We start from the raw sequence: 54,330 nt of genomic DNA, 5'->3' as shown, positions 1-54,330 counted from the left end.
CTGTCGCACGTGCAGTCGCGGATGGGGATGCTCGACGTCTTCTCCGCGCTGTTCGTGGTGGCCGCGTTCGCCGCGCTGCTCGCCGACCGCGACGACGTCCGCTCCCGGATGGCGCGGGTCGTCGCCGAGGGGCGGGTCGCCGAGACCGTCTGGGGCCCGCGGTGGGGGGTGCGCTGGTGGCGGCTCGCCGCGGGCGTCTCGCTCGGCCTGGCGTCGGCGGTGAAGTGGAACGGCGCCTACTACGTCGCCGCGTTCGGGCTGCTCTGTGTGCTGTGGGACGTGTCGGTGCGCCGCCGTGCGGGGGTCGCCCGTCCGTGGGTGGGCACGATGGTCCGCGACGTCGCCCCTGCGCTGTGGGCGCTCGTGCTGATCCCGGTGCTGACCTACGTCGGGTCCTGGTGGGCGTGGTTCGGCAGCGAGACCGGGATCGACCGGCACCAGGTCGGCCGGGAGATCGGGACCGGCGGCGCGTTCGCCTGGGTGCCCGACGCGCTCCGCTCGCTCTGGTACTACCACGGCCAGGCCCTGGCCTTCCACGAGAACCTGACGACCCGGTCCGCGGGGGCGCACCCCTGGGAGTCGAAGCCCTGGACGTGGCCGATGGGGCTGCGCCCGATGCTCTACCGCTACGCCGACGACGCCACCGGCTGCGGGGAGACCGAGTGCGTCTCGGCGGTCATGCTGATCGGCACCCCGGCGCTGTGGTGGCCGGCGATCCCGGTGCTGCTGTGGGGGCTGTGGCGGGCGGTGACCCGGGTCGACTGGCGCTGGACGGCGGTGCTCGTCGGCTACGGCGCCGGGTTCCTCCCGTGGTTCCTCAACCTCGACCGGCAGATGTACTTCTTCTACATGATGCCGGTGGTGCCGTTCCTGGTCCTGGGCGTCGTGCTGGCGATGGGGCAGATGCTGGGCCACTCCCGGATGAGCGCACGCCGGCGGCGGAACGGGTTGCTCGTCGTCGCGACGTGGGTGGCGCTGATCGGGGTCAACTTCGTGTGGCTGTGGCCGATCCTGGTCGGTGACCCGATCACCGCGGCGCACTGGCAGGCCGAGCTGTGGCTCCCGTCCTGGCGCTGACGGCTGCTCCGTGCGGGTGACCTCCGGAACCCGCGCCGACCGCGCGACGACCAACCCGGCGTGAGCCCCGTACTCCGCCGCCTCGCGGTCGCCCTCCCCGCCGTGCTGCTCGCCCTCCTCGTCGGGGCCTCGCCGGCCTGGGCGCACACCGAGCTCGAGTCCAGCAGTCCCGCCGCGAACGCGCAGGTCGGCACCGCGCCGACATCGGTGTCGCTGACCTTCTCCGAGGAGATCGCGGCCGCCGACGCCACCGTCTCGGTGACCGGCCCCGGCGGCACCGACTACGCGGCGGGCCCCGCCACCGGCGACGGCGCCACCCTCACCGTGCCGCTGCGCCCGCTCGGTGCGGCCGGCGGCTACACGATCACCTACCGGGTGGTCTCCGACGACGGCCACCCCGTCTCGGGCACGGTGCCGTTCACCCTCACCTCCCCCGGGCCGGGCGCGGCCGCCGCGACCCCGGGGCGCACCTCCGCGGCTGCGACCGCCGCCGAGCCCGAGGCCGCGCCGCAGACCGTCCCCACCGCGGCCGACGACGGCGGCCCGCCGGTCTGGCCGTGGGGCGTGGCGGCCGTCGTGGTGATCGGGGCCGGGGCGGCGTTCGCGCTGCGCCGGTCGCGGGGCTGACCATCGCCGGTTCCGTCCACGGCGACGGCGTCCCGGCCGACGGCATCCCGCCAGACGGTGTGCCGGGCGACGGTGTGCCGGGCGACGGTGGCGCCGGGACGCCGGGCGGCCGGGTGCGCGAGCCCGCTCCGGCCGTCGCCGGGTGGGGTGCCGTGCTGCTCGGGGCTGCGGTCGTCGTCGCCGTGGTCACCCGCGGGATCGGGCCGGACGGGGTCGCCGCGGACCTCGCGCAGACCCTGGCACGGGCCGCGGCCGACCTCCTCGCAGTCGTCGCGGCGGGGGCGGCACTGGCCGTGCTGCTCGCCCCCGGCCGGACGCCGGGTGCCGACCGGGTGCTGACCGCCGCCGCCCCGCTGTGGTCGGCCGTGCTGGTGGCGGAGACGTTCGTCCGCGGCGCGCTGGTGTCCGGTCGGAGGCTCACCGAGGTCCGCGGACCGGACGTGCTGGAGTTCCTGACCGGGCCCCGCGCCGGGACCGGTCAGCTCGTCGCGGTGGCCGCGGCGCTGGCGTTGGCCGGGGTCGCCGGGTCGCGGCCCGCGCGGCCGGGCACCGGGCCGGGGCCCGCCGCGCTCGCGCTGGTGCTGGTCGTCGTCGCAGCGGCGGCCCCGGTGGCGACCGGGCACACCGCGGCGTCCACGGTCGCCTGGTTCGCGGTGCCCGCGGTCGTCGTGCACGTCGCGGCGGCGCTGCTGTGGCTCGGCGGGCTGGGCGCGGTGCTGGTCACCGCTCGCGACACGGACGTGCTCGCGGTCGCGCTGCCGCGGTTCTCCCGGCTCGCGCTCGGCGCCGTGGTGGCGTTGGGGGTGTCCGGGGCGCTGGCCGCCACCGCACGGCTCTCCGCACCCGTCGAGCTGGTCACGACCGCCTACGGCGCGGTCGTGGCCACCAAGGTCGTGTTGCTCGCGGTCGCCGCCGCGCTCGGTGGCATCACCCGGTCCCGGCTGCGGGCAGGGCGGCTCCCGGTGCTGGTGTGGGCCGCAGTGGAGGTGCTGGTGCTGGCCGGGGCGACCGGGGTGGCCGCCACGCTCACCCACACCGCCTGAGCGGTCAGCGGGTCGTCGCGGCGGCGAGCTGCGGCTCCAGCTGGTCGATCGCGTACAGCAACGCGTCCGGGCCGCCGTAGGACAACGCGCCGCCCAGCGGGTCGGAGAACGTCGTGTAGAGCGTGCGGCCCTCACGGACGACGTCGAGTCGGGCGAACGGCACCGACGCCGTCATCTGCTGCTCGGTCGCGCCGTTGACGAACAGCACGTCGCGGTCGAGCAGGTCCAGCCGCTCCTCGCTGACGTCCCCGGAGTGCTCCTGCGTCGCGAAGCCGAGCGCGTCGAACAGCGCGCGCCGCGGGTCGCCGGCCGGGATCAGGTAGTGCCCGCCGTTCTCCGGCCCGAAGTCCTCGACGAGCACCTTCCCGGCGAACGACGGGTGGGCCGCGCGGACCGCGGCGATCCGGTCACGAATTCCGGCCGCACGCCGCTCGGCGAGGTCCTCCCGGCCGATGGCCTTGCCCGTGGTGAGCAGCTGCACGTCCCACGGGGTCTTCTCCGGCGGGTACGCGGAGGACTGCACGACGGTCGGCGCGATCGCGGACAGCTTCCGGTACATGTCCTCGTCGATGTCCTCGTAGATCGCGATGATGACGTCCGGCCGGCTCGCGGCGACGGCCTCCAGGTCGATGCCGTCCTCACCGGACCGCGGGACCTCGGCCCCCTTCGTCACGGCCCGCACCCACGGGAAGCTCCAGTAGGCGTCGAACCACGAGCGGGTCATGACGGGGACGACCCCGAGCCCCAGCACGAAGTCCTGGTCGTTCCAGCCGACCGTGGCGACGCGCTCGGCCTGCGCCGGAACCGTCGTGGTGCCGTAGCGGTGCTCGATCGTCGCCCCGGTGGGTGCCGCGGCGGGTGCGGCGGGTCCACCGCACCCCGCCAGGACGACGGCGACCAGCACCGTCGCGATCAGTCCGCCCAGTCGTGCCCGTGCCCGCACCATTGCGCCACCTCCACGGCGGCGTCCCTCGCCGGCGCCGTCGTACCCCATCAGGTGAGGTTAGGCTCATCAATAGTCCGGGCGGGTGATGTCCCTGCGCATGCGCAGCGACCACAGCCCGTCGGCCACGTCGGAGGTGTGCATCGGGACGCGGTCGTGCTCGACGAAGCCACGGGCCCGGTAGAACGGGATGCCCAGGTCGTTGCCCTCGGCGACGCTCACCCACATCTCGGTCGCGCCGTGGCCGCGCAGCTGCCCGGTGACGTGGTCGAGCAGCCGGGTGCCGATCCCCTCGCCCCGGCGGTCCGGGTCGAGGTAGAGGACGTAGAGCTCGCCGACCCACTCGCCCGTGACCGCTCCGCCTGCCGCGCCGACCACGGAGCCGGTCTCCTCGGCGACCACGTAGCCCAGCCAGTGCGGCGGGGCCGGGACCGTCTCGGCGCGGACCCGCGCCTCGTCGTAGAAGCGGGCGACGACGTCGTCGACGAACGACTCCGGCAGCAGGTCCCGGTAGGTGGCCCGGTAGGCCCGGGTGCACACGTCGGCGATGCCGGGAGCGTCGGCCGGCACGGCGGCACGGACGGTGGGTGCGGACGGGGCGACCATGCGGCGACCGTAGCCCGCGACGCCGTACGGCCGGACCCCGTCGGGCCCGGCCTTCTGGCGGTGGGTCGTCGTCCGCGGCTACGAGGCCTGCGGTCGGTCGGGGTCGGGATCGGCGCTTCCGGTCGACCCGATCAGGGTCCAGTCGTGCTTGCGCGCGAACTCCCGGAACTCCTCGGAATCGATTTCCATCGCGTCACCCTTGGCCTGGAGCTCGACCATGTCTTCGATGAAGTGCTCGAAACCTCCGGGAACCGAGATCTGCAGAACACGCGGCACGGTCTCCCCCACCGGCTTGATCGCATGGGGAACCCCGGCCGGCAGGAACATGAAGCTGCCCGGGCCGACCTCGTGCCGCTCGTCGTCGAAGGTCACCCGGAGGGTGCCGTCCAACAGGAAGAAGAGTTCGTCGGCGGTCTCATGGATGTGGAGCGGGAGTTCGTGACCCACCGACACCTCGAGGACCGAGTACTGGCCGTCGGTGTGAGCCGCGCCCGCCTTGAGCAGGTAGAGCGGTGCGATGTCGACGCGGGTCTCCAGGGCCTCGCCCGGCCCGAGCTTGATGAACCGAGCCTTCTTCGAGGATCGATCGGCGTTGACCCGTCCGGCATTCATCCAGGGAACTCTCTTTCTCGTGACGGGCGGCTTCAGAGGCCGTACGGGCCGAAGCGGCTCCAGGCCACCAGCACGGCGAGGACCAGCAGGACGGCGTTGAAGCCGATCGCGGAGAACCAGGGCCCCCTCCCGGCCGAGGCCGAGGGCGATGGCCCGGCCGATGCCGCGACTGGATCCGGTGACGAGGGCGGTCTTGCCGCTGAGCGTGCTGGTCATGCTGGTGTCCTCGCGGTCCTCGGGAGGTGGGGTGCCGGTTGCTGTCAGGTCACTCCGGTCCGGCGTCGCGATCGACGGACGGCGCATCCGAGCTCGGAGCGCTGTTGCGCATGAGGCGGATGTGGATCACGGAGTGGGTCAGCGGCGTGCGTTCCAGACCAGGGGCGCCTGGCGGATCCAGGCGTCGTCCTCGACGGTCTGGACGAGGAACCGGGCGAGGTCGGCGCGGTTGATCGTCGTGCCGGGCTTCTCGGTGCCGGCCTCGGCCGCTCGCACGGGACCGGAGGCGGGCTTGTCGGTCAGGGCGACGGCGCGAGCCAGGGTCCAGTCGACGTCGGACGAGGCGCGCACGACCTGGTCGACGCCGGTGTGGTCGTCGAAGCCCACCTTGACGTTCGACAGCGTGATGAACGCCTTGACCAGCGGGTTGAGCCGGGCCCAGTCGTCGCCCGCGCCCTGGGTGGAGGTCAGCACGATGCGGCGGATGCCCTGCTCGCCCATGACGGTGAGGGTGTCGCGGGCGGCGTCGGTCATGAACGTCGGCGGGCTGACCGGCTTGGCCCACGGGTTGTCGGACGCGCGGGCGTTGTTCAGCACGCTGATCACCGCCTCGGTGCCTTTCGCGGCCCGGCGGATGTCGTCGATGTTCGCGGGGGTGCCCTGGACCAGCTCGACGCCGGCCGGCGCCCGCACCGCGTCGGGGTTGCGGACCAGCGCGCGGACGAGGTGGCCGCGCCGGGCCGCGTGCTCCAGCACGTGGGCGCCGGTGCGGCCGCTGCCGCCGAGGACCAGCAGGGTGCTCATGGTGATCGCAGTGCCTTTCGAGGAGTGCAGGGGTGGAGTTCAGGGGTGGATCAGGCGCGCTCGGGGACGGCGCAGCCGTCCGGCCCGCAGACCGGGGCATCGCCGCCGGCGGTGGCGAGGGTCAGGGGGTGGCTGTCGTCCCAGGCCGTGCGCAGCAGCTCGAGGAGGCTGTCGCTGTCCTGGGCGCCGGGCACGCCGTAACGGCCGTCGACGACGATGAACGGCGCACCGGTCGCCCCCAGGCGCTGGGCGCGGGCCGCGTCGTCGCGGACCTGCCGGCGGTAGCGGCGGTCGGTCAGGGCCTGGCGGGTCTGCTCGCGGTCCAGGCCGAGCTCGTCGGACAGACCCAGCAGGTCCTCCAGGGAGAAGACCGGCTCGGCCCTGCCGAAGTAGGTCCCGAAGATCAGGTCCCAGGCCTCGCGGTTGCGGCCCTGGGCGCTGGCGTGGGCGAGGAACTCGTGCGCCAGATCGGTGTTGCCGACCTCGTTGTCCAACACCCGGTAGGGGGTCAGGCCCTCGCTCTCGGCGAGCTTCTCGATCCGCCGGGTCGAGGCCTCGGCCCGGTCGCCGCCGATACCGTGCTGGCGGAGCAGGGCCTCACGGACGGAGAAGGTGCGCCCCTCCGGGAAGCTGCCGCCGAGCGGGAACGAGTGATGGACCAGGTCCACCTCGTCCGCGTGTTCGAACCGCTCGATGGCCCTGGCCACCCGGTGGTTCCCCAGCCCGCACCACGGGCAGGTCACATCGGACCAGATCTCCACCTTCATCACGCGCCTCCATTACTTACGACTTGTGCGTAACGCCATGATGGACCAGCATGGGAGGCGATACAAAAGGCACATCGGTGTGCGTGCCGGAGAGGAATGTGCGTCATGGAGACGACCGCGGAACGAGAGACGGCGGCAGGAGCGGCGGCGATCGGGCCGTGTGCGGCCATTCCTGCCGAACACATGGACTTCATCCGCCAGACCCTCGACCGCGTCGGCGACAAGTGGAGCCTGCTGATCATCGCGGTCCTGCAGTCAGGACCACTGCGCTACACCGACCTGCAACGACAGGTCCCCGGCATCTCCCAGCGCATGCTCACCCTCACCCTGCGCCAGCTCCACCAGGACGGCCTGATCACCCGCACCGCCTACGCCGAGGTCCCCCCGCGCGTCGAGTACGCCCTCGCCCCGCTGGGGCACGGCCTCCACGAGATCGTCACGTCGCTGATCGGCTGGGCTGCCGACCACCACGACGAGATCCGCGCCAACCGCGAACGCGCCGCGACGGCCGGACGATGACCACCGGGCGAGCCGCCACGGACAGGACGCGATTCGCGGGTTGCCGACCGGGAGACCGTCCCGACTCGTGAGCGCCACCGTGTCCTGGTGCGCGGCGGCCGGGTCGGCATCACCGATGTCGTCATCCGATCAGGACGGGGTCCGGTCACGACCAGCTAGGGTCTCGTCGTGTCACTCCGCATTTCCAGCGTCCTGAGCGCGTGGGCCGCAAGCGATGACATGCACGCCCCGAACCCGCCTGCCCCGCACGACCGAGTGGCCGCGGTGGAACACGCGATTCACCGCGAGCTCCCGTCGGCGTTCCACGAGCTGTACGCCTTGAGCGACGGGAGCCAGCGATCAGATCCGAATGGTAGTCGTACGGCAGATGATCGAGCTCTCAAGGCTGGCATCATCAATGCTGTTCAAGAACTTCGCCACGACTTGGCGCACCTGAGGGACTGCGGCGTGGAGTGCTGCACGTCGCTCCGTGAACGACGCAGGGAAGAGGCCGTGCTTGATAAACTACTGGGCATTGTAGAGCTCAATTACGTCAGTCACGACGACATTACTTCAGTACGTCCGAAACCTTCAGGAAGCTCGACAGGGTCTTCCACCTGACAATACGCACCGTAGTCGTTGACGCCATAGACCTTTAGCCTTCGATCAGACGGAGACCCGGCGGACTCATCCGTACTCACGATGTCAACGCCCAGACTTCCGATTCGAGCTGTAGGTTTCCTTGCTCACCAAGCTGGTTCATGTACCGCTCCGCGTCCGCTTTCAAGTTCGCGTCACCAGATGTGATAGCAGCAGCCAATATCTGCGGAACCGCGTCACGCATAAGACCATAGCTCGTGAGACCATCCTCGTCCTGGACAGCGAGCAGCAAGCGAAGCACATCGAAAGCCGCATGGGGATCTAGGGACGCCGAGGACCCCAGCTCCTCGCTGATCATGTATCGCTGCCTACCAAGCGTAGGATCGAGCGACGCCACTTCCTTGAGTCTTGGCAGCCACCAGCCAGTTTCAAACTTCCCGCTCTTGACCACCCAGTAGAAGCCGCTCAGCTCCTCCTTGTCGGCAGGATGCTCCCGCACATGTTCAAGCCTGTTGTCCCACAAGGTGGCGAATTTGTCACGAATTCCCGACGAAACCTCGTCTGCACGCATGAAACGCCAGGCTACATGTCCCATCGCTCCACCCCGCACGTCAACTGGCGCCTCGGAGAAGAAGACCGTCACTACTGGATCGTCAAGAGTCTGTTCGCCACGAATGACTGCTTCGACGAGCCAGCCCCCAATTTCCTGAAGCGGATCGGTTTCCGTTCGCCATCCCACTGCGACTGCCTCAGTCGACCTGATTGCTCCGATCATGGCAGGACCAAGCAATTCGAGCAACTGCTTGTGGTACCGATGAGTCGCTACTGCAACGCTGAGTGCAAATTGCTGATTCCTGCTTGAGTCTTCCTCAGCGCCAAACCAATCCCCGCGCCGCAACTCGACCCACTCCTGGTCAGCAATGAAGAGTCGGGCCAACCCCTCACCCAGCACGGCGCGGGATGCCCCGTACGGGTCATCTCTGGCGAGCTCGTCCTCAAACGCGGAACGAGCTGCCTCGAACCAGCCCGTCTCAGACCCATGCGCTATTAGATGAGTGAGACCACGCAGCCAGACTGGCCAGCGCCAGTTGAGCGATAGGGTCAGCGCATCCATGCTGCTGTCTTTAGCGCCGACGACATACCGCGAGAATTCCGTCTTATCGTTGGCGGCCCCAAGAAGAAGCTCAGCAACCTGATTCAGAATACTTACCGGTACCAGTACGTTGCTGCCTTCATCTCGCTTCTTTGCGAGCTCCTCAAGAAGCCCCACAACGGCTTCCTTCGCTGGCCGAAAGTCCAGATCCTCATCAAATCTTCCCCCTTCGGCCGGAAATCCAGACTCATCACTGTGTGCAAGAATCTGGCGCGCCGTCAAGAGCACTTGCTCCCAATTCAGCGTCAGACCCGCTTTAACTGCCGCTTCCCAGCCCTGCATAATGCTCCGCAGGTACGTAGGGCGTAGCCGATCTACGAGACCCTCAACGCCAGCGATCGCATCTGGGCTCGTAGTCAAGAGCGCGGCGACACTCCGGCCTTGACCCTCATGCGACGGCTCAGGCCCAAACCCATTGCCAGTATCGTGCCAGCTTTCCAGATGAGCCACCAGCTCGTTGGGACTCATTAACGACATCTCGTCCTGAGTGATCGGACTATTTGGCCCCGTCCAAGAAGTGATCGTGCTCGACGGCTCTCGTGGCGACTCAATTACTCCAAGCCGAGCGTCCAGCTCAGCTAGCCTGTCACGCAACTCAGCAGGTAATGCGTCGCTGCCTATCGCCGCAAGCCACCGGTGCATCCAAGCGTCTTGGTACTGCAAGACGCTCTTGTTGATGGCGGCCGGATCGTCGGTCTCGCGTGCGAGCCACTCACGGAGACGTTCGTCGTCTAGTCGCGCACAAGCCAAGTCGAGCGCAGTGGCAAGCTTCTCAAGAGAGTCGGGACGTCGCTTAGCGAATGCCCGTGCAAGATCGGCGTGGTCGATTCGGCATCCTTCAGATAGGGACGGTTCGTCTAGGAGAAGCTCGTACGCTACATCCAACAGGGGAGCCATGCCGGATTCGTCAACGTCCTGCTCGATTGCCTCGCTTAGCGAGAACAGTGCAATCTTTCTAGCCAGAATCATCTTCGTATCGAGAAGCAGCGACCTCGACTTCTGCGGGTCCTGCTTCATTGCCGTTATTGCCAAATCGCGAACTGCATCGATAAGCGCTTGCTCGACATCTTCGTACTCGCGGTCACTTACCCGTATGGAATCTCTCGCGAAGTAGGATATATCCGACTTCTTACTAAAGTGTCCATTGCTACGCTCGAACACCACGAGCCAGGGCAGTACGACAGCAAGGCCCCCACCGCCGAGCTTCTCGACGAGCCGGGGCAACTCGTGCGCGTACCAATATTCCTCCAAAGCTGTGCCAGTCTTGTCGAGGCGCTTGGTCTTCATAGGCTTAAAGAGCAGATTGGCAAACCATATCCCCGCCTCGCGTTGGCCGCCGCTCAGGAGATTCGTGGCGAAGCCGACCAGATGTCTCGGGTCGGTTCTCCAGCCGAAGCCAGTCGACACCCAGAAATTAATCAGAGGGCGCAGCCTCACCGCCTGATCGGCCGGGATCGAAGATCCGACCTCGAACACGGCCCGCTTCACCCAAGCATTATTACTCTTAGTGAGCTTCACCAGCACGTCGACGACATCAACTGGCACCTCATTGGAGACGCGGACAAGATAGTCGATCTCTGGCCAGTAGATGTCCCGGACACTCCCGTCGTCAAGCACTTTTGGCTCAGGGGGATTGGCGAAGGCGCCCTGCTTCGCGAGAGCCTTCACCCATAGAGGATTTTTCAGGCCCTCGAAGAATGCACGTCTGAGCTGGAGGGTGGGGATGCGCCGAAGCACCTCCTTCAGTTGCTCGTCGGTTGGTTCTCGGTATTTCTCCATTTAGCTGCGCTCCTCACCGGTATAGTTAATATCATCAAGAAGATCTCGCACAGTACGAACATTCTCAAAGAACACACCCGCCCGCACCTCGATTACGTCCTCCACAATGCGAATCTTGGTAAGCAGGTCCTCATCGCTTGGCAGATCTCGATGATTTTCGGAGTCGCGGTCGAGATGGGCCCACGAAACAAAGAAGCCATAGGTAGCATTCCATTGCTTCAGCACGGGTACCTTGGCGGTTTCATCCCCGGCCAGCGGAGCGGCCGCATTTCGCGTGTTGCGCCCATCCTCTTTCGCCGCAGTTTTGATCAGAGAGTCAAACGCCTGCGCGACGGCCCTTGGGACGGGGAGAATATCCTGATCCGCAGACAGATCCAGATCCGGATGCTCCGCAAGCAAGCGCGGCAACTTCCTAGTTAGAGAACCCGAGGAAGGATCTGGTCGCGGCTCAAGCTTGTCCAGGATCAGCACTGGAAGGTTGATCATTAGTTCGCGTATGCAATGGCAAATCATGGATACCCGTGCTACTTCAAAGCCGACTTCCGGCTTGCCCCGGAGCAAGTGCAGCGCTGACCGATACATGCCTGCCAATCTGGAGCCCCGCTCTTCCAGGCACTTGGCAACACGCTCTTGCCGCTCGTCTAGCGTCGTGGGCTCCAGCATCACGGCATCCCGAGGCAGATGCGTCGCGACGTGTTCCCCTGCCCACATGACAGGAATTCCTGTTCCGGCTCGGGCTGCGATGACACGTAATCGACCTGCACAGACGAAGATCCTCTCGGGCTGGACCGCGGCTACCCCGATATCCTCCCGCACGGCACCGACAGTTCCGGCGACGGCCATCTACGCGGCGCCTCGCTCCTGGCCCGCGTCTGGTGTCACCTCGTCCTCCAGCACCTACACGAACGCCACGCCGGACTTGGCGAACACCCAGCCTCTACGCAGCGGGAAGGAGCGCAAGCACCCGCACTACCTGCGCGGCACCATCTACTGCGGACACTGCGGCGAGCGGCTCGTCTACACCCAACGCAACGGCCGAGACGGGTGCTACCGCTACTACGGCTGTGGCAAGAAGCGCCGGCCTCGCGCAACTGCGCGAGCAAGATCGTGCGGCTGGACAAGATCGAGGACGGCATCGCCAACCTGTACCGCCGCCTCCAACTCCCGGCCGACGAGGTCCAGCGGCTACGCACCGCCGCGCATGCCGAAATGGCCGGACAGTCGGCCGACTCCCAGCGGCACGCCGCCCAGGCCAACCGCCGCCTGGCTGCCCTCGGCGAAGTGCGCGCCAAGCTCATGCAGGCCCACTACGCCGAGGCCATCTCCCTCGAGATGCTCAAGGCCGAGATGAACCGGCTCCCCCGAGCCATCTCTGCCACCGAGCAGGAGGTCGCCTTCGCGAACGCCGAACTGGCCGACGTCGAGAAGATCCTGGAGCAAGCGCTCATCGTGGCCGGTAGCTGCTACCAGCACTACGAGGCCGCCCCGCCGTTCGTGCGGCAACAGATCAACCAAGGCTTCTTCGAAAAGCTCTGGATTGGACAGGACGGTGCCGTCGAGAAAGCCGAGCTGACCGAGCCGTTCCGGGTGCTGCTGGCGTCTGACACCTGGGTGTCAGAGGCAACAGATGCAAACGAAAACCGTCGCCATCCGGACGGGGATGACGACGGTCAGGGTTCGCATAATCTAGCTTTGGTGGAGCTGAGGGGAATCGAACCCCTGACCTTCTCGATGCGAACGAGACGCGCTACCAACTGCGCTACAGCCCCAGGTGTATCAGGCCCGCCCTCGCGGGCCGACCTGAAGAACCCTAACAGACCCCTACTCCCCCACCGCACGCCGGTGGGGGGTACCCGCGTCGAACTCGTCGGGCTCCTCCTCGGCGTCCACGTCGACCAGCGACGTCCCGGCCGGGACGGGCGGCGGCGGGGCCGCGGCGAGGCGCGGGAGCGACGACTCGTGCTCGGTCCCGACGGGGCCCTCGACGGTGCGTCCGCGGGCCGGGAGCACGCCCAGCGGCTCGCCGGTGCCGCGGACGCGGGTGGGCTCGCCGTCGTCGGCGGTCCAGTCGTCGTCCTCGTCGGCGCCCGCGGTGTCGGGGGCGGCGGTCGCGCGGATCTCGTCGTCGGCCCGTCCGGTGGAGGCCTCACGGCCGCGGTGGGCCCACTCGTCGAGCTCGGGGTCGTCGGCGGCCGGGGACTGCCGGGTGCCGGCCAGGCGTGCGGCACGGCGGGCCCGGATGCCCTCCTCGATGCGGACCTGGCGACGCAGGTAGGTCAGGTAGCCGACCAGGCCGACGCCGACGGCGCCGGTGACCCACCAGAACACCGTCGAGACCAGCAGCGCGGCCGCGCCGGCGGCGAGCAGCAGCACGAGCAGACCGAGGACGACGCGCTGGCGGAACGCGTACTTGGCGTGCGCGGCCGCGGCGGCGGCCTCCGGGTCGAAGCCCCCGCGGCCGGGCCGGTAGCGGGCCGGCGGGCGGGACCAGCCGTCCTCGTCGACCTCGCCGATCCCGTCGGCGTCGATCCCGTGCTCGTCGTCGGCGTCGACGAGGTCGGCGGGTGCGTGGTCCTCGTCGGACCGGGGGTCGCGCTCCCGGTCCGACCGGACCCGCTCGTCAAGGCCGGCGTCGTCGTGGTCCACGAGGTCGTGGTCGAGATCGGCGCGGTCGAGATCGTCATCGCGATCGTCGAGGTCGTCGAGGTCGCGGTCGTCGAGATCGGCGCCCCCGGGCCCGCGGACCCGGCCGTCGTCGTCGATCTCCGCGTCGTCGTAGACGTCCTCGGCGTCGTCGTAGGCGTACTGGTCGGCCTCGTCGGAGCGCCCACGGGGAGCGGGGACGTCGTCCCGCGCCTCCGCCAGCTCGCCGACCGTGGTCGGACCGGATCGCTGTGTCACAAGAACCTCCGGGTGTCGATGCCGCGCGGGACGTTCCAGCACCCGCCCGGACAGCAGCGCCGGGCTGAGCCGGGCCACTTCCTGCTGGCGCCGGGCGACGGTCGGAACGAGGATCAGCAGCCAGAGCACGACCAGACCCACGAAGATCACAGAGCTGGGCACGGCTGCCTCCTCCCCGACCGGCGCAGTCCACCCGGTGGAACGGCCCCGACCCGCGCCACCACCGATCACCGTAATCGGGCGTGTGCCCGTACCCGGGCCGCGACGCGCCGTGGTCCCCCGGACGGACGGTGCGAAACCAGAGACGTGCGGTACACGTGTGACTCCGGTGAGTGATCGAACGAGGTGCGGGGGCTGCGCAGGGTCAGGACCGCGACGCGCGGCCGTGGCGCACCAGCCGGGCCGCGAAACCGCCCGGCGGGACCTCCTCGGCGGTCACGGCGTAGGCGTAGTGGTCGCGCCAGGCGCCGTCGACGTCGAGGTAGCGCTGGAGCAGTCCCTCGCGGCGCAGCCCGAGCCGGGCGAGCACGGCGATGCTGGCCGCGTTCTCCGGGCGGACCGTGGCCTCGACGCGGTGCAGCCGGACCGGGCCGAAGCAGTGGTCCAGGACGAGCGCGACGGCCGCGGTGGTGATCCCGCGCCCGCCCAGCGTCGAGTCCAGCCAGTAGCCGACGTAGCCCGACAACAGCGGTTCCCGCACGACGTTGCCGACCATGACGTGCCCGGCCATCGCCCCGTCGACGGTGATCGCGAACGGCAGCGACAACCCGCGCCGGGCGGCCCCACGCAGCAGCCACCACCGGCCGGGCCACTCCACACCGGAGTTGCGGCGGGCCCACCCGCCGTAGGTCGTCGGCTCCCAGGGGCGCAGGAAGTGCTCGTCCCGCACCCGGATCCGGGCCCAGTCACCGCCGTCGCGCAGCCGGACCGGGCGCAGCCCCACCTCGTGCCCGCGCACCCGCAGCGGCCCGAGCACGGCGGGCCAGCCGGGGTGGCCGCCAGGCGGTTCGGGGACGACGGGCGGCGGCACTCGGCTCAGTTCCGCCCGCGGGGGACGAGCTCGACGTGCTCACCGACGGTCATCTCGGTGACGTCCTCGTCGATGACCGCCAGGGCGTTGACCTCGGACAGCACGGCCAGCAGGTGGGTACCCGACGCGCCGAGCGGCTGGGCGAGCAGCTCGCCGTCGTCGTCGGACCGCAGCAGCCGTGCCGGGATGTAGGACCGCCGCCCGGCCGGCGAGACGATCGGCGAGGTCAGCCGCGCGGTCCAGGTGCGCCGCAGCGGCTCCTGGCCCAGCGCCAGCCGGATCAGCGGCCGGACGAACACCTCGAACAGCACCAGCGCCGTCGCCGGGTGCGACGGGAACAGGAACACCGGCACCGCGTCCGGGCCGAGCCGGCCGTAGCCCTGCGCGGAACCGGGGTGCATCGCGACGCGGGTGTCGTCGATGCCGCCGAGGTCGGCCAGCCCGCTCTTGGCCTCGGCCGCGGTCGTCCCGCCGCCCGCCCCGCAGACCACGACGATCTCCGATGCCGGCAGCAGGTCCTCGACCGCACCGCGGATCTCCGCGGCGCTGCCGCCGACGGTCCGGGGCCGGTTGGTCTCCGCGCCCGCCTCACGGGCGGCGGCGACCACCGCGTGCGAGCAGACGTCGGCGACCTGCCCGGACGCCGCCGAGCGGCTCACCTCCACCAGCTCGTCGCCGACCGAGACGACCGAGACCCGCGGCCGCGGGTGCACGAGCAGCTTGTCCCGGCCCGCGGCGGCGAGCATCGCGACCTGGGCCGAGCCGACGACGTCACCCTCGCGGACGGCGACGTCACCGGACTGGACGTCCTCCCCCACCCGGCGCACGAAGCCCGCCGACGGCACGCCGCGGCGGATCGTGAGGCGCGCGGCACCGCCATCGGTCCACCCCAGCGGGGCGACGGCGTCGGCGAGGGTCGGCAGCGGCGCCCCCGCCGCGACACGGACGGCCTGGCCGGGCTGCAGCCGCAGCGGCTGGCGCGACCCGGCGGCGATCTCGCCCACCACCGGCACGGTGACCGGGGAGGCGTCGCTGGCCCCGGCGACGTCGACGCTGCGCACCGCGTAGCCGTCGATCGCCGCCTGGTCGAAGACCGGCAGCGGACGCGCCGCGACGACCTCCTCGGCGCTGCGCAGCCCCTGCGCGTCGGTGATCGCGACGCGCACCGGGGCCGGGCGCACCGCCACGTCCAGGATCCGGGACAGGTGATCGGTGACCGTGCGCACTCTCAGTCCTTCAGTCGCTCGTTCAGCCAGGTCCGCAGATCCTCGCCGTACTCCGGGTGCTGCAGCATGAAGTCGACGTAGGCCCGCGCGTACCCGGCGGGGTTGCCCAGGTCGTGGCGCCCGCCGCGGTGCACGACGACGTGCACCGGGTGCCCCTCGGAGATCAGCAGCGCGACGGCGTCGGTCAGCTGCAGCTCACCGCCCGCGCCGGGGGTGATCCGGTCCAGTGCGTCGAAGATCGCGCGGTCGAGCAGGTAGCGACCGGCCGCGGCCAGGGTCGACGGCGCCTCGTCCGGGGCTGGCTTCTCGACCATCCCGTGGACCTGCTTGACGTCGTCGGCGCCGGTGTCGGAGACCTCGAAGACGCCGTAGGCCGAGATCTGCTCGCGCGGCACGTCGAAGGCGCAGAGCACGCTGCCGCCGTGCTCCTCGCGGACCTGCGCCATCCGGGCGAGGACCCCGGTCGGGAGGACCAGGTCGTCGGGCAGGAGGACGGCGACGGCCTGCTCGTCGTCGGCCAGCGCCGGGCCGGCCTGGGCGACGGCGTGGCCGAGGCCCTTCGGCTCGTACTGGTACACCGACTCGACCTCGAGCAGGCCGGGGGCGCGGCGGACCTTGTCGGCCAGCTCGCCCTTGCCCCGGCCCTCCAGAGTCTTGACCAGCTCGTCGTCGGTGCGGAAGTAGGCCGCGACCGAGTCCTTGCCCGGAGAGGTCACGACCAGCAGCCGCTGTGCGCCGGCCTCGGCGGCCTCCGCGGCGACGAGCTCGATCCCGGGCGTGTCGACGACGGGGAGCAGCTCCTTCGGCACGGCCTTGGTCGTCGGCAGGAACCGGGTGCCCAGACCCGCCGCCGGGACGACGGCGGTGCGGAAGGCCCCGGTGCCGCTGGACGTCTGCACGCTCATGGTCGGCGAGCCTAGCCACAGCTCTAGCCTGGAGCCGTGACGGCTCGCGCGGGGGACGGGGGTGGATCGTCGCCTGATCAGGGTGGACGACCCGGTGAGGCCAAGCGGGCACTGCGGCGGCTGCTGCTGGCGGAGCGTCGCGGGCGCCCGGTCACCGACCGGGCGGCGGCGACCGCCGCGCTGTCGGTGCACCTGTGCGCGCTCGCCGCCGCGACGCCCGGCCCGGTGGCCTGCTACCTGCCGATCGGCACCGAACCCGGCGGTGCGGGATCGGGGGTGCCGTCACTGCCCGACGCCCTGGTCGCCGCCGGCCACGAGGTCCTCGCCCCGGTGGTGCCGGACGAGCCGGGGCCGCTGGACTGGACCGTCTACCGGGGCCCGGACGACCTGGCGCCCGGGCCGCTCGGGGTCGTCGAACCGACCGGTCCCCGGCTCGGACCCGCCGCGCTCGCGACGGCGGGCCTGGTCGTGGTGCCCGCGCTGGCCGTCGACCGGCGCGGACGACGACTGGGCCGCGGCGGCGGCTTCTACGACCGGACGCTCGTGCTCGCCGCGCCCGGCGCCCTGCTGGTCGTCCCGCTGTACGACGGCGAGCTGCACGACGAGGTCCCGGCCGAGGACCACGACGTGGCGGTGGGAGCGGTCGTCCTGCCCGGTGACGGGGTGGTGCATCTCTCGCCCTGACCGTGTGGACGGGTCGGCCCGCCCGTCGCCGCGGAGTATGCTGGCACTCGCTCTCGTCGAGTGCCAGCCCATGGGCGGGCACCGCCCCAGTTCGTCCGGAGGATGTTGTGCCGACCTACCAGTACGCATGCACCGCGTGTGACCACCGCTTCGAGGCGGTGCAGTCGTTCTCCGACGATGCCCTCAGCACCTGCCCGAACTGCGGCGGGAAGCTGCGCAAGGTCTTCTCCTCGGTGGGCATCGTCTTCAAGGGCAGCGGCTTCTACCGCACCGACTCCCGTTCGGGTTCGGTCAGCAGCGGGTCCTCCTCCGAGTCGACGAAGTCCGACAGCTCCTCGTCGAGCTCGTCCTCGGACTCCTCCTCGTCGGGTTCGTCGGGCTCCTCGTCCTCCTCGGACTCGGCCGGCTCGTCGTCCTCGACGTCGTCCAGCGCCTCGTCCTCGAAGGCCGCCGCCTCCTGATCCGTCCACAACCGGCCGAGTTGTCCACAGGCCGGTGGATCGGCCCGTTCTGAGCCGCGTCCCGCCCTAGCGTCGGAACCACGACGGCGGAGGGACGGTCATGGCGGAGGAGACACAGCGGGCGGACCGCCCGTGGGAGCGGTTGCTGCGGCGGCCCTCCTGGTCACGGGCGTTGCTGGCCCGCCGCGTGCTGGCCGCTGCCCTCACGGTCGCGGCCGTGGTGGTGGCGCTGCTCCCCGCCGCGGGTGACGAGCGGGTCCCGGTGCTGGTCGCGGCGCGCGACCTCGCCCCCGGCACGGCGCTGGGCCCGGGCGACGTGGTCGTGGCCGCCTGGCCGCCCGCCCTCGCCCCCGCCGGTGCGCTGACCGCGCCCGCCGCCGTGGCCGGGCGGCTGCTCGCCGGACCGGTGGCCGCGGGCGAGCCGATCGGTGAGCTGCGGCTGGTCGGGTCCGCGCTCGCCGTCGTCACCGGAGGGCCGGGCGCCTCGGCGGTGCCGCTGCGCCCGGCCGACCCGGCGGTGGCCGCGCTGTTGTCCCCCGGCTCCCGGGTGGACGTCGTGGCGGGCGGCCCGGACGGCGCGCGTGTGCTGGCCGCCCGGGCCGGGGTGGTGGCGGTGCTGCCGCCCGCCGCAGGGGCGGCCGGAGCGCGGGCGGACCCGGGGCCGCTGGTGCTGGTCGCGCTGCCCGAGGCGGAGGCGACCGCGGTGGCGGCGGCGACGCTGACCGGCGAGGTCACGGTGACCCTGCGATGACCGCGGCGGCACCGCGGGCCGCCGGCGTCGGGTGCCCGGCACGCGGCCGGGCACCCGGTCGGTCAGCCGGCGATCGTGCCGATCGACTCGTGCTGCTTGCCGAAGACGACCATGTCGTCGTCCATGATCGCCCGGGGGTTGAACAGCGGGTCGGCGAGGATGCCGTGGACGCGGCGGCGCTGCATGCCCATGTTGCCGCCGTCGTAGATCGGGAGCACCGCGACCTCGCGCAGCAGCTTGCCGAAGCCGTTGGCGGTCTCCAGGCTGTTGACGCCGACGATCTGCATGCACTTGTACACGCAGTCGATCATCATCTCGGTCACCTGGATCTTGTTCATCGCGCCGACCAGCTCGGCGTGCTGGTCGTGCTTGTCCAGGTAGTCGGCGGCCCGCCAGCAGAAGTAGCGCGCCATCTCGATCTTCGACGCGACGTCGCCGAGCACGTAGCCGACGTTCTGGAACTCGATGATCGGCTTCAGGGCGCCCGCGGTGTTGTTGCGGGCGAAGTCCAGGGCAGTCTCGTAGGCGGTGCGGGCCATGCCCACCGCCGCGATCGCCGCCACCGGCCCGGACCAGGCGAAGTTCCGGTTGATCACGAGGTCGCCGTTGCCCTCGGCGCCGGGGAGGAGGTTCTCCACCGGGATCCGGGCGTCGGTGAACACGATCTCGGCGTTCGACGCGAGCCGGTGACCGATCTTGTCGAGGTGGCGGAAGGTGACGCCCGGCGTGCCGCCCTCCAGGATCAGCGCGGACAGTCCCTCGGTGCCACCCGCCTCGGAGTCGGTCCGGACGATGAGGGTCCCGGCGTTCACGCCGGTTTCGTCCCACCCCGCCGAGGACGGCCAGTACTTGCGCCCGTTGACGACGAAGTGGTCGCCGTCGCGGACGGCGGTGAGTCCGACGCCGGCCGGGCGCGGCAGCGGGATGTCGAAGTTCGCGGTGCCGGCCGGGTTGCCGGGCGGCTCGCTCGCGGTCCACCCGCCCAGGTAGGTGCCGGTCGGGTCGGAGGTGGCGGCCCGCAGGATGCGTTCCTTCTGCTCGTCGCTGCCGTACCAGGCGATGGGCATGAGGCCGAGGCCGTTGCAGAGCACGGTGCAGGCGAAGCCGGGGTCGACCGCGCAGATCTCCTCGGCGGCGATGACCAGGTCGACGCAGGAGACCCCTCCGCCGCCGTACTCGGCGGGCAGCATGCACATGGCGATGCCCGCCTTGTACGCCTCGACGTAGGCGCCCTTGGTCATCCGGAAGCCCTCGAGCGGGTCGGGCTCGGCGTCCGCCGCCGCGACGACCGGCTGAAGGACGTTCTCGGAGAACGCACGGACGTCGTGCTGCAGCTTGCGCTGCTCGTCGGACAAGGTGAAGTCGACAGGCATGGCGCTTCCCTTCGCATCGGGATCGGGGACGGCACCGAGCCGGAACCGGTACCCGGCGTACCGGTTCGGAACTGGCTCGGTGGCCGCCGACCATCGGGCCCGCGGCACCGTCGACGGAAGGTCCGTGTCACGAGCGGCGCCACCCCGGTCACGTGCGGTGTCGCGACACCCTCGTGCAACGCCCGGGAGTGCCACGGCGGCGTCGACGGCACCGGTCCGAGGGCCGCCACACGAGCTTCACCTGGGGAAACACAGCGGTAACCGGTAGATCGAATACTGCTTTCATCCCCGGCGACGAGGAGCACACGCGCCCGTGAAACACACCAGCCACGCCGACTACGCCCTCCGTGTCCTCATGTACCTCCGGGTCGCCCCGGGCGGGCGGGGCTCGGTCGGCGAGATGGCCGACGCCCACCGCGTCTCCCGCCACCACCTGGAGAAGGTCGTCCAGCGGCTCGCCGCCGCCGGGCTCGTCGCGACCTCCCGCGGGCGGGGCGGCGGTGTGCGACTGGCCGCGCGGCCGTCGTCGATCACGGTCGGGGCGGTGATGCGGGCGATGGAGAGCGACTTCGCCGTCGTCGAGTGCCTGGGGCCGGCGCGCTACTGCCGGATCGCGGGGGTGTGCGGGGCCCGGAACGTCTTCTCCGACGCGCTGGACGCCTACTTCGCGGTGCTCGACGCCGCGACCCTCGATGACATCGCGGACAACGACATCGGGCTGCGCGGAGCCCTCGAGCTCACCGGGACCGGCTTCCGCGGCCACGGACCCGGCTCCCCCCGGTGACCGGAGCCGCAGGAGGTGACCGATGGCCGTCGACTTCACGCTCTCCCGTTCCCAACGCGACCTGAAGCGCCGGGCTCGTGAGTTCGCCCGGGAGGTGCTGCGCCCGGTCGTCGAGCGGGCCGAGTCGCTGCCCGACCCGCAGGAGGCGTTCCGGGCGACCCGACCCGCCTACGAGGCCGCCTACGCCGCGGGGCTGACCACGCTGTTCCTGCCCCGTGAGCTCGGCGGCGGCGGGCTGTCCCAGGTGGACTTCCTGATCGCGGTCGAGGAGCTGTGCGCGGTCGACCCCGGCTTCGCGACGACCCTGCTGGTCAACGGCCTCGCCCTGAAGCCGCTGCTCTGGGCCGCCCCCGAGGAGCTGCGCGACCGGTGGATCCGGCGCGCCACCGGTGACCCCACCGGCCGCTTCCTGGCCGGGTGGGCGGTGAGCGAGCGGGGCGGGACCGCGAACTTCGACCACCCCGACCGGCGGGCCGGCATCCAGCTCGTCGCCACCCACGACCGCGCCCGCGGCGAGTACGTCCTGCAGGGGGAGAAGCACTGGCCGTGCAACGCGGGCGGCTGGGACCTGCGGGGCGCCGACCTGAGCGTCTGCATCGTGCGGACCGACCGCACCGCGGGCGGGACCTCGGCGCTGAGCGCCGTCGTCGTCGAGCGGGGCACGCCGGGGCTGTCGTTCGAGGTGATCGACAAGATGGCCCACCGCACCTGCCAGAACGTGACGATGACCTTCCGCGGCGTCCGTGTCCCCGAGGAGAACGTCTTCGCCCACGGCGACGGGGACCTGCTCATCAACCGGGCCTTCACCTGGTCGGGCCCGATCGCCGGGATCGCCGCGGTCGGCGTCGCTCGGGCCGCCTTCGAGTTCACGCTCAAGTGGGCGCGGACCTTCACCGGCGGCGGCTCGGCGCCGGTGATCGAGCACCAGGCGGTCGGGAACCTGCTCGCCGACGTCGCGGCGCGGATCGAGGCGGCCCGCTACCTGTGCTGGAAGGCCGCGCACTACCTGGACCGGCACGACGGGCAGGGCCAGGCGCTCGCCGGGATGTCGAAGACGTTCTGCACCGAGCTCGTCAGCCAGGTGGTGAACGACTGCATGCGGGTGGTCGGGGTGAACGCCCTGGACCGCCGGTTCCCGATGGAGCGCTTCTACCGCGAGGCCGCCGTCTTCCCCCTCTACGACGCCGGCAACCTGGCCATGCAGCGCCGTCGCACCTGGGGCGTCATGGCCGACCCCGGCTACGACCCCGACGTCTTCGCCGACGGCGACCCGCTCCCCTTCACCCGATCCATGGAGGGCATCGGCACCGTTCCGGGGGTGCGCTGATGCCCGACCGGGACGGCTCATCGGCCTTCACCCGCACCCGGGACGCGTGGGAGCGCTTCGCGGCGGGCGACGAGGTGCCCGCGGACGTGCCGTTGTCGATCGCGCTGTCCTGGCTGCGCTGCCGGGACCGCCACCGGCTCGACCCGCTGGCGCCGGTGCAGGCCCCCGTGCGGGACGACGTGGTCTACCGCCGGGAGCACGCCTCGGTGTTCACGATGCTCGGCGCCGTCGCGGCGGGGATCGCCGGCAGGTACGACGGGTGCGTCGCCGCGGTCACCGACGGCGACGGCCGGGTGCTGGCCTCGTGGGCGGCACGCGGTTCGGGCGAGTGCGCCCCGGCCCCGGGCAGCGTCTGGGCCGAGGCGCGGGCCGGGACCAACGGTGCCGGGACGGCGCTCGCCCACCCGCGGGCGGTCTGCGTGCGGGGGCCGGAGCACTGGAGCTCGGCACTGCACGACCACAGCTGTGTGTCGACGGCGGTGTGCGACCCGGTGCTCGGCACGGCGGTGGCGGCGCTGACCGTCTCCACCCGGGGTCACTGCCTGCCGGTCCGCCCCGACGACCTGCTCCTCGCCACCGGCCCCGCGCTCCGTGTGCTGTGCGACGCCGCGGCCCGCTCCAGCGCCGTGCTGGCGGGTGCCTTCGTCGACCTGGACCGGCGCGAACGGCGACCGCTGCTCGCGCTCGACGGCGGCGGCCGGGTCGTCGCGGCGAACTCGGCGGCCCGCAGGCGGGGCCTGCTCCCCCGCTCCGACGGTGGCCGGGCGCTCGGCCGGGCCGTCGCACCTGCGCTGGTCCGGGCCTGCGGGGGCGACACCTGGTCGGGGACGGTCGTCGTCGGCGCCGCGGGTGACACGGGCGGCGCCGGCGGCGCCGGCGGCGCTGACCCGCTGGTGTTCCGGCTGCGCCCGGTGCCCGGTGACGCGGGTCCGGTCGGCTTCCTCGCCGTCGCCGACGGCGCCGGGGCGGGCACCGACGACGTGCTGCCGGTCCCGGCTCCCACTCCCGCCGGGGACACGCCGGACCGGGTCGCCGCGGTCGGGCGGGGTGGGCGGCTGCACCTGCTGGCCTGCGACGACGTCCGGCACGCCCGCGCCGACGGCCACGACGTCTGGCTGGTCACCGACGTCGGCGTGCTGCGGGCGGCGCACCGCGGGATCGACCGGTTGGCCCGCGAGCTGGAGCCCGCCGGGTTCCTCCGGGTGCACCGTGGACACCTGGTGAACGCCGCGCGGATCCGGAGCGTGCACCGCGGACCGGACGGCATGACGGTGGCCACCGACCGGGCCGGTGCCGAACGGATCCCGGTGTCGCGCCGCGCCGTCCCGGCGGTGCGGGCCGCGCTCGGTCTCTGACCCGCCGGGCCCGGCGGGTCAGCCGCCGTGGTGCGGGGGGCGGTTCTCGGTGAACCAGCGGTCGGGGTCCGCGGAGTCGCGCTCGTCGGCGGCGCCGTAGTCGGCCCGCTCGTCGGCGGTGGTCGAGGGGTCGTCGCCGAAGATCTCCTCGATCCGTCGGCGCATCCGGTCCGCGGGCTCGCTCATGGCTCCATGGTGCCGTGCGCGGGCGGCGCGGGTGGACACCGATCCCGCGTCACCGTGCCGTGCCGGGCTCGCGGGGCCCCACGACGACGCGTCCGGGTGCCACCATGGAGGCAGCCGTACGCATCCGCCCGGGGTCCCCGGGCGGCGACAGGAGAGGTGGACCGCTCATGGGGTTCCTGGACAAGGCACGCGAGGCTGCCGAGAACGCGATCGAGAAGGCGCAGCCGCACCTGGACAAGGCATTGGAGCAGGCGGGCCCGCACCTGGAGAAGGCCAAGGAGAAGGCGGGCCCGCTCGTCGGGAAGGCCGCGGAGAAGGTCGACCAGGCCACGGGCGGCAAGTACTCGGAGCAGATCGACGGGGTGAAGGGCAAGGTCGAGGGCGCGCTCGGGCACCACGACCCGGCCGCTCCCGGCGCCGGCACGCACGGCGACGCCGTCCCGCCGGTGCCGCCCGCCCCGCCCGGCGGTGACGCGTTGAAGCCGCAGGGCAACCCGGCCGCGTCGCAGCAGCCGCCGGCCGTGCCGCCGGTCCCGCCGGAGCGCAAGGACGACGGCGGCGTCCCGCCGGTGCCCCCGGCGAGCTGACCACACGACGAACGGGCCCCGGCATCCGCCGGGGCCCGTTCCCGTCGTGGGACCGGCCGTGTGACCGGGTCAGTCGTCGAGGCCGGACAGCTCCGAGATGACGTGCGGGACGAGCGGGGTCAGTGTGGCCATGCCGTCGCGGACGGCCGCGCGGGACGCGGCCAGGTTGACCACCAGCGTGCTGCCCGAGACGCCGACGACGCCACGGGACACTCCGGCGTCGACCGCTCCGGCGGCGAGACCGGAGGCGCGGATGGCCTCGGCGATGCCCGGCACCGGCCGGTCGAGCACACCGGTGGTGGCGTCCGGGGTGACGTCGCGGGGGGACACGCCCGTTCCGCCGACGGTCACGACCAGGTCGACGCCGCCGATCACGGCGGTGTTCAGCGCGCTGCGGATGGCCACCACGTCGCCGGGGGCCGAGACCACGCCGTCGACGAGGAAGTTGGCCTCCTCCAGCAGCTCGGTGACCAGCGGACCGGTGCCGTCGGACCGCTCACCCGCGCTGACCCGGTCGTCGACGATCACCACGAGAGCACGGCCGATCTGCGGACCCGACATCTCCATGCCGTCACCCTAGCGCCGGCCCGGGGCCACGCCGGGGGAGGCCGTGCCGGTGCCGGGAGGGGGGACCGGCACCGGCACGACACTCCGGGCGCATTCGATGGGGCACCACCGAATGCCGAACCACCCCATCACGACGGTTCTTCACCCGTCAACGACCTGCCGTTCGCACCACCCGCACGGCCCCGTCCGGTCGGACGACGTCCACCCGGGCGGGCCGTCACTGCTCGCCCAGCGTCACCTCGACGGTCCGGGTCGCCCCGCCCGCGTCGAGGACCTCCAGCTGGACGACGCTGCCCGGCGGCTGCGACCGCACCGCGGCCTGCAGGTCCGTGCCGGTGGTGACCCGTTGGTCACCCAGCCGGGCGACGATCTCCTGCAACCGCAGCCCGGCCTTCGCGGCCGCGCCGTCCGGGGTGACCTCCTGGATCACCGCGCCGCGCAGCTGCGGGTCGTTGCCGACGGTCACGCCGAGCACGGCGTGCGTGGCCTTGCCTCCGGAACGCAGCTGGTCGGCGATGCGGCGGGCCTGGTTGATCGGGATCGAGAAGCCGACGCCGATCGAGCCACCGCCCGGCCCGGCCGTCGCGATCGCGGAGTTGATGCCGACGACCCGGCCGTCGGCGTCCACCAGCGGGCCCCCGGAGTTGCCGGGGTTGATGGCGGCGTCGGTCTGGATCGCGTTCAGCACCGTGTCGCTGGCCCCCGGCGCACCGGACTCGGCGGGGATGCCGACGGCCCGGTCGACGGCCGAGACGATGCCGGTGGTGACCGAACCGCCGAGCCCGAGCGGCGACCCGAACGCGGTGACCTGCTGACCGACCCGGACGCGGTCGGAGTCGCCGAGCTCGACCGTCTTCAGGCCCGGCAGGTCGGTGCGCACGAGCGCGATGTCGGACTGCGGGTCCTGCCCGACGATCGACCCGATGGCGGAGCGGCCGTCCTGCAGGACCACGCGCAGCGTCCCGCCCTGCGCCGCCGGGGCGACGACGTGGTTGTTGGTGAGGATCAGGCCGTCGTTGCCGACGATCATGCCGGAGCCCTCGCCGCGGTCACCGACGTTGCCCGCACCGCCGTCGACCCTGATCTGGACGACGGCGGGCAGCACCTTCTCGGCGACGGCCTCGATCGATCCGGCCGGTGCCGCACCCCCGGACCCGCCCGCGATGCGCGCGCCGACCAGCCCGCCGAGGGCACCCGCGACCAGCGCGATGAGCAGCCCGGCCGCGACCAGGACGACTCCCCGGCGTCCGCGGCCGGGCGGACGCGGCGGGGCGGGTGGGGCGCCGACCGCCCACGGGGGCGGGGTGGGCCCGCCGGGGGCGGGTGTGCCGGTCGCGTCCGGGTGCGCCGGGAGCTCCCGGGTGCCGTCCGCCGGCACCGGCGTCGTGTCCGTCGGGCTGTCCCGGGTGTCCGCGTCGGGCGCGGCACCGCCGGAGCCCGCGGCGGGCGCGTCGGCGGCGGTGGAGCCGGGGCGGGCCCACGGGTTGGCGGGCACGGCCCAGCGGTCGGTGGGCGGGTCCTGGGTGGAGACGGCCTCGGTGTCGGGGCCGTGGTCGGGCTGGGGGCCGGCGTCCTCGTCAGCCGGGGTGCCGGGTGACGCGGGGGCCGTCCCGGAGACACCGGTCGCGCCGGCCGTCGACGCGGCGGTCGCGCCGGAGCCGGTGGACGCGCCGCCGTCGGCGGCCGCAGGTGCCGTCGCGGACTCCTCACCCGGACCGGCCGCGGCGATGTCACCGGCCGGGCCCGCGTCGGCACCCTCCCCGGCAGCGCCCGGTGAGCCGGTGGCCGGGCCGTCGGCGGACCCGTCCGACGCAGATCCGTCACCGGGGGCCCCGGACGAGGAGGGCCGCGGTCGGTCCTGCTCGGTGTCGGTGTCGCCGGAGGGCCCCGCCGGTCCCGCGGGGGCGGGGGCCCTGCCGTCGCGGCCGGATCCGTCCCCGGAGTCCCCGCCGGACGTCCCCGCTCCGGTGCGGGTCGGCTCGTCGGGCGGGTTGTCCTGGGTCATGCGTCCACCGTCCGTCGTCTCACAGGAGCACCACCCCGTCACGGGGTGTCGCACCAGGTTATGGGCTGTCCGGCTCCGCCACGTACCGGCCCGGCAGGGCCATCGAGAGCAGCGCGCCGCCCTCCGGGGCGCGCCCGGCCCGCACCTCTCCCCCGTGCCGCGCCGCCGCCTGCGCGACGATGGACAGCCCCAGCCCGGAGCCGGGCATGGTGCGCGAGGTGTCGGCCCGGTAGAAGCGGTCGAACACGTGCGGCAGGTCCTCGGCGGCGATCCCGTCGCCCTCGTCGGCGACCTCGATGACCAGCCACTCCGGTGAGATCGGCACCATCGACAGCCGCACGGTGCCGCCGGGCGGGCTCCACTTCACGGCGTTGTCGAGCAGGTTGAGGACGGCACGTTCGAGCGCGCTGGCGTCGCCGTCGAGGATCCACGGGGTCCGGTGGACCTCGAACTCGACCTCCCCCGCCCGTCGCTTCACCCGGTCCAGGGCGCGGTCGACGATCTCGGTGAGCTCCAGTGCCTCGCTCGTCATGGTCGGGGCGTCGTCGCGGGCGAGCTCGACGAGGTCCCCGACGAGGTGGGACAGCTCCTCGACCTGGGCGCGGACGTCGTCGAGCAGCTCGGTGCGGTCCTGGGCCGGCAGGTCGGGGGTGTCCGGCCGGTCGGCGGAGGCGAGCAGCTCCAGGTTGGTGCGCAGCGAGGTCAGCGGGGTGCGCAGCTCGTGCCCGGCGTCGGCGACGAGCCGGCGCTGCTGTTCCCGCGACGCGGCCAGCGCGCCGAGCATCGTGTTGAACGACTGGGTGAGCCGGGCCAGCTCGTCGGACCCGGAGACCGGGATCGGGCGCAGGTCACCGGTCTTGGCGACGCGTTCGGTCGCCGCGGTGAGCCGCAGCACCGGCCGCAGCCCGGTCCGGGCGACCGCGACCCCGGCGAGCGCGGCCAGCACGACACCGACGAGCCCGACGATCGGCAGCGCGGTGCCCATCCGGGTCACCACCCGGGTCATCGTGTCGAGCCGCTGGGCCAGCACCAGCGCACGACCGTCCCCGGCCCGGACGGCGACGATCCGGTACGGCACGCCGTCCAGATCGGCGGTGCGCCCCGGTTGGGTCGGCCCGCCCTGGGCGACGGCGACCTCCGGCTCCCCCAGCGGCGGCCGCGACGACTCGTCGGCCGAGGTCGCAATGCCGGAGGAGTAGACGAGCGCGATGTGCAGGTCGGCGGCGCCGAGCACGTCGGGCGGGAGCGCCGCGAGCAGCCGCGGGTCGATCAGGTCGCTCTGCGCGGCGGCGTAGGCACGCTGGCGCAGCGTCTCGTCCAGCGAGCTGGTGAGGTTCTGGCGCACCACGAGAAACGCGGCGGCGGACACGAGCAGCACCATCGCGGCGGCGACGAGTGCGGCCAGCACCCCGATCCGGGCGCGCAGCGTGAACCGCTCGCGGTCCGGCTCGGCCGCGGGCCCGCGGCGCCACCAGCGCTCGGCCCGCTCCTCGTCGAGCGGGAGCGGCTGGGTCACGGCGGGGTGTCCCGCAGGACGTAGCCGACGCCGCGCACCGTGTGGATCAGCCGCGGCTCGCCCTCGGCCTCGGTCTTGCGGCGCAGGTAGCCGACGTAGACCTCCAGGGCGTTGCCGCTGGTCGGGAAGTCGTACCCCCACACCTGCTCGAGGATCTGGGCGCGGGTCAGCACCCGGCGCGGGTGCGCGAGCAGCAGCTCCAGCAGGGAGAACTCGGTGCGGGTGAGGCTGATCGACCGTCCGCCGCGGGTCACCTCACGGGTGTCGGGGTCCAGCGACAGGTCGCCGAAGGTGAGCGCGGGGCTGGTGCCGGCGTCGTCGTCGGTGTCGGGGGTGCGGCGGCGCAGCAGCGCGCGCAGCCGGGCCAGCAGCTCCTCCAGCGCGAACGGCTTGGGCAGGTAGTCGTCGGCGCCGGCGTCGAGCCCGGCGACCCGGTCGGACACCGCGTCGCGGGCGGTCAGCACGAGGATCGGGAGCGCGTCACCGGCACTGCGCAGCCGCCGGCACACCTCCAGACCGTCGACGCGCGGCATCATCACGTCCAGGACGAGCGCGTCGGGCCGGTCGGTGAGCATCTTGTCCAGCGCGACCTGGCCGTCCTCGGCGAGGTCGACCTGGTAGCCGTTGAAGGCCAGCGAACGACGCAGCGAGTCCCGGACCGCCTTGTCGTCGTCGACGACCAGAATGCGCATGGGCGCCAGTCTCGCCGACGGCTCTGAGAGGAACCTGAGCAGGCCCTGATCGGCGGATGGTGATCAGGGCCCGGCGGTCAGGACGCCTTGTAGGCGGCGGCCATGTCCTCGCCGCCGTGGCCGCGCTCCGACGCCCGCAGCAGCCGGTCCCGCACCGCGGGCGCGACGTCGAGCCGGGTGCCCGAGGCCTGGGCCGCGGCGACGATCAGCCCCGCGTCCTTGGCCGCGTTGTCCACCGTGAAGCTGGGGGTGAAGTCGTCGTCGAGGATCGCCCTCGCCTTGTTCTGCAGGTAGGGCAGGTCCAGCGGGCCGCCGGCGACGGCGTCGAGGAAGGCCTGCGGGTCCACCCCGAGCCCCTGGGCGAGCGCGACGGACTCCCCGGTCGCGGCGGTGATCGCCAGCACCCAGCTGTTGGCGACGAGCTTGAGCCGGCTCGCCTGCGCGGACCCGCAGTCCTCGGCCACCCAGACGGTCTGCCGGCCGACGGCGTCGAGCACCGGGTCGACGACCGGGCGCGCCGCGGGGTCGCCGGCGACGAACACGGTCAGCTGCCCGGCCTCGGCGGGCGCGCGGGTGCCGAGCACCGGCGCGTCGAGCAGGGTCAGGCCGTGGCGCGCAGCGATCGCGCGGAGCCCGTCGAACGGCTCGACGCCGACGGTGGTGGTCTGCAGCCACACCTGGCCCGGCGCGAGACCGTCGGCGGCCTGCTCCAGGACGGCGGTCACGTCGTCGGCGTTCCCCAGCATCGTCACGACGACGTCGGCGCCGCGGACGGCGTCGGCCGGGTCGGTGTGCAGGGCCGCGCCCGCGGCGGCGAGCGGCTGCGCCTTGGCCGCGGTCCGGTTCCAGACCCGCAGGTCCAGCCCGGCAGCGAGGATGTTGTGCCCCATCCCGGCGCCCATGATCCCGGTCCCCAGCAGTGCGACGGTCGTCATGGCGTCCACGGTAGATCCGCGACGGTGGTCCCGCCGGGGTCACCGTCGCCGCGGAACCTGCTTCACTGGGGCCGTGGCCGACACGGGTGAGCCCGTCTTCTCCAACCGGACCGGGCGCCCGCCGGGCCGGATCATCACCGCGGTCTCCCGGTTCGTGCCCGGGATCCGCCGCGTGCAGCAGCAGATCGAGCCGTACGCGGCGCACTGGGAGGAACGCAACCGCACCGAGCTGTCCCGGACCGGCCCGCTCTGCGTCGTCCTCGGCGACTCGATGGCCCAGGGCATCGGCGCCTCGCACCCCGAGCGCGGGTGGGCCGGGCAGCTGATCGGGCGGCTGCCCGGGTGGCGGCTGGTGAACCTGTCCCAGTACGGCGCCCGCGTCGACGACGTCCTCGACGCCCAGCTCCCCGTCGCCGAGGGACTGCACCCCGAGCTGCTGCTGTGCCTGGTCGGGTCCAACGACCTGATGCAGCCACGGCACCAGGACGGCGTCGGGCACCGGTACGCGGCGCTGGTCGACCGGCTTCCCCCGGGCACCGTCATCGGGAACCAACCGGGAACGTTCGCGGCCGCACTGCAGGTCAACGGCCTGATCGACGACGCCGTGCGGCACCGTGGGCTCGTTCTGGCCGAGCTGCGGGATCCGCGGACCCGGCACTGGCGCGGCAAGCTGGCCTCCGACCGGTTCCATCCCAACGACCGTGGCTACGCCGCCATCGCCGAGGTGTTCTCCGAGGCGCTGCGCCGGGCGGGTCGCTAGGGACGGGTGCATCGATCTGGTTGGGTGTCCCGATGGCGACCAGGAAACTGCCGCGCAAGATCTACGACGCCGAGCTCCTCCGCCTGCAGGGCGAGCTGCTGCAGATGCAGGAGTGGGTCCGGGCCTCGGGCGCACGGGTCGTCGTGGTCTTCGAGGGGCGCGACGCCGCCGGCAAGGGCGGTGCGATCCAGCGCGTCACCCAGTACCTCAACCCGCGGTTCGCGCGGATCGTCGCGCTGCCCGCTCCGACCGAGCGGCAGAAGGGGCAGTGGTACTTCCAGCGCTACGTCGAGCAGCTGCCCGCGGCGGGCGAGATCGTGCTGATGGACCGGTCCTGGTACAACCGCGCCGGCGTCGAGCGGGTGATGGGGTTCTGCACCGAGGCCGAGTACCGCCGCTTCCTGCGCCAGGCGCCGGTGTTCGAGAACATGCTCGTCGAGGACGGCATCCACCTGCGCAAGTACTGGTTCTCGGTCAGCGCAAAGGAGCAGGCGCGGCGGTTCGCGGAGCGACTGGAGAACCCGCTCAAGCAGTGGAAGCTCTCGCCGATGGACCTCGAGTCCATGACCCGGTGGGACGACTACTCCCGCGCCCGCGACGACATGCTGATCCACACCGACACCGACCACGCGCCGTGGTGGATCGTCGAGGCCGAGGAGAAGCGCAACGCGCGGATCAACATGATCCACCACCTGCTGGGCTCGATCCCCTGGGAGCCGGTGGAGCGACGGGTGCTGACCCTGCCGGACCGGGTGCCGTCGACGGGCTACGAGCGTCCGCCGCGCGAGGTGCAGCGCGACGTGCCCGACCACGCCGCGTCGCTGATCCGGGCCGACTGATCCCGGACGGCCGATCCCGGCGGGCATATCCCGGTCGGCTGCCCCGGTCGGCTGATGTCGGTCACAGTCACCCGGTTGGTACGGGCGGTACCGGATACCGTCCCGCGGAGCGACGGCGCGGCACGGACGCCGCGCGGAAGGGCGGTGCCGGGATGAGTGTCGTGCTGTTCACCGGGTTCCCCGGTTTCCTCGGGTCGGCCCTGCTGCCGCGGACACTGCGCCGCGCGCCGGACTCGCGCGCGGTCGCCCTGGTGCAGGCCAAGTTCCTGGGCCAGGCCCGCACGACCCTGGCGCGGATCGAGCGCGAGGCGCCGGAGATCGCCGGGCGCACCGACCTCGTCGTCGGGGACATCACCGTCGACGGGCTGGGGCTGGAGCAGGCCGACCGGGAGCGCCTGCTCGGTGGGCCGCTGGAGATCTTCCACCTGGCCGCGGTCTACGACCTCTCGGTGCCGGCGGACATCGCGTGGTCGGTGAACGTCGAGGGCACCCGGCACGTCGTGCGGTTCGCCGAGGCCGCGTCGGAGCTGGTCCGGCTGCAGTACGTGTCGACCTGCTACGTCTCGGGCCGCTACGACGGCATCTTCTCCGAGACCGACCTGGAGCTCGGCCAGCCCTTCACCAACCACTACGACCACACCAAGCACGAGGCCGAGCGCGTCGTGGTCAAGGCCCGCGACGCCGGCCTGCCGGTGTCGATCTACCGGCCGTCGGTCGTCGTCGGGGACTCGGTCACCGGGGCGACGCAGAAGTTCGACGGCCCGTACTACCTGCTGCAGCTGATGGCCCGGCAGGGCCGGACCGCGTTCGTCCCGCTCCCCCGGGCGGCGGCGCGGACCCGGTTCAACCTGGTGCCCTCGGACTACGTCGTCGACGGGATCGCCGCGCTGGCCGGGCACGGTCCGGCGGTGAACCGGACGTTCGCGCTGGCCCAGCCGGCCCCGCCGACGGTGACCGAGATGTGCGAGGTGTTCGCCGACCGGCTCGGCAAGCACCTGCGCGTGGTGCCGATGCCGGTCGGGCTCGCCGCGTTCTCCATCGACCACGTGCCCGGCGTCGGACGGCTGTTCAAGGTCCCCTCCAGCACGCTGGAGTACCTGACCCACCCGTCGCACTACGACACCGACGCGACAACCGCGATGCTGGGCCCGCTGGGCGTGCACTGCCCGCCCTTCGAGGAGCACGTCGACGCGATGGTCCGCTTCTTCCGGGAGAATCCGCAGGTCGGAACGGCTGCGATGGTCTGACGCACGGAGGTCTACCGTCTCCGGCGTGGCCATCGAGCGGAACGACGTGCTCCTCGCGGCCGCGACCGTGCTCGTGCAGAACCCGGCCGCGTCGATGTCGGAGATCGCGACCGGCGCCGGCATCAGCCGGGCGACCCTGCACCGGCTCGTCGACGGCCGGGAGGCGCTCCTCGAGGAGCTCAGCGAGATGGGCGTGGAGCGCGGGATCACCGCGATCCGGGAGGCCCGGACCGACGAGGGCGACCCGATCGAGGCGGTGCGCCGGGTCATCGTCGGCCTGTTGCCCTCGGTGGACCTGTGGGTGCTCGCCGAGCGCATCCAGTCCAGCGACGAGGTCCTGGCCCGCTACGCCGAGATGGACACCCTGCTCGTCGAGCTGTTCCAGCGCGGCCAGCGGAGCGGGGTCTTCTGCGTGACCCTGTCCGCGACGTGGATGACCGAGGCGCTCTACGCCCTGCTGACCCGGTCGGTGCTCGCCGCCCACGACGGCAGGCTCGCCCGGCAGGAGATCGTCGGGGTCACCGAGCGGACCCTGCTGGCCGGGGTCGTGGAGACCGCTGCGCCGAGCGGATGAGGCGTGACACACGATCGTAACCCTTGAGACATCGGAGTCTCATTCGCTACTCTCGTGGTGCGAATCGGACAGACCAGCTTCCGAGTCGACCACTACGAGGAGGTAGCCGATGACCACCCACGAGACCCCGACGCCGTCCTGGCCCGAGACCCTGCGGGACGCCGCCCAGCGCACCGGGAACGTGCTCCGCGAGATCTGGGTGGGCATCGACACCTGGAACGCCGTCACACACGGCCGCACCCCGAGCCGTCGCTGATCCCGGCCTGATCCCGTCCCCCGGTGCGGCACGTCCGCACCGGGGGACGTCGTCGTTCAGGCCCGGTACGCGTCCGGCGGCGCCAGCCGCGGGTGCAGCTGCGCCCAGGCCAGCAGCCCCAGCGCGGCAGCGACGGCGAGCGTCCCCGCCGTCCCGATCCGGCCGGCCAGGGCCCCGGCCAGCGGCGAGCCCACCGTCTGACCGACACCCAGGGCGAGGCACGCCCAGGTCACCGCACGTGCGGGAGCACCCGGGACGATGTGGGCGGCCCACAGGATGCACAGCCCGGTCAGCCCGATGTAGCCCGCGCCGAACAGGCCCGCCGAGACGACCGCGCCGAGAAGGCCCGGCTCCGGCAGGGCGAGCAGGGCGATCCCGGCCGAGAACAGGGTCCAGACGACGAGCCCGACCGCCCGCAGGCCGTGCCGCTGCGCCGCCCGTCCCACCGCGCCGCCGAGCACGCCGACCACACCGATCGCACACCACGCGACGGTGCCGAGGACCGGCCCGGCCCCGACCTCGTCGAGCCGCGCGGTCGAGAAGGTCCAGTACGGCGCGCTGACCACCCCCAGCAACCCGGCGACGACCAGCAGCGGGAGCACCCGGCCGCGCCCCCGCTCCGTGGGCGCCGCCTCGGGAACGCCCCGCGGCAGCAGCCATGCGGCGGCAACGGTGACGACGACCGCGACCAGGCCGAACCCGAGCCAGACGGCCCGCCAGTCCCCCGGCAGCAGCGGCGTGAACGCGGTCAGCGCGAGCCCCGCCCCGGTGCCGGTGTTCGCCCAGGACTGCGCCCGGGTGCGCGCGGCGACACCGACCGTCTCGACGACGAGCTGCGCCACCCCCGGGGTGGCGATGCCGGCCCCAGCTCCCGCCACCACGATCGCGACAGCGAACACCACCACTCCCGGGGCGAGGGCCATGAGCAGCAGTCCCACCGTCGCGGAGACGGCGGCCGCGACCGTGGCACCGCGCGCCGACCGCGCCGACAGCGCCGGAGCGGCGAGCAGCCCGAGGACGTAGCCGGCCGTGGAGAGCCCGCCGAGCACGCCGACCGCGGCCGGGGTCAGGCCGAACGTCTCGGTGAAGCGAGGCACGAACAGCCCGTAGGCGTAGCGAGCGACGCCGTAGCAGAGCGCGATCACCCCCGCGCCGAGCAGCGCGATCGTCCACCAGGGCCGGTCGGTCGTGGGCGCGGAGCGTTCGCAGGTCGCCGTCATGCCGCTAGTGAACAGACCTGTCTGTTTGTTTGCAACTCGAACTGCCCGATGCAGCGGTCGCCGCTGGTAGGATCGGCGAATAGAACAGACCGTTCGGTTGTCCGAGGGGGCCGCATGGCACGCACACGGCGTGGCGACGCCGGGGCCAAGGTGCTCGACGCCGCGTCCCGGCTCTTCTACCGGGACGGCATCAACGCGGTCGGGGTGGACACCGTCGCCGCGGAGGCGGGCGTCACCAAGACGGCGCTGTACACGAACTTCGGCTCGAAGGACCGGCTCGTCGTCGCCTACCTGCGGGACCGCGACCGCCGATGGCAGTCCGACATCGACCGGATCACCGCCGACCACGCGTCGCCGCGGGACCGGATCCTCGCCGTCTTCGACGCCTACGAGACCTGGCAGTCCCGGGAGGACTTCCGCGGCTGCGCGTTCCTCAACGCGGCCTCGGAGCTGCCGCGGCTCGACCACCCGGCCCGCGAGGTCGTCCGGCACCACAAGACCGCGCTGCGCAGCTACCTGCAGGCCCAGGTCGAGCGGCTGGGCACGGCTGAACCGGCCGCGCTCGCCGGGACCCTGATGATCCTCCTGGAGGGCGCGGTCGCGACGGCGGTGGTCGAGCGCGGGCCGGGGCCGATCCGCGCGGCCCGGGAGGTGGCCGACGGTCTGCTCCCGGCGGCCTGAACGGTCACACCGGGACGGGTCCGTGCGGGTGCTGGTCGTCGACGACGAGCCGGTGCGCGTGCGTCCAGCCGTGCACCGACCGGCGCGCGGTGACGACATGGGCGCGATCGGCGTCGTGGTCGTGACGGTGCCGGACGAGATCGGCGCCGGCCGTCGGCCAGACCGTCACCGCCACCCCGAGCGCGACGACGGCGAGCGCGGCGAGAACCGACCAGGTCACCGTCCAGCCGGCCGAGACCGCCAGCCAGCCGGTGAGCGGGTAGGTGACCAACCAGCAGGCGTGCGAGAGCGAGAACTGCGCGCTGAACAGGGCTGGCCGCTGACCGGGCCCCGCCGAGGTGCGCAGCAGGCGACCGGTGTTGACCATGATCCACCCCGGGCCGAAGCCGATCAGCGCCCACGCGAGCGTCGCGGTCGTCCACGACGGCGTTGCCGCCAGCAGCAGGGTCGCCCCGGCCGCCAGGCAGGAGAGCGCCGCGCCGGCCAGCATCACCGTCCGGACCGGCAGCCGTCGGGCGAGCCACGGGGAGGTCAGCGCCGCCGCGGCCGTCCCCGCGCCGGACACCGCGAGCAGCAGCCCGACGTCGGCCTCGGTGCCCCCGAGCAGGTCGCGGACGACGTTCACCGTCGTCACGAGCGACACCACCCCGACCGCGGCGACGACGACGTTCAGCGCCAGCAGCCCCCGCAGCTGCGGGACCGCCCGGAACAGCCGGACCCCGAGCAGCAGCCGGGTCGCGAAGTCACCCTGGGCACGACCCGCAACCGGCGGGACGACCGTCGCCGCCACGAGGACCGCGGAGAGGACGAACCCGGCGCAGGTGCCGACGAACAACGTCGAGTAGCTCGTCACCGCGACCGCCGCCGCGGCCAGCAACGGACTCAGCACCGTCTCCGCGCTACTCGCGAGCTGTGCGGCCGACAGTGCTCCGGCATAGTCCTGCTCGTCGGGCACGACGTCGGGGATGACCGACTGGAACACCGGCGTGAACGTCGCCGAGGCGACCTGCAGCACCCCGACCAGGGCGAACACCTGCCAGATCTCGCTCACCCAGGGCAGGACGAGCACGACCGCAGCGCGGACGACATCCGCACCGACCATCAGCATCCGCCGCGGGGCCCGGTCGGCGACCGCGCCGACCACCGGCCCCACGACGACGTAGGCCGCCATCTTGATCGTCAGCGCCGATCCCAGGACGAGAGCGGCCCGCTCGCCGGCGAGGTCGTAGGCGAGGAGCCCGAGCGCGACCGTCGTGAGCCCGGTCCCGACCAGCGCGACGACCTGGGCCGTGAACAACCGACGGAACCGCGTGTTCCGGAACAGCGATCGCACTGACCCTCCCCTGTCGACTGCGGGGACCCTAGAACGATTTCCCCATCGCCCCCACGGAGCAGTTGCCGGCGCGGAGCATCAGCCGGACAACGCGATCTGCGACTTTTCGGCGACAGCGGCCCGGCGCGTCGACTGCGCACGAATCCGCTGGTCAGCGTCCCATGAACGGGCGCACGAGCTGCGAGCGAATCGCTGTCGCCGCACGCTCGCAGGAGCCTTCCGATGTCGTAGTGGCCGATATCACGAATGGGCGCCGCCGCGATTCCGCGCCCCCCCGAAGGAAACGGGGTCTCCGCTCCGGTTCGGCGTTCTCACCCCGGCGCCGTCCCGGGCGATGACGGCGGCGAGGTGGAGCCCGGGGCTTCCGGGTAACCTGCACTCGCGCCCTCGTAGCTCAGGGGATAGAGCACCGCTCTCCTAAAGCGGGTGCCGCAGGTTCGAATCCTGCCGGGGGCACCACCAAAAACAGCCCCTCACCAGGCGAAACCCGGTGAGGGGCTGATCTTGTTCTGTCCGGCCATACCCCGCCGTAGACGGGTCTGAGCGGGCATCTGTTCCCAGGACGTTCCCAAATCCTCCCGGCGCCCTACAGCGGCGCGGGAGACCCGAGCGCGGCCATCACACGGCGCCGCGCCTGAGCGTCCTGGCCCTCGATGCACTTGGCGTAGACCTTCAACAGCACCTCGACCGAGTGCCCGGCCCACTCGGCGACCTGCGTCGCCGGGACACCCGCATTGAGCCACGTCGAGACGCAGGCGTGCCGCAGCGAGTACGGCGTGGCTGCGAGCGGTGAGGCCGCCACCTCCGGGGTGAAGGCGATCACTCGGGCCGCCTGCCATGCGCGGATATAGGTGATCTTGGGCAGCTCGACGACCCGGCCCCCGGGGAACAGCCGGCCATCCTCGCCCAACCCGAACGCGGCCACATGCTGTTTCAGCAGCTCCACCAGCTCAGGAGGAGCCGGGACAGGGCGATGCTCCCCGCGAGCGCGCCCCTTGAGCTGCCGCCGGTCTCGTTGCTCGCCATCGTTGGTCCACTCGGCACCAGCGTGCGGCGTCGCCTCGTCTAGGTGGATTTCACCCCAGCCGCCGCCCGCCGGGAGCGAGAGGTTGGCCGCCCGCACGTTCGCGGCCTCCTCCGGGCGCAGCGCGGCGAAGTACATGAGGGCGAAGAACGCGACCAGCCGCGGCCCGCTGCGCCGGGTCTCCCGGACCGCCGCGAGCAGGGTTCGCGCTTGCACCGGATTCACCACTGTTCGACGGTCCACGGCACCGGACGGCTTCGGCGCCTTCCACTTCAACCCCACCAGTGGATTCGCCCGCAGGTGCCCCAGCTCGACCGCATACTCGGCGGCGTTGTACAGCACCCGACGGCGCTGATTCGCCACCGTCGCCGCGGCGGGCTTTCCGTCCAGCCGGGTGCTGATCGAGTTCAGCACTGACCGGAGCACCCCCGGATCGGCCAGCGATGCGACGGAACGACTGTGGCGCCGCGCCCACACCAGCGCCTCCCGAACATCCGCCGGTTGGTCGGGCGCATCGCGCCGCCCTGTATTGAATGCCCACCGGTGCAGTGCGCGCCGCAGCACCACCGGATCAGGGCGCCCATTCGCATCGTCGAGCATGGCCACGGTCGCAGCAGTCAGCGCCTCCGATATGCCACGCCGATACGTCGCAGCGGCGCCAGGCCACTTCATATCCATGTAGCTGCACGCGAAGTCCAGCCAATTAGTGGCCTGCGCTGGCCGGGTTGCAGAAACGGGCAACCCCGTCGCGACGTCGAATGCCTCGCCGCCACGAGACGCACTGAGGAGTTCAGCACGATAGCTGTCCGCAAGTGCACTGGTCCGGAACCGCTTCTTCCACCGCTTCGTCCCGACCCTCCACATGACGGTGTAGGCGGTGGTGGTCTTGCCCTTGTAGACGTCGGTTTTCCAGATGCGAACGTCGTAGGTGGTGGTCATCAGGCGGCTACCTCTTCCAGGCTGTTGAGCCAGGTTTCGAAGTCGGTCCGGCGGATGCGGATTTCGCCGTTGGGGAGTTTGATACAGCGGGGTGCGCGGCCTTTTGCGCGCCAGTCGTAGAAGGTGGAGCGGGAGATGGCGAGTTCGGCGCAGAGGTCGGCGACGGTGAGGCGGGCGGCGGACCGGCTCATGGGGTTCCCCTCCGGATGGAGTGACAGCGCGGCGTGAGTGTCACTCGGGTTGTCACAGCGGTTTACGCAGGTCAGACGGGGTGGAGTGACACAGTGACAGCGGTGGGGTCCACGCCGGTGGGGCCCGGCCGTCGCCGCTGGCGGGCGTCTCGGCCGCGGCCCGGCTCCGGCGGCCGAGTGACAGAGTGACACCCCCGCGGGCCCTATCACTCCCTCTGTCACTCACGTTTCCGCAGGTCAGCGCGGGTCGAGTGACAGAGTGACAGAGGTGGGGCCCCGTCACCGTCACGTGGCTGTCGCCGCGGCGCGGCGCCGTCGCGGTCCGGCGGCCGAGTGACAGAGTGACACCCCCGCGGGGGCTGTCACTCGAACTGTCACTCATGTTTGCGCAGGTCAAAGTGGGTGGAGTGACAGAGTGACAGAGGTGGGGCCCGGTCACGGTCACGCGGATGTCACTCGGGCCGGTCGGGCGGGTCACTGGTGTTCTCCCTGGTCGTCGGGGGTTGAGTGACGAAGTGACAGCAGTGACAGTGGTTCGATGGCGGGTGTGTCACCGCTGTCACTGGTGTCACTCGTTGCTGTGGTGGCGGTGTCGGCGGGCCAGTACTGGCCACCGGCGTTGCTGCGGAGTTGTCCGTCGGTTTCCATGCGTCGGCATGTCTGGCGCACGGTTCCGGCGTCCTTGTCCAGTGCCGCGGCGATCTCCCCGGGCTTGCGGCCGGGGTAGTCGCGTAGATAGCGGATGATCAGGGATCGGGTGTCGCCCATCTGGAAGTCCGAGGCTTTCCCGTCGAGTAGCGACCACGCCCCCGCGCCCGGGTCGAACGCGAGCGGGTAATCCGTTTCGTCGACGTCGCGGCCGGTGACGTGCAGAACCCCATCGGCTTGGGCGCGGGCGCGTTCGAGAACGAGTACCGCATCGGCTGCGCCGGCCAACCCGTTGGTGCCCGACACCGTGGCCAGGAAATCCTCGGCCGCGGCTTTACGGACGTGGTGGACCAGCACGACGGCGACGCCGTAGTGATCGGCGACCCGTTTGATCCGGGTCATCGCCGTGTAGTCGGCATCGTAGGCGGCGACCCCGGGGGCGGGGGTGCCGCGAACTTTGACGAAGACGTCGATGACAACCATGCGGGCATCGGGGTGGGCGTCGAGCCATTGCGAGATCTGCTCAGTGCCCCCGGCGGGCATCGGTTCGCAGGCAATCGACAGGGTCAGCCCGGCCGGTGCAGGCCGCCCGCCCAACGCGATTTCCATACGGGACTTCAACCGGCGCGGGGTGTCTTCCAGGGCGAGGTAGAGCACGGAGCCCTGTTCGGCAGGAATCCGCCCGAACGCCGGACGCCCGGCGGCGATATCGAGCGCGAGACCCAGGCTCATCCAGGACTTGCCGACCTTCGGGGGCCCGGCGAGCAGGGTCACGCCCTCACAGATCACCCCGGGCACCGCCCACCGCGGCGTGGGGAAGTCCATGGCCATCAGTTCCTCCGCTGTCCAGGCCGTGCGCCGCGGCGCCGGGGCCTCCGTCAAGTTCGGTCCGCCCCGCCTGCCCCCGCCCTGCGGGCCGCTCAACGGGCCCTGTGTGGGCGTGTGCGGGGCGTTCCCGATCGGGGTGGGGTGAGGGGCTGGGGTGGGTGGGGGGTTCATGCGGCGTCCTCGATCCGTCGGGGTCGCTTCGCCCCGGCCCGCAGACCGGACGCGATCGTCTTGTCCGCCTGCGCCGCGCTGTAGGCGCCGAGGGCGACGTGCCCGGCACACGCGCTGCGCAGCACCTGCCAGGCCTCGCCCTCGGGTAGAGCTCCACCGGCGACGAGCTGTCCGAGGGCGACCGCGGCGACGTACAGGTGGGCGTTGCGTTGGGACTTGGGTGCCCCGGTCACCCGTGCTGTTTCAGCCCGTAGTGCGACGTCGAGGTAGCGGTCGCGGCGCCCGGCGCCGGTCCGGATCGGACCCGCTGGAACAGCCGGGGGCGGGGGCGGGGCGAGCCGGGCGGCCAGCCAGTCCGGCAGCTCCACCGGCTCCACTGCCCCGACGGTCCGGTAGGTGCCGGTCGGGACGTGGGAACCGGCGGCGACGACGTAGCCGCCGTGGGCGCGGGTGTCGATCTTCCAGCCCAGGCCGTGCCCGCCGTCCCCGGCGGTGTTGCGGAACTCGACCCCGGCCGGGGCCCGGAAGTACAGGTGCCGCCCGCCCGACGGTGTGGTGACCTCGTAGGTCGCCGGAAGTTCCCGGCCCCACTCGGCGAGCAGCGCGGCCAGCACCCCGGCGCCGTCGATGACGCCCCGTCCCGCCCACTCGGGCGGGATGTCCTCGCCGTCGGCGCGGGTGTCGAGGTCGATCACTACCAGCCCGGCCCGCCCGGTCGGCAGGCCGATGTTGAACGCGCCCGCCGTCCACGCCGCCCGGATCCGGCCCGGGTCGGTCGTCGCCCGCTGCTCCCAGCCCTGGTGCCCGTCGGCGCACGGCCCGGCCCCGGCGCACCCGGTGTGCCCGTGCAGCGCCGGACGCTTGCTACCGGGGCGCAGCGGGAACACCGGCCACCCCCGGCCGGCCAGCTCCAGGGCCACCCGGCACAGCTCGCCCCGCCCGGCGTTCACCGGGTCTCCTCGTGGCAGTCCACGCAGCACCCGAGCGAGCGCGGGATGCAGTACCCGACGTCGACCGTGCAGACCGGGCACCGACGCCGGGCGGCCAGCGCCCGGCCCAGGGCGACGCGTTGTGCCGGGGTCGGGACCCGCTTGACGGCCAGCTCGGCCGGGTCCCACAGCAGCGCCCACCGGCGACCGCGGCGGCACTCGATCCGCCCCACCGGCGCCGCCCCGCCCGGGGCCCGCCCGGCGGCGCGCATCTGGCGCCGGGTCACCAGCCCAGCCGGAGCGCCGCGCCAGCGCCACGTCGGGAGCCCGTCACACATGCGGGCGGTGGGTTGCCAGCCCCACCGCTCGGTCAGCACCCCGCTCACCGCCGGCCCCCCGCAGCGTCCGGCTCCTTAGCGTCGTCCGCGGCGTCGGTGCAGGTCGGGCAGCGCATCCCGGCCGGGCCGACGCTCCAGTCCTGCATGTCGGTCCAGTAGGAGACTGCGGCGGCCCGGGTCGGGAAGTGCGGGGTGTAGTCGGCGTCAACGTCGGCGGCGCTGCCGCACACGGTGCAGTTCGCGGTGTAGCAGGTGTGCACCCGGATCCCGGCCGGGACCGGCGCCGGGGGCCGGTTCTCGTCCTCGTCCTCGCACGAGAACGTGTCGTGATCGGCGAACGGGTCCCCGGCGGTGTCGGGCTCCCAGAACCGCTCCTGCGGTGCCCCGTAGCGGGCCGCGCTGGCACACGTCCACACCTCAGCCAGGGTGCGGATCACGTCGGGGGTCAGGTGATGACGCATCTCGAACAGCAGATCCGCCGCGGCGACGACCGGATGGAGCACCGGCCCCGCGGACCCGGTGGACCCGCCGCAGTGGGTCGGGTCGGTGCACAGTGCGGAGTGGGTGTCGTGGGTGGTGGTCATGACGGTTCTCCTCGTGCTCAGCGGCGCCGCGCGGCCAGCGCGGCGACAGCGGCGGTGGCGGCGATCCCGGCCGGGATCTGCACCTGGACGTGGGCGGCCTGATCGAGCAGCGCCTTGCCGTTGATCCCGGCGCCGGCCAGACCGAAGAACCGAGACCGGCGGGTGCGGCGGGCGTAGACCTCGAGGAGGCGACCGTCGTCGATGACCGCGTGCACGAGCGCTTCGGTGAGCGCCCCGGCGAGCTGTGCGGCGGCCGGGACGCGGAGTCCGGCGAGCCGGTAGAGCGCGGCCTTGGTGACGGCTTGAGTGAGGGCGTAGGTCCCGGCGTGGATGGCGAGGGCGCGGCGCCCGGCCGGGGTGCGGTCCTGCTTGTGCGCGGCGCAGGTGTCGGTCTGGACGAGGTAGTCCCCGCCGTGGTGACCGAGCAGTGATCCGATCGCGGTGAGGGTGACCAGCGCGGCCTGATCGGCGGTCCGCAGAGGGTGTGTCGACATCGCAGGCTCCTGTTTTCGGCATGAGTGGGTCGCGGCGGCGCCCGAGCTGGGCGTCGTCGGAAGAGGTGGTGCGGCTAGATCAGCGGGGCTCGGCCGTCCGGGCCGGGGTCAGTGCTCGGCGTCGCCTCGTCGGCGGGGGCGGTGCTGGTGGTGGAACCCGCCCGGGCCGGGGGTGTCGAACGAGGTCGTGCGCCGGGTCAGGTTGTGGGTGAGGCGCCCGATCTGGATGGCGAACGACCACCGGCCGGACTGGTTGACCGTGGCCCGCAGCGGGCCGAACCGGAACGTCTTACGGGCGCGGAACTTCACGACGAACCTCCAACGATCGGTGACTATGAGTGACTGCCGGTGGTGGGGTGGTGGGGCGGGGTGAGGCAGCGCCGGAACGGTCGCCACCCCGCGTTTTCACCGGTTTCCGGGGGTCGGTGGCGGCTGCCTCACCCCGCCTCACCCCCTCACCCTGCGGATATCTGTGCTGATCATCGGGGGTGAGGGGTGGGGGTGAGGGTGGGGTGAGGGCCGGGGTGGACGTCCACCCCCACGTTTCTGCCTCACCCCGTGCCTCACCCCGAACCACTCATCCCTGATCGTCACCGTCAGTGCCGAAACCGAGGTCGGTGTCGTCGTCGGTGTCGTCGTCGGCGGTATCGGCGAGCAGCCGGTCGGCCTGGATCTTGAGCAGGTCCGCGCGACGCACCCGCGGGTAGCCCTTGACCGAGACCTCGGGGACCTTGGCGTTGTTGAGGTACTTGGCCAGCGTCTTGGCCTCCCACGTGCCGTAGGTCGTGAAGTCGTGCTTGTGCAGGCAGGCGAGCAGGTCCGAGCGCTTGAGGTGCTTCGCCTCGCCCATCACCTCGACCATGACCGCGATGTGGTCGACGTCGTCGACGGTCTCCTCGGGTCCGGCGGTGGTGGTGGCGCGCCCGGCCTTGGCCCGCTGCTCCTTGGCCCGGGTGACCAGCTCGGTTGCCTCGTCACCGCTGATGAAGTGGGTGCGCAGGATGATCGAGGACTCCCCGGTGGGCAGGTCCATCCCGACGCCGTTGAGGACGAGGGTTCCCTTGTCGACGCCCTGGCGCAGCAGGTGCGGCGCCGCGCCGCCGTCGACGGCCTTGTCCCCCACCGCCATGCGGGCCTGGGACTCGGTCCCCACGACCAGCGACCCGCGGATGTGCGCGCCCTCCCGCACGAGCTTGGGCAGGTTCTGATCGGTCGGGTCCTGGGTGCCCTGCCACAGGTGCACGTTCACCGCCCGCCCCTGGTTGTGGATCTTGCGCACGGCCATGAAGAACCGCGACCGGGCCGACCGGCCGCCGTAGGGGTTCTTGTCGGAGTCCACGACCGGGCACATGTAGGCCTGCTGCGCCTCGTCGATGACCGCGAACAGCGGGTGGAACCCGCTGCCGGGCTTACGGGCCAGGTCCCGGGTGACGCCGTTGGGGTACTTGTCGCGGTCCATCGACCCCAGGCGACGCTCCATCTCGGCCACGACCCGCTCCAACATCTCGGTCGCGGCGATCACGTGCTCATCAGCCGGGCCCTCGATCAGCTCCGAGGCCAGACCGTCGAACATGTGCCAGTCCCCGACACCCTTGAGGTCAGCGATCCGGAACTCCGCGGTCACGTCGAACATCACCCACAGCACCAGCGCCCGCAGCGCCGCGGTCTTGCCCTGGTTCGACAACCCGGTGATCAGCAGGTGGAACTGCTTGAGCGAGATCCCACGGGCCTGCCCGCGCAGGTCACGACCCCACGGCGCGTGCCCGGTGTAGACATCGGCGCGGACCCCGTCCGGGTCGCCCAGCAGCGGCGACGGCCCGATCGGCTCGTCCAGGGCGCCGCTGTCAGCGACCCACAGCCGCACCGTGCGCGGCGCCGGGACGGTGATGAACACCTCGTACTCGTGGCGGTCCAGGTTCTCGGCGAGCTTGCGCCGGCGACGCTGGATCTCCGAGGTGTCCACCCCCGACGGCAACCGGACGTCGACCTCGACCCCGGCACCGGCGACCCGGATCGGCCCCAGCATCGCGCCACCGGCGTCGTCCATCGCCTTGATCGCTTTGGCCAGCGCGGACACCCCGAGGTTGCGCAGCGCGATGACCACCTTCGACGGGGTCACGTTCTCATCGACCGCGCCCATCGTCCTCGGCGCGATCCACCCCGGTGCGCTCGTGCGGGTCTTACCCAGATTCCACACGTAGAGCAGCCCCCCGGCCGTGGCCGCGGCCAGCACGAACACGCCGTAGGCGGTGAGGAACCACGCCGTCCACGTGATCAGCGTGACCAGCCCGACGATCGGCGCGACGACCTTGGACACGTCGCCGGTACCGATGGCCAGGACGATGCCCAGCGCGAGCAGTAGCCCGGTCACCCCGGCCACGCCGAGAGCGAACGCCTTGACCAGCTCCAACGGCGAGGAGATCCAGTCCATGACCCGCTGGTGACGCCGGGCCTTCTCCGCGGTCGCGCGGGCCTCCCACTCCCGCAGCGACTCCTGATCACCCACCGACTCCGCCGCGCGCATCATCCGCTCGTAGCGGTCCGCGCCGTGACTGTCGCGCCACCGCCGGGCCACCACGCCCACCCCCGCGACGACGTACCACGCGTTCAACGCGGTCCCCGTCACCGCCGTGCGGGTGTAGGGGTGCGTCACCGCCGTCCGAGTCGTGGCCACCAGCCGGGCCGGGGCCTGCCGCGCGACCCGGGCCACCGCGGTCCCCGGACGCCGCGCCGGGACGACCTCGACCGCACCCGCCCCACCCTCAGCGGTGGCGGTGTCCTCGTCCTCGTCCTCGACGATCTCGGCGTCGATGACCTCGCCGTCCACCACCTCCGGGACGTCCTCATCGCGGCGGGGCCGCGGGCCGGGCGGCGGGCGGCGGCCGTGCTCACCCGGGCTGGTGTAGCGGGGCCGGGTGCCCTCGATCGTCTCGCCGTCCCCGGCGCCCTGCGGGCCCTCGTTCATGTCTCGATTCCCCTCGATCATCGCTGGTCACCGTCCTTGTCGGTCGTCGTGTGGGTCGGGGCGTGGGTGTGCTCGTCGCGCAACGTCCGAGCCCGGGCCGGGGAGATCCGCAGGGTCTTGCGGATCGACTCCGCCGAGGACGGGTCGACCTCCCCCGCAGTGACCGCGGCGGCCAGCTCGGCGCGGAGCTGATCCAGCGAGCGGGTCAGCGGCAGCCGGTGCGCCCGCGGCGTGCGGGGCCGCCGCGACGGGCGGTCGGCGGTGGCGACGCCGTGCCCACCCGGCCGCTCCCCGTCGGACTCGGTGTCGGTCTCGCTCTGTGGTGTGGGCTGGTTCCCGGTCCCGTCCGCGGGGTCGTCAGCGGACGGGACCGGGAGGCTCGACAGGTAGGAGGTGATCTCGGCGGCCAGGTCCTCCCCGACCGGCGACGCCTCCCCGACCGACAGCCCCGGCGTCGCGGCCGGAGTCAGCCGCGCCCGGCGCCGGACCGCGGTTCGGTGCACCCGGTAGGTGCCCGGTGCGATCACCAGGCGGGCGTCACCGTCGGCGTCGATCTCGGCGACCGCAGCGTCCAGCGCGGCGCGGCGGGCGTCGGCGAGCTTGCGCCCAGCCGCTCGGGACTGGCGGGCCGCGGCCCGCTCGTCGCGGGTCCGGCGAGCCCGCCGGGGTCCGGCGACCACGAGCTGGTGGGCGATGACTCCGGCGATCGAGACGACGCCCATGACCAGGCCGGTGATCGTGCCGCCGTTGGCCTCGGCGGTGGCGCCGTGGGCGATGTTGAGTCCGGCTGCGACCGCGGCGAACGTCCACACCCCGACCTGTAGCGACCACACCGGCGCCTCGGGGTCGCTCTTGCGGCGGGCCTGCACGGCCAGGGCGAACGCCCACATGCCCAGCTCGGACAGCACGGGCAGGACGTAGCCGGTCGCGCCGCCGTACAGCTCGGCGCCGTAGGCGGCCATCGCCGGGACGGCCATGAGCGCGGAGGCGATCGCGAGGGGGTAGATGAGCAGGTCGATCCGGTGCGCGGACAGCCACGCCCCGGCCGCGGCGCGGCGGGCGGCGTTCAGGGTGCGCTTGCGGTCGGTGTCGGCCTGGCGCCGGGCGGTGCGCTCGGCGGCCCGCCGGTCGGCGACCTCCGCGCGCACGGCCTCGGCGTGCAGAGCACGTTCGGCGGCGGCGTCGGCGTCACGCCGGGCCTGCTCCGCCGCGGCGGCGCGGTCGTCGCGGCGACGCTGGGCGTAGTCGTTGCTGGACACGATGGTTCTCCCTTCTCGGTCGTGCGGGTCAGCGGAAGTCAGTGCGGGACAGGCGGCCGGTCACGGCGAGGCGGACGGCCAGGCGCTCGACCCGGGCCAGGCGGGGCCGCAGGAGCGCGGTGGCGTGGCGCTGGGCCGCGGCCCAGGACAGGCCGGTGCGGTAGTAGCGCTCGCTGTAGTCGAAGTCGCCGCGGTCGCGGGCGGCGTCGTCGCCGGTCGCGCCGACGTCGCGGCCGCCGAGGTAGCGGGCGGTGAACAGGTGCTGCCCGGCCCGTCCGGCGGCGCACCCGATGAGGAAGCCGACGACGTTGGACTCGTTGAGCCGCCCGGACGCACCGTGCTTGCACGACGCACCACACGGCCCGCCGAACAAGCCGGTCTCCACCCGTGCGGGACCGGCCGCGAACCCGGCGTGGGCCCAGGCCAGACCGTGACCGACCTCGTGCGCGGCGACCGCGAGGACGTCGCGGCGGACCCCGGCGTCCAGGGCGGCGGCGACCGTGCGCGCCTTCACTGCCGCGCTGGCCGCGGTGCTGGGTTGGCTTAGCATTGCTGGTCTCCTGTCGTTCGCAGGGCTCCGCCACCCCCGGGGCCGCGCAGTGCGCGGCCACCGGGAGCGAGCGGGACGTGTGGATGGCGTTGGGGGCCCGGCCCGGCGGGGCATCTCTCTGGCGGGAGGTCCGCCGGGCCGGGCGCAGTCAACGGCGGCGCCGGGGGTGGAACCCGCCGCACCGGCTGCACTCGGCCGGGATCGAGCCGTAGCGGCGGCAGTCGCCCTCGGCCTCCAGGCGTGTCCGGTAGTACGGCTGCCCGGGGCAGCGGCGGTGCTGCCGATACGCCCTGGCCCGCGACGGGCGGCTGACCGCGCTCACCGGGCCTGCTTGCCGTTGACGAACACGACGCCGTCGCGGATCTCGACCGTCGCGCCGGCCGGGACGGTCAGGGTCTTGCCGCCGGGCAGGACGGCGATCCCCTGACCGCCGTTGACGGTGTGCGTACGCCCTCCGGCCTCGACCGAGGCCCGTCCGGTGCCGAAGTGCGACACCACGGGAACCTGCTTGCTGCTCATCTGGATCTCCCTCACTCGCTGAATGGCTGTGCGCGGCCCGGGATCGACGCCGCGCCGATGGGTGCCGGGGGTCAGCCGACCTTCTTGCCGTTGACGTAGACGACGCCGTCGCGGAAGGAGACCTTCGCCCCGGCCGGGACGGTGATCGTCTTGCCGTTGGGCAGGACGACCGGCGACTCACCCTCGGCGGCGGCGCGGGTGCGGCCGTTGACCGTGACCGTGTTGCGGTCGCGGCCGTAGGTGGCGCTGATGTCGGTGCGCTTGCTGCTCATCTCGTGCTTCCTCCGTGGTTGTGCTGACCGGTCACCAGGTGGTGCCGGTGTCGTGCTGACGACCCCGTGGGGGTCAGGCGGGACGGCGGCGGCATCGGCCCCGCCCGCACGTCGTCGGTGGCGCGCCGTCGCGGGGCAGCTCGACCGGGCGCTTGCAGCGGGTGCAGCGGGCCCGGACCCGCATCTGCGGGGCGGTCATCGGGTGGCCTGTTCGTCGGCCTCGTGGACCCACAGCACCCGGATCCGACGCCCGGTCTCCCGGGCGGCGGTCACCCGGTGCGCACCCTCCCGCACGAACGACCCGCCACCGCACAGGCGCACCACACACACCGGGTCCCCGCCCGTGGCCCGGGCCCGCGGATCACGCTTGTAGCGCTCCACATCCCGGCGGTGGATCACCCCGCCACGCAGGCGCAGCGACCACGGATCCACCCACGCCCCACGGCCGTTGCGGCGCCACCACCGCGCCGTCTGCCGCCGCGGACCACCCGACGTGCTCACCGTCGACCCCGCCGCTCACGCGCCGCGGCGCCGACCTGGTCGACATGCGCGCTCCACTCGGCCTGACCGTGCTCGTGAGCGTCGGTACGCCCGCACAGCGAGCACCCGGACCGGATGTGAACCCGCACCCGCATCACTCGCCTCGATCCGAGGCCAGGCCGTGGGCCATGACGTGGCGGTGGCACGCCGGACGCGAGCACACCGACCCCATCCCCGAACGCACCGACCGGTTGCACCCGACGCAGCGGACCTTCCCGGTGCTCTCCTCGGTATGGACACCACGACGGTGATGACGCGCCCGGCGCGTCTCCTCGGCCACCGTCCGGCCCGCTCGGGCCCCACCCTTCGCCGTGCTCGACAACCAACCCATCACGCACTCCCGTTCTGTCTGTCCACTGTGGATCTTGCTGTTACGGCTGTGCCGGTTCCGTCGTGCCCACCCCGCCCCCAGGCCGGGTGAGCGGTCAGTGACCACCCCCGACCAGACCGACGCGGCGCGCGGTCTGCGCCGTCAGATACGTGGCCGGATACGACGGCGCGGTCACCACCGACTGCTTGCCGGGCCCGCGCAGGTCGAACCGCAGCCGGCCATCGGGCAGCGCCACGACAGCGGCCACCTGCGCCCACGACCCGCCGGCGGCGCCGTAGGAGTAGATCCACCACCCCACCCGCACCGACCGCGCCGGATGTTCCCGGGCCGCCGACGCCGCGACCCGCTCGACCGACCGGTCCAGGCGGGCGCTCACGCCGCACCCCCAGCGGGCGGAACGTCACCGTCGCTACCGAGCCGGGCGAACTCCGCCCGCTGCCCGGCCGCGTCGACCTCGATGACCGCGGCCAGGTACGCGGCGTTGCGGCACAGCTCCCGCAGCTCCCGCCACGCCCCCGCCGCGCACAGCCAGGACGAGACCGCCTCCGAAGCCAGCATGCCGATCGCCACCCACACCAGCGGCACAACCGTCGTCGGCAGTGGACCGAACACACCAGCCAGGGCCAGACCCGCCACGCCGATCAACACGGCCTGCCCAGCCCCAGCGAGTGCCTGAGTCCGGACCTCCGAGCGGGCCCCATCCATCACCTGACGCTGCCGGGCGTCCACCACCCGGATCACGCGGCCTCACCGCCCAGAACGGCGCCCGCAGTACCGACCCGACCCAACGCCGACCGGCGCCCGACCGTCGACAGCGCCACCCGGGCGATCGCACGCCGCGCCTCGCGGCGCTCACGGCAGGCGATCCCGTACTCCGACGCACCCGGCGACGCCTGAACTGCGAGCGAGCCCCACACCTCACGGGTCACTTCGTCCCAGTACCGACGCACGGCCCGACGGCCGTCGTCGCTGAGCTGCGCCACACACTCCACGAGCGCGCCGCCCGCATCCGTGTTGTCAACCTCGTCCACAGTCGCTCTCTCCTCCGCTGCAGTTACCGCTACGGTGGTCCGTAGCACCGTTGCACCGTAGCGCCACGGTGCCACGGTGCACAAGAGCGGTTCGGTGCCACGTTGCAGCGGAGCACTACGCTGCCCTGGACGAGGCGAACGAGGACGGAGCCACCATGAGCGAGGCGAAGATCAACCCCCACTCGGGCGTGCCACTCTGGCGACAGGTCGCCGACGGCCTGCTCAGCGATATCCGCGCCAGACGACTCGACATCGGCGACCGAGTGGATGGCTACCGAGAAATCGCGACAAAGTGGGGCGTCGGCCCAAGCACTGCTCTAGCCGCGCTCAATCATCTTCGAAACTCCGGAGTCATCTCGTCGGATCGCGGCCAGGCGGCGAAAGTCCTCCGGCGGCCACTAATCACACGACGCATGGCCGGTCGATACACCCATAACGACGATCGAAGCCCAATATCAGCTGACCTGGATCGCGATTCGGTCACTTCCGCTCCTACCGGAGTCGTGACGACTGAAGCAGCCTCTCGCACGATTGCACGTCGCCTCGGAATAGCCGAAGGCGATGCGGTCTCTCGGGTGGACTACCTGTGGGTTGACGATACTGGCCCCATTCAGCGGTCAACTCAGTGGGAGCCGCTGTCTGTAACCAAGGGCACGACCGCCGAAATCCCACCACCGAGTGGTGACCCTCACGTCATTGCCAGAATGGACGCAATCGGCGTCACGACAACACACGTTAACGAGCAATACTCGGCACGAATGCCGACTCTCGAAGAGTCGGAAGAGCTTGAGATGTCAGAAGGAGTTCCAGTCTTCTTCGTCGAGCGAACCCATCTCGCAGGCGAAACCCCCGTCGAAACGGCAGATATCTCGATTCGCGGCGACCGAACGGTCATCTCTGTCGACCATCCAGTAGGAGAGTGAGCCACCGTGAGTCAGGTCATCTCGGTAGTAACCGCCGTAGATCCAACCCGCTCCGAGCACCTGCCTGAGACTTGGAAGGCGCTACAAGTCCAGAAACTCCCAGAGGGCTGGGAATGGGAGTGGCTTGTTCAATGCGATGGCAGGGATGCCGATTCCCAGCGAACGGTGATGTCGTCTATCCCGGTTGAGGACCCCAGGATTAGCTACGGAGCGTCCAGGAAGAGCGGGGTCGCAATCACGAGGACCATGACACTAGCTCGGGCGCGCGGGTCGCTGGTGAAGACTCTCGACGCAGACGATCGACTTACCGCTGGGGCACTCGAACGGGACATTTCCGCGCATTCTGATCCGGAAATTAGTTGGTCAGCAGCGCGGGTAATCGACGAGCACATGGACGGCACACGTTCCGAGCACTACCCATGGAACCCGCCGCCCGGACGGATAGAGATCGGACAGGCCAGAGACGCCTACGCGGATAATTTCAGGATCTTGGTGCATCCCGCGACACTGTGCATTCGGTATCGCCTACTGGTGGCCCTGGGCGGATGGATGAGCCTGCCTGCCTCTGAAGATACGGCCCTCCTAATGGCCCTCAATGGATGTCGCGTCGGATGGTTCTCTGACGAGCCTGGGATGATCTACCGCCGCTGGCCAGAGCAAATGTCGGCCAGCGGCGATCACGCGGACCCCGAAGAACTAGCGATTCGGCGACACCTCGTGAGAACACGCAGTGAGGCTGTCCAAGACGAGTTCTTGACAGTCTCCTGACGGTGGCGGCCGAGGCCGAAGAGAAACCTGCGCGCCACACGATCGGCTCCCACTCTTCTTCTGTCACTCTGTCACTACACCACCTCTGAGCAGCACAAACGAGAGTGACACTGGGAGTGACAGTGCCGGTAGGGCTGTCACTCTGTCACCCGGCTGTCGGATCGGGACTGCGAGAGCGGGGTGCGGTGACGGCGGCGTGGCGGCCACAGGGCCTCAACTCTGTCACTCTGTCACTCGACCCGCGTTGAGCTGCGGGAACGTGAGTGACAGTTCGAGTGACAGGCCAGTGACACTGTCACTCTGTCACCCGGCGGGCTCGGCGGGCCCGGCCGTACGGCGATGCGACCCGTCGTTGCTGCTCCCCCTGCTGTTCCAGCGCCTTGACGTCCACAGCGCTGGAACAGCAGGGGGGACGAGCGCTCGTCGACCGGGGGATCGAGCGGGCTGTACGCGGCCCTCAGGCCTCCGTAGAGGCGCTACGGGACACCGGGTGGCATCCGGGGGTCCCGTCCGAGCGCGGAGGAGCACTGGGACGTCCGCACGGCGGTGCGGCGGGCTGGACGGTTCCAGGCGATGGAACGTCTCCCCACTCTTCTTCTGTCACTCTGTCACTACACCACCCCTGACCAGCACAAACGAGAGTGACAGCCTGAGTGACAGGCCGGTGACACTGTCACTCTGTCACGCGGCGACTCTGGCGGGCCTGTTCCCAGGACGTTCCCAGATGCGCCCGGGATCCCGGGCGCGCCGCGCGTCATCCCTGGTCAGAGTGCGCGCAGGCCAGGACACGATCCACCACTCCTAAAGCGGGTGCCGCAGGTTCGAATCCTGCCGGGGGCACCCACAGAATCAGCCCCTCACCAGGCAGAACCCGGTGAGGGGCTGATCTTGTTCTGTCCGACTCGTACCGGCCGTCAGCGGCTGTGAGCGGGTCTCTGTGCCTAATACGTGCCTACGTCGCGTAGCTCGACCGATCAGAGCCCAGAGCCAGTAGGACGCGGCGGCGCGCCTCGTAGTCCTGTCCCTCGATGCACTTCGCGTAGACCTTCAACAGCACCTCGACCGAGTGGCCCGCCCACTCCGCGACCTGCGTCGCCGGGACGCCAGCGTTGAGCCAGGTCGACACGCACGCGTGTCGCAGTGAGTACGGCGTCGCGGCGAGTGGGGACGCGACGACCTCGGGAGTGAAGGCGATGGACCGCGCGACCTTCCAGGCTCGTATATAGGTGATCTTCGGCAGCTCGACCACCCGCCCCCCAGGAAACAGCCTGCCGTCTTCTCCTAGCCCGAACTCCGCCACATGCTGTTTCAGCAGCTCTACGAGTTCGGGAGACGCTGGAACAGCACGGTGCTCGCCACGGGCACGGCCCTTCAACTGCCGCCGGTCCCGTTGCTCCCCGTCGTCGGTCCACTCGGTCCCGGCGTGCGGCGTCGCTTCTTGTAGGTGGATCTCACCCCACCCGTTCCCGTTGGGCAGCGTCAGGTTGACGGCGCGCACGTTGACTGCCTCCTCCGGCCGCAGCGCGGCGAAATACATGAGCCCGAAGAACGCCACCAGACGAGGCCCGCTGCGCCTCGTCTCCCGCACCGCAGCGAGCAGCGTCCGTGCCTGGATCGGGTTCACCACAGTCCGCCGGTCGACCGCCCCCGATGGCTTAGGGGCCTTCCACTTCAATCCCACGAGCGGGTTCGCCGAGAGGTGCCCCCGTTCGACCGCGTACTCCGCAGCGTTGTAGAGCACCCGGCGACGTTGGTTGACCACCGTCGCGGCCGCAGGCTTCCCGTCGAGCCTTGTACTGATCGTATTCAGGACCGACCGGAGGACCCCCGGATCAGTGAGGTGTTCTCAGTAGCGGGGTGGCAGGTCGTGGCGACACGCCGAGGGTGGTGAGATGAGCGGGAACGGGGCAGGACCCCGGTAGATCGGTTCGGTCCAGCACAGATCGACACCGTCACCGAGGTCCTGCATGTCTGATCCTGTCACCTACACCGCTGTCCTCCCGATCGGGGAGCGCACCGTGGCCTATCTGGCGCGGCTCCTGGTCCTTCAACGCCGTCGACGTGGCACCCGGCGGCGGGCGTTGACCCCGTTCGCCCAGGCAGTGC

Annotated in this window: 58 protein-coding genes, 3 tRNA genes and 1 pseudogene (1 of these 62 cut by a window edge); 21 read left to right on the top strand and 41 right to left on the bottom strand. The window is 71.9% G+C overall.

Annotated features, from left to right (window positions below; all coding sequences use genetic code 11):
• The 3 genes from Ae331Ps2_RS14070 to Ae331Ps2_RS14060 form a co-directional block, all read left to right on the top strand.
• Positions 1-1,077, top strand: the 3' portion of a protein-coding gene (locus tag Ae331Ps2_RS14070; RefSeq protein ID WP_075308398.1) for a dolichyl-phosphate-mannose--protein mannosyltransferase. 519 nt of this gene lie to the left of the window's left edge; only the last 1,077 of its 1,596 coding nucleotides appear in the window; its start codon lies off the left edge, out of view; the stop codon is at positions 1,075-1,077.
• A 60-nt stretch (positions 1,078-1,137) separates the two neighbouring features.
• Positions 1,138-1,704, top strand: a complete 567-nt coding sequence (locus tag Ae331Ps2_RS14065) for a copper resistance CopC family protein (RefSeq protein WP_075308400.1) — start codon at positions 1,138-1,140, stop codon at positions 1,702-1,704.
• Positions 1,705-1,778: 74 nt separating this feature from the next.
• Positions 1,779-2,747, top strand: a complete 969-nt coding sequence (locus Ae331Ps2_RS14060) for a CopD family protein (protein WP_158071444.1) — start codon at positions 1,779-1,781, stop codon at positions 2,745-2,747.
• 4 nt (positions 2,748-2,751) lie between these two features.
• On the opposite strand, the gene Ae331Ps2_RS14055 is transcribed toward Ae331Ps2_RS14060, so the two are convergent.
• The 5 genes from Ae331Ps2_RS14055 to Ae331Ps2_RS14035 form a co-directional block, all read right to left on the bottom strand.
• Positions 2,752-3,693: an ABC transporter substrate-binding protein gene (locus Ae331Ps2_RS14055; RefSeq protein ID WP_075308403.1), complete on the bottom strand. Its 942-nt coding sequence runs from the start codon at positions 3,691-3,693 to the stop codon at positions 2,752-2,754.
• 66 nt (positions 3,694-3,759) lie between these two features.
• Positions 3,760-4,296 carry a GNAT family N-acetyltransferase gene (locus Ae331Ps2_RS14050; protein ID WP_075308404.1) on the bottom strand — a complete coding sequence of 179 codons (537 nt, stop codon included), beginning with the start codon at positions 4,294-4,296 and terminating at the stop codon, positions 3,760-3,762.
• 78 nt (positions 4,297-4,374) lie between these two features.
• Complete coding sequence (locus Ae331Ps2_RS32040; protein WP_170917033.1) at positions 4,375-5,124, bottom strand: cupin domain-containing protein; 750 nt, start codon at positions 5,122-5,124, stop codon at positions 4,375-4,377.
• A 138-nt stretch (positions 5,125-5,262) separates the two neighbouring features.
• Positions 5,263-5,928 (bottom strand): NAD(P)-dependent oxidoreductase, encoded by a 666-nt coding sequence (locus Ae331Ps2_RS14040; RefSeq protein WP_075308407.1) that lies wholly within the window; start codon positions 5,926-5,928, stop codon positions 5,263-5,265.
• A gap of 50 nt (positions 5,929-5,978) precedes the next feature.
• On the bottom strand, positions 5,979-6,695 hold the full coding sequence (locus Ae331Ps2_RS14035; protein ID WP_075308409.1) for a DsbA family protein: 717 nt from the start codon (positions 6,693-6,695) through the stop codon (positions 5,979-5,981).
• A 105-nt stretch (positions 6,696-6,800) separates the two neighbouring features.
• Here Ae331Ps2_RS14035 and Ae331Ps2_RS14030 point away from each other — a divergent pair, with 105 nt between their 5' ends.
• Positions 6,801-7,214, top strand: a complete 414-nt coding sequence (locus Ae331Ps2_RS14030) for a helix-turn-helix domain-containing protein (protein WP_337819612.1) — start codon at positions 6,801-6,803, stop codon at positions 7,212-7,214.
• A 676-nt stretch (positions 7,215-7,890) separates the two neighbouring features.
• Here the strand turns inward: Ae331Ps2_RS14030 and Ae331Ps2_RS31240 are convergent.
• From Ae331Ps2_RS31240 to Ae331Ps2_RS13995, 8 genes are all read right to left on the bottom strand, one after another.
• On the bottom strand, positions 7,891-10,725 hold the full coding sequence (locus Ae331Ps2_RS31240) for a hypothetical protein (protein WP_139318823.1): 2,835 nt from the start codon (positions 10,723-10,725) through the stop codon (positions 7,891-7,893).
• On the bottom strand, positions 10,726-11,568 hold the full coding sequence (locus Ae331Ps2_RS31235; protein ID WP_139318824.1) for a hypothetical protein: 843 nt from the start codon (positions 11,566-11,568) through the stop codon (positions 10,726-10,728).
• 342 nt (positions 11,569-11,910) lie between these two features.
• Positions 11,911-12,165 (bottom strand): hypothetical protein, encoded by a 255-nt coding sequence (locus Ae331Ps2_RS14020; RefSeq protein WP_075550149.1) that lies wholly within the window; start codon positions 12,163-12,165, stop codon positions 11,911-11,913.
• Between the two features lie 253 nt (positions 12,166-12,418).
• Positions 12,419-12,494: transfer RNA gene (locus Ae331Ps2_RS14015), tRNA-Ala, on the bottom strand.
• Between the two features lie 52 nt (positions 12,495-12,546).
• Entirely contained in the window at positions 12,547-13,788 is a 1,242-nt protein-coding gene (gene glpR / locus Ae331Ps2_RS34255; RefSeq protein ID WP_139318825.1) for a gephyrin-like molybdotransferase receptor GlpR, read from the bottom strand.
• A gap of 202 nt (positions 13,789-13,990) precedes the next feature.
• A complete protein-coding gene (locus Ae331Ps2_RS14005; RefSeq protein WP_075308419.1) occupies positions 13,991-14,656 on the bottom strand; it encodes a GNAT family N-acetyltransferase in 666 nt (221 codons plus the stop codon).
• A 5-nt stretch (positions 14,657-14,661) separates the two neighbouring features.
• Positions 14,662-15,882 (bottom strand): gephyrin-like molybdotransferase Glp, encoded by a 1,221-nt coding sequence (gene glp, locus Ae331Ps2_RS14000; RefSeq protein WP_082375558.1) that lies wholly within the window; start codon positions 15,880-15,882, stop codon positions 14,662-14,664.
• Positions 15,883-15,884: 2 nt separating this feature from the next.
• A complete protein-coding gene (locus tag Ae331Ps2_RS13995; RefSeq protein ID WP_020627027.1) occupies positions 15,885-16,787 on the bottom strand; it encodes a UTP--glucose-1-phosphate uridylyltransferase in 903 nt (300 codons plus the stop codon).
• A gap of 36 nt (positions 16,788-16,823) precedes the next feature.
• On the opposite strand from Ae331Ps2_RS13995, the gene Ae331Ps2_RS13990 reads away from it, so the two are divergent.
• From Ae331Ps2_RS13990 to Ae331Ps2_RS13980, 3 genes are all read left to right on the top strand, one after another.
• A complete protein-coding gene (locus Ae331Ps2_RS13990; protein ID WP_083695547.1) occupies positions 16,824-17,471 on the top strand; it encodes a 5-formyltetrahydrofolate cyclo-ligase in 648 nt (215 codons plus the stop codon).
• A gap of 107 nt (positions 17,472-17,578) precedes the next feature.
• A complete protein-coding gene (locus tag Ae331Ps2_RS13985; RefSeq protein ID WP_075308421.1) occupies positions 17,579-17,932 on the top strand; it encodes an FmdB family zinc ribbon protein in 354 nt (117 codons plus the stop codon).
• A 100-nt stretch (positions 17,933-18,032) separates the two neighbouring features.
• On the top strand, positions 18,033-18,683 hold the full coding sequence (locus Ae331Ps2_RS13980) for an SAF domain-containing protein (protein ID WP_075308423.1): 651 nt from the start codon (positions 18,033-18,035) through the stop codon (positions 18,681-18,683).
• A gap of 62 nt (positions 18,684-18,745) precedes the next feature.
• Here the strand turns inward: Ae331Ps2_RS13980 and Ae331Ps2_RS13975 are convergent, their stop codons facing one another.
• On the bottom strand, positions 18,746-20,056 hold the full coding sequence (locus Ae331Ps2_RS13975; RefSeq protein ID WP_020627356.1) for an acyl-CoA dehydrogenase family protein: 1,311 nt from the start codon (positions 20,054-20,056) through the stop codon (positions 18,746-18,748).
• Between the two features lie 313 nt (positions 20,057-20,369).
• Here Ae331Ps2_RS13975 and Ae331Ps2_RS13970 point away from each other — a divergent pair, with 313 nt between their 5' ends.
• Genes Ae331Ps2_RS13970 through Ae331Ps2_RS13960 form a run of 3 tightly spaced genes read left to right on the top strand, consistent with a single transcriptional unit; the run spans position 20,370 to position 23,522 of the window.
• Positions 20,370-20,840, top strand: coding sequence for an Rrf2 family transcriptional regulator (locus Ae331Ps2_RS13970; RefSeq protein WP_075308425.1), 471 nt, complete (start codon positions 20,370-20,372; stop codon positions 20,838-20,840).
• A 22-nt stretch (positions 20,841-20,862) separates the two neighbouring features.
• Entirely contained in the window at positions 20,863-22,167 is a 1,305-nt protein-coding gene (locus tag Ae331Ps2_RS13965) for an acyl-CoA dehydrogenase family protein (protein WP_075308428.1), read from the top strand.
• Positions 22,167-23,522 carry a DNA-binding protein gene (locus Ae331Ps2_RS13960; protein ID WP_075308430.1) on the top strand — a complete coding sequence of 452 codons (1,356 nt, stop codon included), beginning with the start codon at positions 22,167-22,169 and terminating at the stop codon, positions 23,520-23,522. The genes Ae331Ps2_RS13965 and Ae331Ps2_RS13960 overlap by 1 nt, the downstream gene beginning before the upstream one ends.
• Before the next feature lie 18 nt (positions 23,523-23,540).
• On the opposite strand, the gene Ae331Ps2_RS32035 is transcribed toward Ae331Ps2_RS13960, so the two are convergent.
• A complete protein-coding gene (locus tag Ae331Ps2_RS32035) occupies positions 23,541-23,708 on the bottom strand; it encodes a hypothetical protein (protein ID WP_020625817.1) in 168 nt (55 codons plus the stop codon).
• A 167-nt stretch (positions 23,709-23,875) separates the two neighbouring features.
• Between Ae331Ps2_RS32035 and Ae331Ps2_RS13955 the strand changes: the two genes are divergently transcribed.
• On the top strand, positions 23,876-24,295 hold the full coding sequence (locus Ae331Ps2_RS13955; protein WP_075308432.1) for an antitoxin: 420 nt from the start codon (positions 23,876-23,878) through the stop codon (positions 24,293-24,295).
• 69 nt (positions 24,296-24,364) lie between these two features.
• On the opposite strand, the gene Ae331Ps2_RS13950 is transcribed toward Ae331Ps2_RS13955, so the two are convergent.
• The 5 genes from Ae331Ps2_RS13950 to Ae331Ps2_RS13930 all read right to left on the bottom strand — a co-directional run bounded on the left by Ae331Ps2_RS13950 (position 24,365) and on the right by Ae331Ps2_RS13930 (position 30,010).
• Complete coding sequence (locus Ae331Ps2_RS13950) at positions 24,365-24,856, bottom strand: molybdenum cofactor biosynthesis protein B (RefSeq protein WP_369804864.1); 492 nt, start codon at positions 24,854-24,856, stop codon at positions 24,365-24,367.
• Between the two features lie 223 nt (positions 24,857-25,079).
• On the bottom strand, positions 25,080-26,867 hold the full coding sequence (locus Ae331Ps2_RS33260; protein ID WP_075308434.1) for a trypsin-like peptidase domain-containing protein: 1,788 nt from the start codon (positions 26,865-26,867) through the stop codon (positions 25,080-25,082).
• Positions 26,868-26,925: 58 nt separating this feature from the next.
• Positions 26,926-28,383, bottom strand: a complete 1,458-nt coding sequence (locus tag Ae331Ps2_RS13940; RefSeq protein ID WP_075308436.1) for a cell wall metabolism sensor histidine kinase WalK — start codon at positions 28,381-28,383, stop codon at positions 26,926-26,928.
• On the bottom strand, positions 28,380-29,075 hold the full coding sequence (locus Ae331Ps2_RS13935; RefSeq protein WP_075308438.1) for a response regulator transcription factor: 696 nt from the start codon (positions 29,073-29,075) through the stop codon (positions 28,380-28,382). The genes Ae331Ps2_RS13940 and Ae331Ps2_RS13935 overlap by 4 nt, the downstream gene beginning before the upstream one ends.
• A gap of 77 nt (positions 29,076-29,152) precedes the next feature.
• Positions 29,153-30,010 (bottom strand): NAD(P)-dependent oxidoreductase, encoded by an 858-nt coding sequence (locus Ae331Ps2_RS13930; RefSeq protein WP_075312400.1) that lies wholly within the window; start codon positions 30,008-30,010, stop codon positions 29,153-29,155.
• A 73-nt stretch (positions 30,011-30,083) separates the two neighbouring features.
• Between Ae331Ps2_RS13930 and Ae331Ps2_RS13925 the strand changes: the two genes are divergently transcribed.
• The 5 genes from Ae331Ps2_RS13925 (at position 30,084) to Ae331Ps2_RS32030 (ending at position 33,686) form a co-directional block, all read left to right on the top strand.
• On the top strand, positions 30,084-30,770 hold the full coding sequence (locus Ae331Ps2_RS13925) for an SGNH/GDSL hydrolase family protein (RefSeq protein WP_075308440.1): 687 nt from the start codon (positions 30,084-30,086) through the stop codon (positions 30,768-30,770).
• Positions 30,771-30,802: 32 nt separating this feature from the next.
• A complete protein-coding gene (gene ppk2 / locus Ae331Ps2_RS13920; protein ID WP_075308442.1) occupies positions 30,803-31,609 on the top strand; it encodes a polyphosphate kinase 2 in 807 nt (268 codons plus the stop codon).
• A 152-nt stretch (positions 31,610-31,761) separates the two neighbouring features.
• On the top strand, positions 31,762-32,856 hold the full coding sequence (locus Ae331Ps2_RS13915) for an SDR family oxidoreductase (RefSeq protein ID WP_075308444.1): 1,095 nt from the start codon (positions 31,762-31,764) through the stop codon (positions 32,854-32,856).
• A 25-nt stretch (positions 32,857-32,881) separates the two neighbouring features.
• Complete coding sequence (locus Ae331Ps2_RS13910; protein ID WP_075308446.1) at positions 32,882-33,430, top strand: TetR/AcrR family transcriptional regulator; 549 nt, start codon at positions 32,882-32,884, stop codon at positions 33,428-33,430.
• Positions 33,431-33,539: 109 nt separating this feature from the next.
• Complete coding sequence (locus Ae331Ps2_RS32030; protein WP_020623819.1) at positions 33,540-33,686, top strand: hypothetical protein; 147 nt, start codon at positions 33,540-33,542, stop codon at positions 33,684-33,686.
• Between the two features lie 56 nt (positions 33,687-33,742).
• On the opposite strand, the gene Ae331Ps2_RS13905 is transcribed toward Ae331Ps2_RS32030, so the two are convergent.
• Positions 33,743-34,906 (bottom strand): YbfB/YjiJ family MFS transporter, encoded by a 1,164-nt coding sequence (locus tag Ae331Ps2_RS13905; protein WP_075308448.1) that lies wholly within the window; start codon positions 34,904-34,906, stop codon positions 33,743-33,745.
• Positions 34,907-35,020: 114 nt separating this feature from the next.
• Between Ae331Ps2_RS13905 and Ae331Ps2_RS13900 the strand changes: the two genes are divergently transcribed.
• Entirely contained in the window at positions 35,021-35,587 is a 567-nt protein-coding gene (locus tag Ae331Ps2_RS13900; protein ID WP_020627238.1) for a TetR/AcrR family transcriptional regulator, read from the top strand.
• A gap of 4 nt (positions 35,588-35,591) precedes the next feature.
• Here Ae331Ps2_RS13900 and Ae331Ps2_RS13895 read toward each other — a convergent pair whose 3' ends face one another.
• Positions 35,592-36,884: an MFS transporter gene (locus Ae331Ps2_RS13895; RefSeq protein WP_249265606.1), complete on the bottom strand. Its 1,293-nt coding sequence runs from the start codon at positions 36,882-36,884 to the stop codon at positions 35,592-35,594.
• 419 nt (positions 36,885-37,303) lie between these two features.
• Between Ae331Ps2_RS13895 and Ae331Ps2_RS13890 the strand changes: the two genes are divergently transcribed.
• Positions 37,304-37,379: transfer RNA gene (locus Ae331Ps2_RS13890), tRNA-Arg, on the top strand.
• Between the two features lie 127 nt (positions 37,380-37,506).
• On the opposite strand, the gene Ae331Ps2_RS13885 is transcribed toward Ae331Ps2_RS13890, so the two are convergent.
• The 18 genes from Ae331Ps2_RS13885 to Ae331Ps2_RS13805 all read right to left on the bottom strand — a co-directional run bounded on the left by Ae331Ps2_RS13885 (position 37,507) and on the right by Ae331Ps2_RS13805 (position 50,533).
• The gene (locus tag Ae331Ps2_RS13885; RefSeq protein ID WP_075308452.1) at positions 37,507-38,883 is read right to left on the bottom strand and encodes a tyrosine-type recombinase/integrase; all 1,377 of its coding nucleotides are present in this window, start codon (positions 38,881-38,883) and stop codon (positions 37,507-37,509) included.
• Positions 38,883-39,074, bottom strand: coding sequence for an AlpA family transcriptional regulator (locus tag Ae331Ps2_RS13880; protein WP_075308454.1), 192 nt, complete (start codon positions 39,072-39,074; stop codon positions 38,883-38,885). Before Ae331Ps2_RS13880 ends, Ae331Ps2_RS13885 begins: the two co-directional genes overlap by 1 nt.
• A gap of 474 nt (positions 39,075-39,548) precedes the next feature.
• Positions 39,549-40,721 (bottom strand): AAA family ATPase, encoded by a 1,173-nt coding sequence (locus Ae331Ps2_RS13875; RefSeq protein ID WP_075308456.1) that lies wholly within the window; start codon positions 40,719-40,721, stop codon positions 39,549-39,551.
• Complete coding sequence (locus Ae331Ps2_RS13870; protein WP_170917031.1) at positions 40,718-41,671, bottom strand: bifunctional DNA primase/polymerase; 954 nt, start codon at positions 41,669-41,671, stop codon at positions 40,718-40,720. The genes Ae331Ps2_RS13875 and Ae331Ps2_RS13870 overlap by 4 nt, the downstream gene beginning before the upstream one ends.
• Complete coding sequence (locus tag Ae331Ps2_RS13865; RefSeq protein WP_212567627.1) at positions 41,668-42,036, bottom strand: RRQRL motif-containing zinc-binding protein; 369 nt, start codon at positions 42,034-42,036, stop codon at positions 41,668-41,670. Before Ae331Ps2_RS13865 ends, Ae331Ps2_RS13870 begins: the two co-directional genes overlap by 4 nt.
• The gene (locus tag Ae331Ps2_RS13860) at positions 42,033-42,572 is read right to left on the bottom strand and encodes a hypothetical protein (RefSeq protein ID WP_075308458.1); all 540 of its coding nucleotides are present in this window, start codon (positions 42,570-42,572) and stop codon (positions 42,033-42,035) included. Before Ae331Ps2_RS13860 ends, Ae331Ps2_RS13865 begins: the two co-directional genes overlap by 4 nt.
• A 17-nt stretch (positions 42,573-42,589) precedes the next feature.
• Complete coding sequence (locus Ae331Ps2_RS13855) at positions 42,590-43,066, bottom strand: DUF3307 domain-containing protein (RefSeq protein ID WP_139318826.1); 477 nt, start codon at positions 43,064-43,066, stop codon at positions 42,590-42,592.
• Between the two features lie 108 nt (positions 43,067-43,174).
• Positions 43,175-43,375 carry a hypothetical protein gene (locus Ae331Ps2_RS13850; RefSeq protein WP_083695543.1) on the bottom strand — a complete coding sequence of 67 codons (201 nt, stop codon included), beginning with the start codon at positions 43,373-43,375 and terminating at the stop codon, positions 43,175-43,177.
• A gap of 268 nt (positions 43,376-43,643) precedes the next feature.
• A complete protein-coding gene (locus Ae331Ps2_RS13845; RefSeq protein WP_075308460.1) occupies positions 43,644-46,031 on the bottom strand; it encodes an FtsK/SpoIIIE domain-containing protein in 2,388 nt (795 codons plus the stop codon).
• A gap of 17 nt (positions 46,032-46,048) precedes the next feature.
• Positions 46,049-47,290, bottom strand: a complete 1,242-nt coding sequence (locus Ae331Ps2_RS13840; RefSeq protein WP_075308462.1) for a hypothetical protein — start codon at positions 47,288-47,290, stop codon at positions 46,049-46,051.
• 28 nt (positions 47,291-47,318) lie between these two features.
• A complete protein-coding gene (locus Ae331Ps2_RS13835) occupies positions 47,319-47,840 on the bottom strand; it encodes a hypothetical protein (RefSeq protein WP_139318827.1) in 522 nt (173 codons plus the stop codon).
• A 148-nt stretch (positions 47,841-47,988) separates the two neighbouring features.
• Positions 47,989-48,162: a hypothetical protein gene (locus Ae331Ps2_RS32025; protein ID WP_170917030.1), complete on the bottom strand. Its 174-nt coding sequence runs from the start codon at positions 48,160-48,162 to the stop codon at positions 47,989-47,991.
• A complete protein-coding gene (locus Ae331Ps2_RS13830; protein ID WP_075308466.1) occupies positions 48,159-48,359 on the bottom strand; it encodes a hypothetical protein in 201 nt (66 codons plus the stop codon). Before Ae331Ps2_RS13830 ends, Ae331Ps2_RS32025 begins: the two co-directional genes overlap by 4 nt.
• Before the next feature lie 71 nt (positions 48,360-48,430).
• Complete coding sequence (locus Ae331Ps2_RS13825) at positions 48,431-48,631, bottom strand: hypothetical protein (protein WP_075308468.1); 201 nt, start codon at positions 48,629-48,631, stop codon at positions 48,431-48,433.
• A gap of 195 nt (positions 48,632-48,826) precedes the next feature.
• Complete coding sequence (locus Ae331Ps2_RS13820; protein WP_139318828.1) at positions 48,827-49,132, bottom strand: hypothetical protein; 306 nt, start codon at positions 49,130-49,132, stop codon at positions 48,827-48,829.
• 464 nt (positions 49,133-49,596) lie between these two features.
• Positions 49,597-49,878: a hypothetical protein gene (locus tag Ae331Ps2_RS13815; RefSeq protein WP_075308472.1), complete on the bottom strand. Its 282-nt coding sequence runs from the start codon at positions 49,876-49,878 to the stop codon at positions 49,597-49,599.
• Positions 49,875-50,060, bottom strand: coding sequence for a hypothetical protein (locus tag Ae331Ps2_RS31230; protein ID WP_139318829.1), 186 nt, complete (start codon positions 50,058-50,060; stop codon positions 49,875-49,877). Before Ae331Ps2_RS31230 ends, Ae331Ps2_RS13815 begins: the two co-directional genes overlap by 4 nt.
• A 179-nt stretch (positions 50,061-50,239) precedes the next feature.
• On the bottom strand, positions 50,240-50,533 hold the full coding sequence (locus Ae331Ps2_RS13805) for a hypothetical protein (RefSeq protein ID WP_075308474.1): 294 nt from the start codon (positions 50,531-50,533) through the stop codon (positions 50,240-50,242).
• A gap of 155 nt (positions 50,534-50,688) precedes the next feature.
• Between Ae331Ps2_RS13805 and Ae331Ps2_RS13800 the strand changes: the two genes are divergently transcribed.
• Together Ae331Ps2_RS13800 and Ae331Ps2_RS32020 are read left to right on the top strand one after the other, a co-directional pair.
• Positions 50,689-51,456 (top strand): GntR family transcriptional regulator, encoded by a 768-nt coding sequence (locus Ae331Ps2_RS13800; protein WP_075308475.1) that lies wholly within the window; start codon positions 50,689-50,691, stop codon positions 51,454-51,456.
• Between the two features lie 1,547 nt (positions 51,457-53,003).
• Positions 53,004-53,064: transfer RNA gene (locus Ae331Ps2_RS32020), tRNA-Phe, on the top strand.
• Between the two features lie 112 nt (positions 53,065-53,176).
• Here the strand turns inward: Ae331Ps2_RS32020 and Ae331Ps2_RS13790 are convergent.
• Positions 53,177-53,965 (bottom strand): tyrosine-type recombinase/integrase, encoded by a 789-nt coding sequence (locus Ae331Ps2_RS13790; protein WP_212611736.1) that lies wholly within the window; start codon positions 53,963-53,965, stop codon positions 53,177-53,179.
• 226 nt (positions 53,966-54,191) lie between these two features.
• Here Ae331Ps2_RS13790 and Ae331Ps2_RS33255 point away from each other — a divergent pair.
• Positions 54,192-54,330 (top strand): annotated as a pseudogene (locus Ae331Ps2_RS33255) (IS5/IS1182 family transposase); the annotation flags it as partial.

It is taken from the genome of Pseudonocardia sp. Ae331_Ps2, assembly GCF_001932405.1.
Lineage (GTDB): Bacteria > Actinomycetota > Actinomycetes > Mycobacteriales > Pseudonocardiaceae > Pseudonocardia.
Note: the sequence above shows the minus strand (reverse complement) of the source record. Positions and strands in the feature narration are given on the sequence as shown.

Coding starts and splice junctions, on each gene's coding strand:
- Ae331Ps2_RS13860 (WP_075308458.1), bottom strand. CDS start 42,572: ATGACCACCACCCACGACACCCACTCCGCACTGTGCACCGACCCGACC.
- Ae331Ps2_RS13935 (WP_075308438.1), bottom strand. CDS start 29,075: ATGCGCATTCTGGTCGTCGACGACGACAAGGCGGTCCGGGACTCGCTG.
- Ae331Ps2_RS13830 (WP_075308466.1), bottom strand. CDS start 48,359: ATGAGCAGCAAGCAGGTTCCCGTGGTGTCGCACTTCGGCACCGGACGG.
- Ae331Ps2_RS31230 (WP_139318829.1), bottom strand. CDS start 50,060: ATGCTGGCTTCGGAGGCGGTCTCGTCCTGGCTGTGCGCGGCGGGGGCG.
- Ae331Ps2_RS31235 (WP_139318824.1), bottom strand. CDS start 11,568: ATGGCCGTCGCCGGAACTGTCGGTGCCGTGCGGGAGGATATCGGGGTA.
- Ae331Ps2_RS33260 (WP_075308434.1), bottom strand. CDS start 26,867: ATGACCCAGGACAACCCGCCCGACGAGCCGACCCGCACCGGAGCGGGG.
- Ae331Ps2_RS13950 (WP_369804864.1), bottom strand. CDS start 24,856: ATGTCGGGTCCGCAGATCGGCCGTGCTCTCGTGGTGATCGTCGACGAC.
- ppk2 (WP_075308442.1), top strand. CDS start 30,803: ATGGCGACCAGGAAACTGCCGCGCAAGATCTACGACGCCGAGCTCCTC.
- Ae331Ps2_RS13885 (WP_075308452.1), bottom strand. CDS start 38,883: ATGACCACCACCTACGACGTTCGCATCTGGAAAACCGACGTCTACAAG.
- Ae331Ps2_RS13855 (WP_139318826.1), bottom strand. CDS start 43,066: ATGTCGACACACCCTCTGCGGACCGCCGATCAGGCCGCGCTGGTCACC.
- Ae331Ps2_RS14030 (WP_337819612.1), top strand. CDS start 6,801: ATGGAGACGACCGCGGAACGAGAGACGGCGGCAGGAGCGGCGGCGATC.
- Ae331Ps2_RS14055 (WP_075308403.1), bottom strand. CDS start 3,693: ATGGTGCGGGCACGGGCACGACTGGGCGGACTGATCGCGACGGTGCTG.
- Ae331Ps2_RS13965 (WP_075308428.1), top strand. CDS start 20,863: ATGGCCGTCGACTTCACGCTCTCCCGTTCCCAACGCGACCTGAAGCGC.
- Ae331Ps2_RS14050 (WP_075308404.1), bottom strand. CDS start 4,296: ATGGTCGCCCCGTCCGCACCCACCGTCCGTGCCGCCGTGCCGGCCGAC.
- Ae331Ps2_RS13995 (WP_020627027.1), bottom strand. CDS start 16,787: ATGAGCGTGCAGACGTCCAGCGGCACCGGGGCCTTCCGCACCGCCGTC.
- Ae331Ps2_RS13875 (WP_075308456.1), bottom strand. CDS start 40,721: ATGAACCCCCCACCCACCCCAGCCCCTCACCCCACCCCGATCGGGAAC.
- Ae331Ps2_RS13955 (WP_075308432.1), top strand. CDS start 23,876: ATGGGGTTCCTGGACAAGGCACGCGAGGCTGCCGAGAACGCGATCGAG.
- Ae331Ps2_RS13835 (WP_139318827.1), bottom strand. CDS start 47,840: ATGCTAAGCCAACCCAGCACCGCGGCCAGCGCGGCAGTGAAGGCGCGC.
- Ae331Ps2_RS13900 (WP_020627238.1), top strand. CDS start 35,021: ATGGCACGCACACGGCGTGGCGACGCCGGGGCCAAGGTGCTCGACGCC.
- Ae331Ps2_RS13960 (WP_075308430.1), top strand. CDS start 22,167: ATGCCCGACCGGGACGGCTCATCGGCCTTCACCCGCACCCGGGACGCG.
- Ae331Ps2_RS13800 (WP_075308475.1), top strand. CDS start 50,689: ATGAGCGAGGCGAAGATCAACCCCCACTCGGGCGTGCCACTCTGGCGA.
- Ae331Ps2_RS32030 (WP_020623819.1), top strand. CDS start 33,540: ATGACCACCCACGAGACCCCGACGCCGTCCTGGCCCGAGACCCTGCGG.
- Ae331Ps2_RS13905 (WP_075308448.1), bottom strand. CDS start 34,906: ATGACGGCGACCTGCGAACGCTCCGCGCCCACGACCGACCGGCCCTGG.
- Ae331Ps2_RS31240 (WP_139318823.1), bottom strand. CDS start 10,725: ATGGAGAAATACCGAGAACCAACCGACGAGCAACTGAAGGAGGTGCTT.
- Ae331Ps2_RS13975 (WP_020627356.1), bottom strand. CDS start 20,056: ATGCCTGTCGACTTCACCTTGTCCGACGAGCAGCGCAAGCTGCAGCAC.
- Ae331Ps2_RS32040 (WP_170917033.1), bottom strand. CDS start 5,124: ATGACCAGCACGCTCAGCGGCAAGACCGCCCTCGTCACCGGATCCAGT.
- Ae331Ps2_RS13880 (WP_075308454.1), bottom strand. CDS start 39,074: ATGAGCCGGTCCGCCGCCCGCCTCACCGTCGCCGACCTCTGCGCCGAA.
- Ae331Ps2_RS14035 (WP_075308409.1), bottom strand. CDS start 6,695: ATGAAGGTGGAGATCTGGTCCGATGTGACCTGCCCGTGGTGCGGGCTG.
- Ae331Ps2_RS14040 (WP_075308407.1), bottom strand. CDS start 5,928: ATGAGCACCCTGCTGGTCCTCGGCGGCAGCGGCCGCACCGGCGCCCAC.
- Ae331Ps2_RS13845 (WP_075308460.1), bottom strand. CDS start 46,031: ATGAACGAGGGCCCGCAGGGCGCCGGGGACGGCGAGACGATCGAGGGC.
- Ae331Ps2_RS13930 (WP_075312400.1), bottom strand. CDS start 30,010: ATGACGACCGTCGCACTGCTGGGGACCGGGATCATGGGCGCCGGGATG.
- Ae331Ps2_RS13980 (WP_075308423.1), top strand. CDS start 18,033: ATGGCGGAGGAGACACAGCGGGCGGACCGCCCGTGGGAGCGGTTGCTG.
- Ae331Ps2_RS32035 (WP_020625817.1), bottom strand. CDS start 23,708: ATGAGCGAGCCCGCGGACCGGATGCGCCGACGGATCGAGGAGATCTTC.
- Ae331Ps2_RS13915 (WP_075308444.1), top strand. CDS start 31,762: ATGAGTGTCGTGCTGTTCACCGGGTTCCCCGGTTTCCTCGGGTCGGCC.
- Ae331Ps2_RS13825 (WP_075308468.1), bottom strand. CDS start 48,631: ATGAGCAGCAAGCGCACCGACATCAGCGCCACCTACGGCCGCGACCGC.